Here is a 47840-nt window from a genome sequence, read left to right as displayed (position 1 = left end):
CAGCGTTCGTCCTGAGCCAGGATCAAACTCTCCATTATAGAGAACCGATTGCTCAAATTCTGCTGGCGTCTCGCCGTTCCGAAGAACGCGCGAGTCGCTTGATCTGGCATTGCCTGATCAGTAAGTTTGCGCGGGCCGTTTTGCGCGGCCGTTGCTATTGTTGACGTTTTGCTGTTCAGTTTTCAAGGTTCATGTTTTGTGCGCCGCTCATTGGCGACTTTATTAATATATCCTACTTGAGATTCGAAGTCAATACTATTTTAAAATATTTTTTCGCGTCGTCTTAAGGACATGTATAAATATATACCGCCCAGCGGATAAAATCAACCCTTTTTCTTAAAAAAGATTGATTTTATTTTTTGGTAGTCTGCGACAAACAGGATAATCCCCGCCAGCACTACACTTCCACCGACAATCTGGCTGACGCTTAATGTCTCTCCAAGTATGTAATAAGCCAGTATTGCCGCTCCTACCGGCTCAAAAAGAATGGCAATGGAGATCACATTTGTGCTGACCCATTTAAGCGACCAGTTAAATAATGTGTGGCCAAGCAAGTTTGGAATGATCGCCAATAACAAGAACCACATCCACTCGCTAGCCGGATAAGGACCAAAAGATTCTCCTTTGAATATGATATAGAAGAATAATGTTATCGTACTAACTCCATACACTACGAATGTGTAGGTAATTAACGACAGTCGCTTTCTAACGTCCTGGCCAAAAAGAAGATAACCGGTAATCAATGCACAGGCGATTAAAGCTAATACATCTCCATATAAGGCCGTTCCGCTAATTCGGAAGTCTCCATACCCAATCAATACACTTCCCAGCACTGCAATCATTCCTGAAATTAAGGTTTTGAGGGAAATATGCTCTTTAAAAAATAGATAAGTTCCGACAAAAGCGAATAACGGCTGCAGCGTAACCAAAACCGTGGAACTTGCTACAGACGTATAATTCAATGATTCAAACCATAAGATGAAATGAAATGCTAAAAAAACTCCCGCGATTGTAGTGAAAATCCAATCTCTTTTGCTTAGCTTCTTGATTTCGTGGGTATATTTCATAAAGAAGATTGGACTCATAATCAGAATTGAGAACAACATGCGGTAAAATGCTGTAACTCCCGAATCAGCAGATGTCATTTTCACGAAGATGGCAGAAAGTGCCACTGAAAACACGCCGATTATGATTGGAATAAAAGGATGGACTACTGGCTTTTCCATATAGATGCCTCTCTCTCTTTCGAACTTCCGTTTCACGTGTACATATTTTCACACTTCCATTAGTGTGACATGTCCAATCTTCTTTATCAATACTCGAAACGAAAGGAGGCCAAACTTATGGATCTTTTTTCTGCCCTAGAAATTTCCTCACTCGAAACTTTCTTGAAATTATTATTAGCAGCTATATTAAGTTTAGTAATCGGGTTGGAAAGGGAATTAAAGAGAAAGCCCGTGGGCTTGAAGACAAGCATTGTCATCGCTACTTTCAGTTGCCTATTGACGATTATCTCCATTGAATCGGCATATATCGCTAAGGGAAGCGAATACGACAATGTGAACATTACGATGGACCCGCTCCGTTTAGCAGCACAAATTGTTTCCGGCATCGGTTTTCTTGGAGCCGGCGTCATTTTAAAGCGAGGCAACGACTCAATCTCCGGCTTGACCACTGCTGCGATGATTTGGGGAGCGGGCGGAATCGGGATTGCGGTTGCAGCCGGTTTCTATATTGAGGCCGCTGTTTCTGTGCTGATCATTTTAATCGGAATTGAAATCATCCCTCCCCTCCTCTTTAAATTGGGGCCAAAGAGGCTGCGGATGGTTGAGGCCAATATCCGGGTGATCATTTCAGAACAAAACGCAATCCAGAGCGTAGTGGATGAGATAAAGTCAATCGGCGCGGTAGTTGAGGGTCTTTCTATTTATGATCGACAGGAAAAAGAAGGGCAAAAAAAGCACGCTCTTACAATTCGCGCCTCTTTTCTCCAAGAAAAAGAAACGATTGTTCTTTATCAAGAAATATGTAAGATCAAACATGTTGAACGAGTTGAAATTGAATTGATTAGTTGAGGAGGAAAATGAATGGGAGAATTTTTCACATTGCTTAAAGGCGGAAACAAACCTTCTTTATATGCAGCCATTACGAATACGTTTATCGCTATTATGAAAGGTGTTGCCTTCTTCTTTACCGGCAACGTGGCAATGTTTGCAGAAACCATGCACTCAATCGGCGACGCGGCGAACCAATATTTCGTCTTTATCGGTTCGGCATTGTCCAAAAAAGCGCCAACCAAACGATTTCCAAACGGATTTGGCCGCTTGCTGAATATTGTACTTCTTGGAGCTGTCCTGATAGTCGGCATCATGGCTTATGAAACCATTGTTGAAGGTTGGCACCAATTAACCCATCCAGTCGAAGCAGAAGGATTTATTATCAGCGTTATCGTTCTATCAATTGCTATCATTTTAGAAACTTTTGTTTTATATAAAGCTGGGAAAGAAATTCTGCATGAAGCTGGCATTAAAGGAGGAGCGTTGGCTCCGTTAACGACAAGTTTCGCTCATATGAACCGGGCAAAACCCGCAACGAAACTAGTGTTTCTGGAAGATTTAGTCGCAACTTCCGGTGGCGTGCTGGCATTGATCGCAGTATTGATTGCCCATTACACCGGCTTCCTAGCAATCGAAGGTGCTGCGTCTATTGCCATCGGATTAATGATGTTCTACGTAGTCATGAAAGTATTTCTTGAAAATGCACGCGGAGCTATCGGAGAAACCGATGAACAAATGGTCAATCACATCGCCCATTTACTAAGTGAACACCCCGATGTAAGAGATATCCGCACATTAGAAGTTGTGAAGGAAGGCGAATATCTCCACGTGGAAACAAAAGTGGAAGTTAACCCTTCCCTCAATGTAACGGATGCAGACTTGCTTCAAGACCGTCTGGCTGAACTGATTCTGAGCCAACCAAGTGTTGATGATGTTATTGTTTCTTTGGATGCAGATGACGGGGTTAAACATTGGACGCATGTAAGCAAAAATCCTGAAACCACACCAAATATTAAATAATAAAAAAAGCTTGAGCACATTTAAACTGCGCTCAAGCTTTTTCTAATTATAAAGAAGCTTGTAAAATTTCTTTTACATCTTCGTCTTTTAGTTTTGTGAAATTGCCAAATTCTCCGTAGACCATCGCTTTTTCAACCATTAAATCGATTTTCGAATCATCGATGTCGTAGTAATTCAAACGCGTCGGTGCACCAAGAGATGTCCAGAATTCCTGCAGACGTGCAATTCCTTCGAATGCAGTTTCTTCTTCCGTTTTGCCTTCCGGATCCACGTCAAAGACGCGTACAGCCATTTGAGCAAATCGGGAAGGATTTACTTTTACGTTATGGCGCATCCATTGCGGGAATAGAATTGCGAGTCCGCCAGCGTGAGGAATATCGTAGACTGCTGACACAGCATGTTCGATATTGTGCGTAGCCCAGTCGCCGTTATACCCCATCTGAAGGAAGTTGTTCAAGCCCATTGTGCCAGCGAATAGAATCGTTTCGCGGTGCTCGTAGCTTTGCAGATCTTCCAATAGCTTCGGTGCTGTCTCGATCACAGCTTTTAAAACCCCTTCACACATGCGGTCTTGTACCGGTGTATTTGTTGCATTATTAAAGTATTGTTCGAAAATATGAGACATCATATCCACAATTCCATAAACCGTATGGTTTTTAGGGACCGACATTGTATAGGTCGGATCTAAAATAGAGAATTTCGGGAATGACAGCGGGCTGCCCCAACCATACTTTTCTTGTGTTTCTTCATTGGTGATAACCGAACCGGAGTTCATTTCTGAACCGGTCGCCGCCAAAGTTAAAACCGTGCCGAACGGCAATGCGCTTTCCGGCTTGGCTTTACGGGAAACAAAGTCCCATGCATCGCCCTCATATGTAGCTCCGCAAGCAATCAGTTTCGCACAGTCAATAACAGAACCGCCGCCTACTGCCAAAAGCATATCAATGCCTTCTTTTTTGCAAATTTCAATGCCGCGTCTAGCTGTTGAAATGCGCGGGTTCGGCTCTACTCCTGCCAATTCGAAAACTTCCAAATTCGCTTCAGCCAGGGCCTGCATCACTTCATCGTATAAACCGTTTTTCTTGATGCTGCCTCCACCGTAGACAACCAAAACTTTCTTGCCGAATTTCGGCAGCTCTTTCTTGACTGCTGCCAACTGGCCTTTACCGAATATTAACTTAACCGGATTGTAAAATGAAAATGCATTCATCTGTTCAGCCTCCTTTTCTTCTCCTATTATGGATATTCTGTATAAAAAACGCAAAAAATTTAAACCAAAAAGCCGCCCGGAATAAATCCAGAGCGGCTTTTCTTTAAATGCTTATACCCATCCACGGAAGCGAGCGGCTTCTGCGGTTCTGCGGGCTCCTACCATATAGGCGGCAAGGCGCATATCGATATTGCGTGTAGTCGCAACATTATAGATATTTTCGAAAGCGTCCACTAATTTTTTAGTTAATTTTTCGTCTACTTCTTCTTGAGTCCAGTAATAACCTTGGTTGTTCTGTACCCATTCAAAGTAAGAAACGGTAACGCCGCCGGCACTTGCCAGTACGTCAGGAACTAAAAGAATGCCGCGTTCAGATAAAATCTTAGTCGCTTCTGCAGTTGTCGGGCCATTTGCCGCTTCAACTACGATAGAAGCTTTGATATTAGGTGCGTTTTCAGCTGTAATTTGGTTAGAAATCGCGGCTGGAACAATAATATCGCAATCCAATTCAAATAATTCTTTGTTTGTGATGGTGTTATCAAACAAGGTAGTCACTGTTCCGAAACTATCACGGCGGTCAAGCAAATACTCTACATCCAAACCATCCGGGTCGTGAAGTGCACCATAAGCGTCTGAAATCCCGACAATCTTAGCACCTTGATCATGCAAGAATTTAGCCAAGAAACTGCCGGCATTCCCGAAACCTTGAATTACAACACGGGCGCCCTTCATTTCTAAACCACGTTTTTTAGCAGCTTCATTAAGAACAATGGTTACACCTTGAGCAGTTGCTTTGTCCCGGCCTTGAGAGCCCCCAAGAACAATCGGTTTTCCGGTAATAAATCCAGGTGAATTGAATTCATCAATTTTGCTGTATTCATCGAACATCCAAGCCATGATTTGAGAGTTTGTAAAAACGTCCGGAGCCGGAATATCTTTGTTCGGCCCAACGATTTGGCTAATCGCGCGTACGTAGCCACGGCTCAGTTTCTCAATTTCATGCATAGACATTTCTCGTGGGTCACAAATAATGCCGCCTTTACCGCCGCCATATGGCAAATCTACGATTCCGCATTTCAGCGTCATCCACATAGACAAAGCCATAACTTCTTCACGGTTTACTTCAGGGTGGAAACGGACTCCCCCTTTGGTCGGTCCGACAGCGTCGTTATGCTGCGCACGGAATCCAGTAAACACCTTTGTTTTTCCATCGTCCATCCGCACGGGAATACGAACTTCCATAATTCTCATAGGTTCTTTCAGAAGTTCATACATAGCTTCTTCGTATCCGAGTTTATCCAATGCAGTTTTGATAACGTTCTGTGTTGACGTCAACAAATTCAGGTTTTCAGCCATTGTTTTAATTCGCCTCTTTATATCATAGTAATTACTCCGCAACTAGTGTAACATAATTCACTTTGCATGTGTCAGGAACATCTTATTTTGAGAAGACTTTTTGGATGCGCTCAATTGCCCAGTCCAGATCTTCTTTTGCAATAATAAGCGGCGGAGCAAAACGGATTACTGTATCATGCGTTTCTTTGCATAATAGCCCCAGTTCTTTTAATTGTTCGCAATATGGACGAGCCTCTTCTGTGAGCTCCATTCCAATGAACAATCCGCGCCCACGAACTTCTTTAATAGAAGGATGGTCAATTTCACGCAATTTGTCCATGAAATATTCACCCAGTTCCAAAGAGCGGTCAGCCAGCTTCTCATCCTGCAATACTTCCATCGATGCAATCGATACTGCACAAGCAAGCGGATTACCGCCAAATGTTGAACCGTGGGAACCCGGGTTAAAGACACCAAGAACTTCGTGGTCGGCTACAACACAAGAAATCGGGAATACGCCGCCGCCAAGTGCTTTTCCGAGTATGTACATGTCCGGATTTACATCTTCCCATTCACAAGCGAACATTTTACCAGTACGCGCAAGGCCGCATTGGATTTCATCCGCAATGAACAAGACATTGTTTTCACGGCAAAGCTCTCTAGCAGCTTTCAGGAATCCTTCTTCCGGCATTATGATTCCAGCTTCGCCTTGAATTGGCTCAATCAGGAATGCAGCGGTATTCGGCGTGATGGCATTTTTCAAGGCTTCCAAATCACCAAAAGGGATCAAGTTAATGCCTGGAAGCATCGGGCCAAATCCTCTGCGGTATTCAGGGTCAGACGACAGGGAAACAGCCGTCATTGTACGGCCGTGGAAGTTTCCATTGCACGCAATGATCTCCGCTCTGTTTTCTTCAACGCCTTTAACGTCATATGCCCAACGGCGAGCTGCTTTGAAAGCGGTTTCTACTGCTTCAGCTCCCGTGTTCATTGGCAATGCCATTTCTTTGCCGGAGATTTTGCAGATCATTTCGTACCACGGAGCCAGCATATCGTTGTGGAACGCACGTGAAGTCAACGTCACACGGTCAGCCTGATCTTTTAATGCCTGGATAATTTTCGGATGGCGATGCCCTTGGTTAACTGCAGAATAAGCAGACAGCATGTCCATGAATTTATTGCCTTCCGGATCCGTTACCCAAACGCCTTCTGCTTCCGTAATAACAATCGGAAGTGGATGGTAGTTGTTAGCACCGTACTTTTCAGTCGTTTCAATAATTTCTTGTGTTTTTGTCATGTTATTTCCTCCTTTTTTAAAAAAGGCAGACTTAACGTCTGCCTCTTTATGAATTATTATAACATTTAACGAATTATTATAACATCTCTGAAGTTGTTTTTGCTTGCATATGAAGTGTCAGGTAATCCGGTCCGCCCGCTTTCGAGTCAGTTCCAGACATATTGAACCCGCCGAATGGCTGGTATCCAACAATAGCGCCTGTGCATCCGCGGTTGAAGTACAGGTTTCCGACATGGAAATCTTCACGGGCCTGCTCCAAATGTTCACGATTGTTTGTAATAACTGCTCCAGTCAAACCGTATTCAGTGTTGTTGGCGATTTCGATTGCTTCAGTAAAGTCTTTTGCTTTTGAAATGCCGATGACCGGGCCAAAAATTTCTTCTTGCATAATGCGTGAGTTCGGATCAAGATCAGCGAAAATTGTCGGGTTCACGAAATAACCTGTAGAGTCATCTCCAGTACCGCCGGCAACTAGACGGCCTTCTTCTTTTCCGATTTCAATGTAGTCTGTGATTTTTTTGAAAGCAGCTGAGTCAATAACCGGTCCCATAAAGTTGTTTTGGTCCACAGGGTTTCCAATTGTCAGTTCACCCGTTAATTCGATGACACGATCTACTACTTGGTCGTATACATCTTCAACGATGACAGCGCGTGAAGCTGCAGAACATTTCTGTCCACTGAAGCTGAATGCAGATTTCACGATGGATTGTGCAGCAAGTTCAAGGTCCGCTTCTTTATCTACGACCATTGTATCTTTCCCGCCCATTTCAGCGATTAAACGTTTCATCCAGATTTGCCCTTCGTTCACTTTAGAAGAACGTTCTGCAATGCGAAGTCCGACTGCACGTGAACCCGTGAATGAGATAAAGCGAGTTTTCGGGTGATCTACCAAGTAATCCCCTACTTCTCCGCCAGGTCCTGGAATGTAGTTGACGACGCCTGCCGGCATGCCCGCTTCTTCAAGAACTTCGATGAATTTGTAAGCAACTACCGGAGTTGTTGAAGCCGGCTTCAATAGAACCGTGTTTCCAGTTACCATCGCTGCAACAGTTGTACCAGCCATGATAGCGAAAGCAAAGTTCCAAGGAGAAATGACAACACCCACACCCAAAGGAATGTAATCGTAGCGGTTGTACTCGCCCGGACGGCTTTCTACCGGCATGCCGTCTTTAAGGCGAAGCATTTGGCGTCCGTAGTATTCAAGGAAATCGATGGCTTCAGCTGTATCTGCATCTGCTTCGTTCCAAGGTTTTCCTGCTTCTTTCGTTAGAAGAGCAGAGAACTCGTGTTTACGGCGACGGACGATTGCAGCAGCTTTGAACAATACGTCTGCACGCACTTCCGGTTTTACTTTTTTCCATGTTTTAAACGCTTCAAGCGCGCTTTGCATCGCTTTTTCAGCTAAGTCTTTATTTGATTTAGAAACGCGGCCTACGACTTCTTCTTTGTCTGCCGGGTTGAATGAGACGATTTTATCTTCTGTCATGACGCGCTCGCCACCGATAATCAATGGGTAGTTTTGACCTAAGTAAGCTTCAACTGTTTTCAAACCTTCTAAATAAGCATTGCGGTTCGATTCAATTGAAAAATCAGTAAATGGTTCGTGTTTGTAGGGAATCATGTAAATCCTCCTCGAATTTGGATATGTGCAAAAAATATTTGCACTTCTAATCTCTTTCCATATATAATAATGCAAAAGATTATTGCATTTTTCAAGTATTATCTATTAAAAAGTTCAAATATTTTTGAGGTGATTGGATTGACTACTGGAGAAATAGATTTGTCGCCCTTTTTAAAGTTTGCAGCAGAACATGTAGCAGTAGGAATTCACGCTGTAGATCTAAAGGGGAAAACCATTTTATACAACCAAAAAATGAAAGAAATCGAAGGTTTTGATTTTGAGGAATTAGCTGACCGCTCTTTGCTTGAAATGTTCCGATTCGAGCAGCACGAAAGCACCCTACTCCAAGTTCTTCAAACCGGTGAAGCTGTCTTAAATGCGAAGCAAACTTATTGGAATCGAAAGGGCCAACAAATCACCACGTTGAATGATACGTATCCAGTTGTTCAAGAAGGCCAGTTAATCGGTGCTGTCGAATTGTCACGTGATGTTACGACGCTTGAAAAAGTGGTTTACCAGCCTTTGAAAAAATACGAAGAACCGATTACATTCAACAGCATTACGGCTGTTTCCGACAGTATGAAAAAAGTGATTGCCACAGCTGAAAAAGCAGCGACGACCAAATTGCCGGTACTTTTAATCGGCGAATCGGGCACAGGCAAGGAATTGATCGCCGAAGCCATCCACTGGGCTTCTTCTTCATCCGGCCAAATGAACACGCTTTATTGCCACGGGGCAAATGAAAAATTGATCGACCAGTTAAACCAGGATTTGTCCGGCGGCACCATCTACTGTGAACGGATTGACTTATTGCCTCCGCCTTTACAGGTACAGTTGTTGAAGATGGCACAAAAGCAGATGAATGGGGATACGTATTTCATTGCAAGTGTCGGTGAAGATCCCGTTGAATTGATTGCTTCCAATAAGTTGTTAAAAGAGCTTTACTATTTCTTTTCAGCCATGACGATTCAATTGGAACCGCTCCGGAACCGCAAAGAAGACATTATGCCGTTCATCGAGGATTATTTGTCGCGCCACCGCATGTACTTCGGCTCACGAGTCAGCCGCTTGGACAAAGAGGTGAAAAATCTATTCACGGCTTATGACTGGCCGGGCAATTTAAAAGAACTGGAATTGCTGCTCGATGAAACCACTTCCTTGATCACGACGCAAGAAAGCATCAGTGTGGACCTGCTCCCGCAGCACTTCAAATCGAAAACCATGAATAATACTGCCTTGACCCCTGAAGATTTTATCATCCGGGCCGGCAAAGATTTGCTGCCGCTTGATGACTATTTGCTGGAAGCTGAGATGTATTATTTGTTAAAAGCCATGGATCTCCACGGAGGAAATGTAACGAAAGCAGCGGCAGCGCTCGGCATGAGCCGGCAGAACCTGCAGTATCGCTTGCGAAAAATCAAAAAAAACGAAGCACAGACATGATGTCTGTGCTTCGTTTTTGCGTTTTGGCTGTAAGGCCGTTTCCGCTTTTCTTACTGCCCTGAACGTTTGATCCATTCTTGCATTTTGTCTTTCAATGAGTTGAATCCTTCAGAGTCGTTTTCGTTTACGTGAGACTGAAGAGATTGTTTTGGTTTTTCAGTGCGTTGAGCTGCTGGTGGCTGCTCTTGCAATGCACGGATTGACAAGCTGATTTTTTTAGATTTTTCGTCAACTTCCAAAACTTTCACGTTAACTTCCTGGCCTACTGCCAAGTATTCGCTAACTTCTTTAACGTAGCCGTGTGTGATTTCTGAAATGTGGACCAATCCTTGAGTCTGATCGTCCAATGCTACGAATGCGCCGTATGGCTGAATTCCTGTTACTTTACCTGTTACTGTGTCGCCTGTTTGATATTTTGTCATGTTCTACCCGCTCCTATACTTATCTAATTATCCTGTACACCTATTGGCATCTGTATATTATAGCACAATACATGCCCAGTAGTAAAATCAGTATGGATTAAAGTCTTCCATCCGCCATCCTTTTTCGGTTTTCACCATGTTTAGCGTATACCCTTCAGAAGAATCCGCCGTTATCAATTCTACGTTCAGCCCGCCTCTTATGCGGTCTTCGATATAGCCGTAGTAATTATAATCGACAGAAAAATTCACAGTACTTACTTCATGGAACATGGGGTAATAATTGCCGGATAAGGACACTTCAAAGCTTTCAGGCGTTTGTTTCTGCACAGATTCCTCTGATAAAGCCATCATCATTTTTGTATTTCCTTTTTCCAGCGCCAGCAAATACACGGCGCCTATTTCTGCCGGTGACATTCCGTTTAGCAGTTCTTCGTTAGCTTGATCAGAAAACTTTTCATACAGACTTTCAATTTTCTTTACAAAATGCGCTTCTTTGTCAGCTAAATCATAGCTCTCATAAAGCTGAGTCCGCACAAGCCACGTTTGGTTGTCCGAAGCTACGAGCGTTTGGGCTTGCCGCCACATCTTTTGTTCATCTTTAAAACTGATCATCGGCTCCATGTAAACATTGGCGCCGATTCGGTATGGGCTGTCTGCCGCTACTTCCAAATAGAGAGCTTCTTCATTGAGGGAGGGCATTTTTCTCCAAGTGGCCATGTATTCATCCAAAGACGGCTTCTCTTCTTCTTCAGCCAATAGATGCCACATCGTTTCTGCATCTTGCAGCCCATTGGCATAATCGAAGAGCAAAACAATTCGAAGAGGCGTCACCCCTTCCAGCAGTTTCAAGTCATGGTTCTTTGAGAAATTGCCGTAAAGCTCAGCAATTGGCGAAGAGTCGAATTTAGCCATTTCAACCCTCTCCGCCTCCACTTCGAAATTTCCAAACGGCAATTGCGCTGCCAGTGCGCCGTCCTTTTCCAACTCCAGTGCTTTTAAAATGTCTTGGTAAGCCAACTGATCGTAGCTTTTTGAAGCGGTCCAGCCGCTTGCTTCCATCTCTTCCAAAATCGGCAGCATGATGTAAATCATCGGATTTTTCGTTTGCATCGCCAATTCTTTCCACGTACGCTGGAATTCCGGCTTGACGACTCCGTTTTGATCGAAGACCGGCTGATTTTCACTGCCTTTTAAGGTCAGCCAAAAAGATTGCATGAAAATCGGCACGTAAGTCTCGGAGATTTCACTGGTACCCGCCTCAAGGAGCAATGCTTCCTCCATCATCATCAGTGAATGAGACATTCCTTCAACCGGCACCAGCAGCCCTTGCTCATCAAAATAGGGTTCATTCATCATCAAATTAAATTGATTTGTGGAAAACAAATACGAATTTAAAACATCATTTGCATAAAAAGTTTCCATATTGCGCCGCGTGATAAAACGGTCTTCCGACGGATGTTTCATGATGGTCAAGCTTTGTTCCCGCAATCCACCCAATAGTTTTTCGATGTCTTCCGGAAACTCATCGTTGTTTGCCAATAGCTTTTCTGCAGACATTTCTCCGTTAAAACGGACTTGTGAAAGCTCCGTCGCATACCGCTCGAACATCTTTGTGTCTGCTTCAATCAATTCAGTTGTTTTCAGTTTGTAATTGCGGAGGAATACTTCCACTTCCTCGCCCACTAGAAAAGCATCCGGAAACTTCAACTCCATCCCTTTGGGCGTCTCAATTTTCAAAAAGAGCTTATTGACTTCATGCTCCATTTTCTTTGGATCGTTTTTCAATTTTTTGATCGCTTCCTTACTGAATACTCTTTTCTTCGCTGCATCCGCTTCTTTGACGTAAGCAAATTCTTCAAACGTTTTTGGATCTATTCCCAAGCGCCCAGGTGAAGATTTGCGGATGCCGTCGTATTCCGCCTCCCAAGCTTCCACCATGTCTTGGGTGATGGTTTCAGCGGCAGCGGTCTCCGTTGAAGAAGTGATGTTCGGGTTGGGGTCATTTAAAAGAAAAGAAGCGCCAATTACGCCCGAAATGAATATTCCGGCAGCAACCAGCAAAACGAGTGTGCGTTTGTCGGCTTTTATGTTTACTGGAGATTTTCCATCTGCCGCCAAATCCTCGCCTTGTTCTTCTACGGAAAAGAGTTCATCCTCCGGAAACGGCAAAGAAAGCCGCGCATATGATTTTGCGGCAAACTCCAGTCTTTTCTCTGTCTGCGCTTCCCCCTCCATTCCCAATGAACGAGTGAGTTCGGCCTTTGCCGCTGTGAGCTGATCGTTTATCTGCTGTTCGGTTTGTTCTGTAATCCATGCTGCTTCTTCTGCGTTTTTCTTTATGAATGAAACTAAAGCAAGTACAATCCGCTGCTGTTCGGGCAAAGCTTGGATCGCCGCATGCGTTTCCCGGTCTTCTTCAAACCGGAGCACTTCTGTTTCCGCATCGCCCGTTTCCTTATTAAATGCATGAAGTTTGTTTATTGCAGCCTGCCATAATTTTGTGTCTGCCTCATTCGGTTTTATCCCGGGCAACACTTTATATAACGCCTGGAAAACGGCAAGCTGATAACTTCCTGACAGTGCAGCTGGAATGCCGTTTTGGAATCCGAACTGGGCAATCCTCGCTTGGCATTTCCAGCACCACTCGATAAAGTCCTCACGGCTCCCGTTTTGCGCACGCTTAAAAAGCTCTTCCACTCCACACCCTCCTTTGTCATGAATATTCAATCTTTTCCTTTTTCTGTTTATTATACACGAGAATTAACCCATAAATCATTTCCTGCTATTTTTTTCATACGTGCTCGTGTAGAATGAAAAAATATTTAGAAATAGGAGTGAAGAAATGGAAAAACGTGAACAATGGACTTCCAAAATCGGATTTATCCTTGCAGCAGCAGGGAGCGCCATCGGATTAGGCGCGATTTGGAAGTTCCCATATGAAACCGGTTCAAATGGCGGCAGTGTATTTATCTTGATGTTCATTGTCTCAACCATTGCGATCGGTTTGCCTATCCTGCTTGCCGAGTTTGTCATTGGACGGCGTGGCCAGGCAGATGCAGTATCCGGTTTAAAGAAACAGGCTCCCGGCAAGAAATGGTTTTTAATCGGCTGGTCCGGCTTCTTCTTCTCGTTCATGATTCTGTCTTTTTACAGCGTTGTGGGCGGTTGGATTTTGTCTTATCTCGGCCGTGCCTTATTGCTTCAACTATCGAACTTAGGGGATGCAGATTTTGCCAATTTGTTTAATGGCATTATCGGAAACCCGCTGGAAGTATTGATTGCCCAAGCGCTCTTCATGTTCTTGACCATTTGGATTGTCCAAGGCGGTGTACAAGCCGGAATTGAACGCGCCAGCAAAATTATGATGCCGGCATTGCTGTTGTTCTTCCTTGTACTGATGATTCGGTCGTTGACGTTAGACGGCGCTTTTGAAGGCGTTAAGTTTATGTTTGTACCCGATTGGTCATTCTTTACGTTTGATACAGCCTTAACAGCACTTGGCCAGGCATTTTTCTCGCTGAGCGTCGGAGTTGCAGGTATGATTACATACGCTTCTTATTTATCAAAAGCGGAAAACCTGACACGGTCTGCCCTTAGTGTGGTATCGCTGAATATCGTCATTTCCATCATGGCGGGCCTGATCATTTTCCCGGCCGTGTTTGCCCTTGGCTATTCGCCGGACCAAGGTCCTGGACTTGTGTTCATCATTCTCCCAGCTATATTCGATCAGCTGTTTATGGGTGAATTCCTGATCATCATCTTCTTTGTGCTTATGCTGTTCGCTACACTGACCTCATCCATCTCGATGCTGGAAATTGTTGTTTCGATCGGTGTCAAAAACAAATATGAACGCCGCCGCAAACTGGCTTGGCTTTACGGGTTGATGATTTTTGTCGTCGGCATTCCAAGCGCTTTATCGTTCGGTGTCATGTCTGAACCGTTTTTGTTCGGCTATACATTCTTTGACTTTATCGACATTCTCACCAGCAAAATCGGCTTGCCGCTCGGTGCGCTTTTCACTGCCCTTTTCGCCGGCTATGTACTGACAAAAAAAGATACCGCATTGGAACTTGGCGGAGATTCCACATGGGTATCGATTTGGCGAATCCTGGTTCGTTATGTTGCTCCAGTCGCTATTGTTATTGTCTTTATCCAGGGAATCCTGGACGTTTTCTAAAAATAAATACCTAAAAATGCCATAATTTCGTTTATCGAAATTCTACTTTTATGGTATCATTTGAGTAAGGAAGCGTCTTATTATGCAAAGGAGTGTATGAATTTGAGAGAAGATTTGCACGCCCAACTAAAATTCCTGCGGGAAGAACGCCGTTTATCACTGGATGAATTGGCTTTGAAAGCACGCGTCGGCGTCGCTCGCCTCCAGGCATACGAATCAGGGGAAGAAACACCATCTGTACAAACTATTTTAAAGCTTTCAAATGCGCTAGAAGTGCCAGCTTCCAATTTGCTGGACTCATTGGAAGCAGCTAAATAAAAAAAAGCTTTCGGCTCATGCCGAAAGCTTTTTCTTTTTAAATAATGGATTTTGCTTCGTATTTAAGTCCAAGCAGTTTATAGGAAATGTCCACACATTTCTCAAGAGGAATCCATTTGCCGAAAGAGAATTCATAAATCTTTTGAATCTGTTTTGCCAGATCGGAAGGATGGTCGAGCAGGTGAAGCTGGGCTACCACATCCACAATTTCCATATCGTAGCGGCCTTCCCCGACTGTAAACGGATCCCATTCTTCAAGAATTCTTGCGGCTTTACGATTCATTTCACTTGTTTCCATTTAATTTCACCTGACATTTCTATTATGCTAACAGCTATAATAGCATAGAAATGGAAAAAAGAAAGAAAAGAAATTCTGGCGGCGGTTTCTCCACCTCCTGATGGATTCCTCCTCTTTGGGCGCACCAAAACATCAGCTAATATAAATTCTAATTGCCGCAATAGTTTTTTCTATCAAAAAGAGGGAAATCCATATTAATTGGATTTCCCTCTTTTCATCATTTTTCCAGAATCTCAATCGAGTCGATTGTGATGTCTTCTACGGGTCTATCTTGCTGGGTTTCAGTGGCAGCAATCGCGTCCACTACGTCCATGCCTTCAACCACCTGGCCGAATACGGTGTGTTTGCCATCAAGCCAAGACGCCCCGCCCATTTCTTTATATGCTGACTTTATTTCTTCCGGATGGTCTGCGGGTATTTGTTCGTCAGGAACTTCCGTTGCCTGAACAATGAAAAACTGGCTGCCGTTCGTTCCCGGTCCTGCATTGGCCATTGAAAGAGCTCCGCGGATGTTGTATAAATTCTTGCTGAATTCATCTTCAAACGGTTTGCCGTAGATGCTTTCCCCACCGCCTCCGGTGCCGGTCGGATCGCCGCCTTGAATCATGAAGCCTTCCATTACACGGTGGAAAAGAAGGCCATCGTAATAGCCGTTCTCGGCATGCGTCATAAAGTTCTCGACGGCTTTAGGTGCCAGTTCCGGGAAAAGTTTGATTTTAATGTCGCCCATCGATGTCTTCATTGCCACTAACGCTTCGCCTTCTGCCACTTCTTTTGACAATTGCGGATATCCTTCTATCACTTTTGCTTCAGAAGCGGTTTCGGACGATGTTTCTGTGTTCGCTGGTTCAGTTGTTGATGTTTCGCTATTGGTATTGCAGGCAGCCAAAAAAGCTGTAAGCAATACGATTGGCATTAATCTTTTTTTCACTGTATTCACCCCGCTTCATTTTAGCATAAAGAAATTTTTCAGTCAGTTCAGGATTTTATTCCACTTCTACTCTCCGTAAAATTTTTAGCCGAATTTATTGAATACACTTGTAATTCACCTTACTTTTTTCGTGTGACGAAATATATTATACTAGAGCTAGATGCATGGTTCAGAAAGAAGGGGTTCCGAATGGATGCACAAAAAAAGAATTTCTTTATCATTATGTTCTCAAATTTCCTCGTAGCGGGAAGCACCACCATGATTATGCCTTTTTTATCGCTTTATATTGAAACGCTTGGCAATTATTCAGAAGCATATGTACAGCGGTGGGCGGGCCTGGTATTCGGCGTGACGTTTGTTGCGGCATTGTTCATGTCCCCTATTTGGGGCAGGATTGCGGATAAATACGGCTACAAACCCATCCTGATCATCAATGGCTTCGGGATTGCCATCAGCATATTTTTGATGGGGACAGCCGACTCTGTCCATGAATTGTTTTTAATCCGGCTGTTCATGGGCGTAGTTACCGGCTTCATCCCCACGTCCCTTGCGTTCGTCAGTTCGCAAACCCGCAGAGAAGAAGCGGGCAAGACGCTTGGCACATTGCAAATGGGAAGTGTATCAGGCACTTTGTTCGGTCCGGTGATTGGCGGATTGATGGCCGATGCTTTTGGCTTTATTTATACGTTTGTCATCACATCCGGCGTTATCGGGATTGCGGCTCTTCTCGTCGCTTTCGGACTGAAGGAAATCAAACGGGTGAAGAAGAAAGACGCACATGTTTATGCAAGAAAAACGATCATTCAAGGGATACTGAATCACCGGCTGCTGTTTAATGTCATGATTATCACTTCGCTGATCCAAATCGGAAACTTTTCCATACAGCCGCTCTTGTCGCTGTATGTCGCTCATTTGACCGATGGTTCGCAAGTGGCGCTTTTGGCCGGGATCACGTTCAGCGCGACCGGTGTCGGGAATTTGTTGTTTGCCCGCCGCTGGGGACGCCTGGGAGACCAGATCGGCTACGAAAAAGTGTTGACGTTTTTGCTGATTCTCGCCTTTGTCTTTATCGTGCCGCAGGCCTTTGTAACAGAGCTATGGCAATTGATGATCCTGCGCTTGCTGTTCGGGATTGCTGTCGGCGGTATGATTCCGACGACCACTGCTTTGATGCGCAGAGAGGCGCCGATTGAAATCCAAGGGGAAATCATGGGCTACAACACCAGCTTCCGCTTCCTTGGCAATATCATCGGGCCGATATTCGGCGGGGTTGTCAGCGGTTTTATCGGCATTCCGTCTGTATTTATTGTGACCGGAACGCTTTTCCTTGTCTCCTTTGTCTTTTTGAAATACACCACTTCCAAACCGGAGCAGGATTTCGAAGATGTACTGCTCGAACAGGAATTGAAATCGATGTAATAAGAAAAGCGCAAGCGCCCGTATAGCCTCGACAAGCGCTGGAAGCCTCACCGATAATGGCGTTCTTTGTCATTGGCGGTGAGGCTGGACGCTGGAGGCTGGACAAAGAAAAAGCCGATTTTCATCAGAAAATCGGCTTTTTTTATTATCTCTTCTAAATTCACAAAATTAACTTAATTGAGTTTCTTCCTATCTTAAAAGACTTGGAAAAATGGATGCAGGAAGATGAAGGCTTGTCTCCATCGGTGCAAATTATCTTCATGTACGTTATAATTTCTCTAGAAAGTCATCACGTATTCGCTTGGAAGGAGGATTCATTTGTCACTTGTGTTTTTGATTTTCTTACCTATAATTGCAGCTCTTTTTGTCCCGCTGCTATTTAAAAAAATCGGCCAAATTCATACCGGCTGGTTTGTTTTAGTTGTTCCAGTGATTTTATTCATTTACTACGCTTCGCTACTCCCGGTTACAATGGACGGCGGCACGCGCGTTTCAGAATTCCAATGGATTCCTTCACTCGACCTCTCATTCATAGCCTATCTGGATGGATTGAGCCTCTTATTTTCGTTGCTCATAACAGGCATCGGATCTCTCGTCGTCTTGTATTCAGTGTTTTATCTGGATAAAAAACGCGAACAATTACATAATTTCTACGTTTATCTATTGATGTTCATGACTGCCATGCTCGGCATTGTCCAGTCCGACCATCTGATTACGCTTTATCTGTTCTGGGAACTGACTTCGATTTCTTCATTCCTATTAATCGGTTATTGGTATACCCGTGACCGCTCGCGGTTTGGTGCTTTGAAATCGATGATGATCACCGTATTCGGCGGATTAATGATGCTTGGAGGCTTTGTGCTTCTTAGTATTATGGGAAATACCTATTCCATCCGCGAACTGATTTCCCAGGCTCCAGAATTCATCAGCCACGATTTCTTTACATGGGCTCTGGTATTGATCCTGCTCGGCGCATTTACGAAATCCGCGCAATTCCCATTCTATATCTGGCTTCCTGATGCCATGGAAGCGCCGACACCGGTCAGCGCTTACCTGCACTCAGCCACTATGGTTAAAGCCGGCCTTTACCTGGTCGCGAGATTTACACCGATTTTCGCCGCTTCCGGAACTTGGATCTGGCTTGTAACCGGAGTCGGATTGTTCACCATGTTCTGGGGATCGTTTTTCGCTCTCAAGCAAAAAGACCTCAAAGGAATCCTCGCCTTCTCTACAGTATCTCAGCTTGGATTGATCATGAGTTTGCTGGGCGCTTCTGCACTTGGCTTCCACGTGGAAGATGCGGCCGGTACGGTATTTAAGTATGCTGCTTTTGCTGCTATTTTCCACTTGGTCAACCATGCGGTCTTTAAAGGCAGCCTGTTCATGGTCGCAGGAATCGTCGACCATGAAACCGGCACACGCGATATCCGCAAACTGGGCGGTTTGATGAGCCTCATGCCAATCAGCTTCACGATTGCCATGATCGGTTCATTCTCGATGGCGGGAATTCCGCTTTTCGGCGGTTTCCTCAGCAAGGAAATGTTCTTGACTGCAATGCTTGCCATTGCTGAATTCGATTTGTTCTCCATGGATGTATGGGGTGTGTTGTTCCCTGTCCTGGCTTGGATCGGCAGTGTCTTTACCTTTGTTTACAGTTTCTATTTTGTGTTCCATACATTTGCCGGCAAACACAAGCCGGAAGAGTTGCCGAAACAAGCACATGAAGCACCGATCGGCATGCTGGTGTCTCCTGCCATTTTAGCCGTGCTTGTAATCGCCATTTTCTTTATTCCGAATGTGGTGGGTGATTGGATTGTTAAACCTGCCGTACTGGCTATCCAGCCATTCTTGTACAGCAGCCCCGCTGAAATTGATATCCATGTTTCGGCTTGGCACGGTGCGAACACCGAATTCTTTATGACGCTCGGCATCTTTGCAATCGGCGGTTTGCTGTTCTGGTCATTCCGCAAATGGAAGCAGGCTTACGAAGTATTTCCGGACAATGTTTCGCTCAACCGCTTATACGACAGCTTCATGTATTTAAGCGACGGCGGAGCCAACCGCTTTTCGGCAGTTTACATGACCGGGTTTATCCGCTCTTACCTTGTCTATATGTTCGGATTCCTTGTATTGATTGTACTAAGCACTTTGGTCATTACCGATGCCTTTGTTCTCGATTTGACCAATAACGCCCCGATTGGCGTCTATGAGATTATCATTCTAATCGCTTTAATTGGCAGCACAATCACCATTTTGGCTGCTAAATCCCGATTGACTGCCATTATTGCACTCGGGGCCGTTGGATATTCTGTTGCTTTGTTCTTTGTCATTTTCCGCGCACCGGATTTGGCATTGACTCAGTTGGTCATTGAGACGATTTCCGTCGCGCTGTTCCTGCTGGCATTCTACCATTTGCCGAAAGTCAGCAAAAAAGAAGAACGCATCCGCTTTAAACTCGGCAATGCCGTGATTGCGCTTGGCGTCGGGGTTACGATGACAATGGTCGCTTTAGCTTCCCATTCACAGAAAATCCTGCCTTCAATTTCCGAGTATTACAAAGAAACGGTTTATACGGAAGCCGGCGGCGGAAATATTGTCAACGTTATTCTGGTTGATTACCGCGGATTTGATACGCTGTTTGAAATTACTGTTCTTGGAATCGCCGGGATTGGCATTATCACCATGATTAAACTCCGTTTGAGCAAAAAGGAGGGGCAACATGAGAACAAATGATGTGATGCTTCAAACCGCAACAAAAGTGGTGACTTTTATCATTTTGATGTTCGCTGTCCACATCTTTTTCGCCGGCCATTATACGCCGGGCGGAGGGTTCGTCGGCGGGCTTTTGACCGCAAGTGCCATCGTTTTGCTGATGCTTGCCTTTGATATTGAAACCGTGAAGAAAATCATTCCGTTTAATTACGTTATGATGACGGCAATTGGATTATTAGTGGCACTAGCTACTGCCGGTGCATCGATCCTATTTGATGTTCCATTCTTCACACATGCTTATGATTATTTCGATTTGCCGCTTCTTGGCAAAACGTCTTTGCATTCAGCTGCATTGTTTGACTTAGGCGTCTATTTGGTTGTTGTCGGTGTTACGATGACCATTATTCAAACGATTGGAGAGGATGAATAATGGAAATTATTATGTCAGTCGTTATCGGTTTTTTGTTTATGGCGGCTGTTTACTTAATGCTTTCGAAAAGTTTGATCCGCATCATTATCGGTACAGGTTTGCTCAGCCACGGGGCTCATTTGCTGCTTTTGACTATGGGCGGCCTTAGCGGTTCCGCTCCTCCTGTAGTGGCAGACGGCGTCAGCACTGCTGACTATGCCGATCCCCTTCCGCAGGCGCTGATACTGACAGCGATTGTTATCTCTTTTGCAGTAACATCGTTTTTCCTGGTCCTTGCTTACCGTGCTTACCAGGAGATTGGCACAGACAACATGAATTTAATGAGAGGAACTGAAGACTATGAGTAACTTACTTCTATTTCCTGTCTTAATTCCGTTGCTGTTTGCTACTGTTCTGTTGTTTTTCCCTAAGAAGATCCGCATCCAGCGGATTCTTGCTGCGTTAGGCGCCGGACTGGCTTTAATCGCTGTTTTGTTTTTAATTGCCAAGGTGAAGGCAGATGGCATTCAGGCGGTTACTTTAGGCAGCTGGGATGCACCATTCGGCATCTCGATGGTGTCTGACCTGTTCTCGGCACTTTTGGTGCTCAGTGCAACGGTCATCACCTTATTCATCATTTTTTACAGCTTTCCGACTATCGGTGCTGCCCGTGAGCAGTCCTACTATTATCCAGCAGTTCTTTTCCTATTGACAGGCGTAAACGGCGCCTTTACGACTGGCGATATCTTCAACTTATTCGTATTCTTTGAAGTATTGCTAATGTCTTCGTATATGCTCATTGTCCATGGCGGAGAAAAACCGCAGCTGCGGGAAAGCATCAAATACTTGCTGGTTAATATCATTTCTTCCGCGCTCTTTGTCGCCACTGTCGCTTATTTGTATTCAGTTACCGGCACATTGAACATGGCCGATTTGGCCTTGAAGATTCCGCAGATCGAGGCGACTGGCATCTTAACAGTAATTGCAGTCATGTTCCTAGTGGTATTCGGGTTTAAAGCAGCCATCTCCCCTTTATACTTTTGGCTGCCAGGTGCATACTATGCACCGCCGATTCCGATTTTAGCCTTGTTCGGGGCTTTGCTGACGAAGGTCGGGGTATATGCGATTATGCGTACATACACCTTGTTTTTCACAATGAACACCGATTTCACTCATGAATTGCTGGCAATTATCGCTATCTTGACAATTCTGGCTGGCTGCATTGGGGCACTTGCCTACTTCGATGTTAAGAAAATCATCATCTACAACATCATTATTGCAGTTGGCGTGATTTTGTTCGGCGTTTCACAACTCAATGAAGCTGGAGTTAATGGCTCAATTTTCTATTTAGTCCACGATATGCTGATCAAAGCAGCCTTGTTCTTCCTAGTAGGAATTATTGCTGTCATCTTTGGAACGTCAAACTTGCGCCAAATGGGCGGATTAATCAAAACCTATCCGTTTCTTGGCTGGCTCTTCCTGGTTACGGCTTTCGGGCTTGCCGGAATCCCTCCCCTCAGCGGATTCCCCGGGAAATTGCTGATTGTCCAAGGCGGATTTGAAGGGCCGCAGTTCTGGGGCAGCATTGTCGTTCTTGCCACGAGCTTGCTGGTGCTGTTAAGCGTCATCCGGATTTTCATTTATGCGTTCTGGGGCGAACCGGTTGAAACGGTTCCTCTTAAAAAATCGACTTACCGCAAAATGCTGATTCCTTCAGTGCTGTTGGTCGCGCTCACCGTATTATTGGGCGTAGGCGCTGAATTGTTCATGCCTTATATCAGCGGTGCAGGCGAGGTTCTACTAAACCCATCCATCTATATAGATGCGGTATTAAAGGAGTAGATGAAGATGGCTTTGCAAATTTTACTTAATTTCTTTTTAGCCGGAGTTTGGATGTTCATGACCAACGCATTTACTCCTACAGGTTTTGCAGTCGGCTTTATTGTGGGATTGCTGCTTATTGTTCTGATGCGCAGATTCTTTTCCTACCGGCTGTATACATCGCGGATTTGGGCAGTCATTTCGCTGTTCTTCCTATTTCTAAAAGAATTGGTACTCTCCAGTTTCTCTGTGTTTAAATTGGTGGTTCAGCCGCGATTGAATATCCGGCCCGCTGTTTTTGAACTGGAGACTGAATTGACGCACGACTGGGAAGTGACTTTGCTTTCCGCATTGATTACCTTAACTCCTGGTACGCTGGTGATTGGAATATCGGAGGATCAAAAGCGGCTGTATATTCATGCTATCGATTTTGATGACATTGAAGATGCTGTATCTTCCATCAAGAACACTTTTGAGCGTGCGATTCTGGAGGTGAGCCGCCCATGATGACCTTTTACTGGGTTTCCCTTCTCATCATCAGCTTTGCATTTTCCGGTCTTCTATACCGGCTTATAAAAGGCCCTACGGTTGCAGACCGTGTAGTTGCGCTGGATGCACTTGGTGTAGCACTGGTATCGATTGTGGCGCTGCTGTCGCTTATTATCGGAACCGAGTTTTTCTTGGAAATCATTTTGCTGTTGAGCATCCTGTCATTTATCGGGACAACGGCATTTGCGAAATTCATTGAGAGAGGAGAGATTTTCGATCGAAACAACAATCGTTAACATCCTCATCATTATTCTAATCAGCGTAGGCGTCATTTTCAGTACGGTTACAGCGCTTGGGCTTGTAAGGCTGCCCGATGTCTATACTCGTACGCACGCAGCTTCTAAAAGCTCTACATTAGGTGTGATGTGTATCCTTGGCGGTACATTCATCCACTTCCTGTTCATAGAAGACCATTTTAACCCGCAGCTAGTGATTGCCATCGCGTTTTTGTTTATCACTTCTCCTGTAGCAGGACATTTAATCGGCCGGGCATCTTATATGTCGGGCATTCCGCTTGCAGAAGAAACGGTACGCGATGACATGAAGATAGCGGTAGAAAAGAAAAAAGGCGAACAAAAATAAAACGAGCCGGAAAGCAGTTGCTGCTTCCCGGCTCGTTTTTCTGTCTTATTGTTCTTCTGCCATTTTTTCAACCATCATTGCAAGTGTACGGACCATTGCGCCCGTTCCGCCTTGCGGCCCTAAATCATGCGGAGATGCTGCATGCGAGGTGCCAGCGATATCCAAATGAATCCACGGCGTATTTTCAGCAAATTCACCGACAAAGCCGCCGCCAAAGATCATGTGGCCGTCACGGCCTGGCGAGTTGTTCAAGTCCGCAACATCACTTTTACGAATCCGTTTTTTGTCGCGTTCAGTCAACGGCAGACGCCAGACAAATTCGCCTGTTTCCAATGCCGCTTCCATAAAGGTTTCAAAAAAGCCTTCATCGTTTGTCAAAGCGCCTGTTTTGTCATTGCCAAGCGCCACGATTACGCCGCCCGTCAATGTTGCCACATCAATGATATGTGCAGCGCCCATTTGTTTCGCATACGTCACCGAATCAGCCAGTACCAAACGGCCTTCCGCGTCTGTGTTCAGGATTTCAATCGTTTTGCCGCTCAGAGATGTGATGACATCATCCGGCTTGAATGCGTTGCCGGACACCATATTATCCGTAGAAGCAATAACAGCTACAACATTTTTCTCCGGCTTCAATTCACCGATGATTTTCATGGCGCCAAGTACCGCTGCAGCGCCGCCCATGTCGCCTTTCATGCCGACAATGCCGTCTTTCGGTTTCAAGGAATAGCCGCCTGTATCGAACGTAATCCCTTTTCCGACAAGCGCTAATGGGTTATCAAAGTTATCAGTGGCTTTGTATTTCAACACGATCAGGCGAGGTTCTTCAACAGATCCTTGGTTTACTGCAAGAATCGCACCCATTCCCAGTTCTTCAAGTTCCGCTTTGCCCAGAATGTCGGTTTCAAAGCCGTAAGTTTCTCCAAGTTCCTGTGCATAATCCGCAAGTGCTGTCGCAGTCAAAAGATTTCCCGGCATGTTGACGAGCGTCCGTGCTTCGTTGACCGATTGCCCAAATACTTGGCCAATGAAAGCCGATGCCTGGACCTCATCTGCGTCTTCTTGTGTCAATAATGCCAAGGACTCTAAATGGACATCCGCTTCATTTGATGAAGTTTTGTAATCATCAAAACGGTATGTGCCCATCCCAATGCCTTCCGCTGCCAAGTAGGCTGCGTCTTCTGCACTGATGCCGTCGTTTTGGAAAGAATCCAAATATACTGCCGCATGCTTGATTTTCTTCTTCAACAACTCTTTGCCGACTTGTCCAAAAGCAGCCCGGACATCGTCTTCCGTCAGTTTTTTCCGGTCATTCAAACCGACGAACAAAACACGCGGAATCGAACCGGATAAAGTCGGATATGTAACCAGGGCATTTAAATCAAACGACAGATCATGTTTTGTCCAGTCTTCCAGCTTGCCGTTAAAGCGCTCAGAAAAATCGCTCCAGCCTTTAGTATTCTCGGGATGGCGGCTAAGGCCGACAATCAAAATTTCCGCTTCAAGATTTAATGCATCTTGCTGTACTTTGAGTTCCATGAAAATCCCCCTCTATTTTGCTTTCCTTTTCAGTTTATCATGTCTGCTCTTTTCCGAGTAGTTCGTTACTCGAAATAATCAAAAGAATGTTTTTATTTGCCTCGGGCTAACAGTGAAGGAAAAATATAAAAAAACGCCAGACCGGTTTGCCGGTCTGGCGTTTTCGATATAGCCTTTAAAACATTTGGTACCCCATTTTGCGAAGAATTTTCATAACAAAGCCTGATGTTACCGCGCCGGCAAACCCTGCCAACAGCACTGCTATATCACTGCCTGTCAATGAAGTCAGCGTATTCCCCAGCATTGAAAAAGACTCGCCCGGGTTTGTGAAGTAATCGAAAAAGCTGACATCGTCAATGATCAACAGCACCACTATCGGATAAACGATCGCCATCAGCCACGTCATGCGCAAAAGCATATTCAACAAAAAGCCGATGCCGAAAAACATCACAAAAAATAAAAGAACCGAAATAATTAACTGAACAATACTAATTGATGTACTCATGAATTCTAACCTCCGATATTCCTTTCATCAGTTTACCCGAAATGCCGGAGGCTTTCAACGACGCGAACCAGAGTTCATCGCTTTGTCAAATATGGACAAGAAAAGCGGAAGTGCCTGTTCAGCTCCGACAGGCGTAAGACGATCTGGCGAAGCGGCGCTTTTTGCCGCACAGCCAGAGTGGCTTACGACCCGAGGAGCTAGGCACTGTAGCTAGACACTAAAAAAGCGCAGACGGCCTTCTAGCCCCGACAAGCGCTGGAGGGTTTGGCATGAATGGCGCACTTTGCCATTCGAGACAAAACCGAAGCGACCTCGAGGGGCTGGCCGCCGGAGCTGGACACTAAGAAAAGCGGAAAGAGCCGCTTAGCTCCGACAGAAATTCCTTGTGCACAATAAAAAGACGTCTGTGGAGTTGCCTCCACAGACGTCTTTCGGGGGATCATTTTTTGCCGGAACCTGAACAGCGGGAGCACGTTTCTGAACCGCCCAATCGCAGCTGGAAGTATCCTTGGCCTGCACAATAAGGGCATTTGTTTGTAGGCATTGCCTTTTTCAAAACTGTCATTCGAAACACCTCCCTCTGTTATTGTTTGTAATATTCTGATAATATATCACGTCTCTTTTTATTATGCAACAATAGAAAAAGGTGATGTAAACGGATACATCGCCTTTTTTCTTCCGTATTCCACTTTTATCTATCATATTCTCTATTTTTTAAAAAATAATTTATATGTAGAATATCCGAAAACGTCTCCTGGATTTACATCTTCTATGGCTTCGAATCCTTCTTCAAGCACATAATTCACCATTTCCTGAAGCATGACGGATACTGAATCATCTTCTGCCAATTTCTCTGGAGACAACCAGGCCGCTTCATAAAGTTCCGAAAGCTGGGCAGCGACCGGTTGATCCTCATCACTTGCTTTCAGTAGAAAGACAGCCATATTGTCGCTGATTTCCTCCCGGATCACACCGGTCCGAAAACCGATCATTCCAAGCAGCTCACAATCAATTCCGGTTTCTTCTTTCACTTCCCGTATCGCTGCTTCGTCAACGGTTTCAGTCGCCATGACAAAACCTGCAGGAAGCGACCATTTGCCGTTCAGCCCGCCATATCGCTTTTTCACGACCAGCCATTCCTTTCTGGAGTTTATTACTAAACCCGCTGCTCCGAGCCAGATATTTCCACGTTTGTGTGCTGCCATATCCATTTCCTCCTTTAACAAAAAAAGCCCCCGCAAGCGGGAGCTTTTGATCTAATTATAGAACGTTGAATTTACCTTTTTTCATAACAAGACCAGGTCCGCCAACCAATAGCAATGCACGGTTGTCGATCATTTTCTTCATGAACGAAGCACGTTTTCCTGTAATCTTCTTGCCGAATACCACACCAATTGCATCGTCTTCGCCTAAAGAACAAACTGTTCCTTTCAGGTCAGGAACGAATGGCATCGTATCTTCGCCTTTGATCAAGGAGTTGATGTTTTTCGCTACTGTTTCACCTTGCTGCATAGCAATCTGTGCAGTCGGTGGATACGGACGGTTTGTTTCTTCGTTAATCATCAATGCGCAGTCTCCAACGATAAAGACATCAGAGAAGCCTGGAGCACGAAGATCCGGTTCCACTTTCACACGGGCACGCATGTTTTCAATACCTGACTCTTCGATCAGTTTGCTGCCGCGTACGCCTGCTGCCCATACCACTGTGCCGGCTTTGATGAATTCGAAATTGTCATCGCCTTTTTTGATGTTAACTCCTTCAGGCGTCGCTTCGACAACCGGAGTTCCGATTGAGAATTCGATTCCTTTGGATTCCAATTTGCCCACTGCATAGCTGACAAGTTCAGGATCAAATCCAGGCAATACCATTGGCGCCGCTTCTACACATACGACACGCACTTTTTCGCGAGGTACATCGTATTCTTTGCATAGCTCAGGCACACGGTTCGCAAGTTCGCCTAAGAACTCGATTCCTGTGAAGCCGGCTCCGCCGACAACGATTGTCAAACGGCTATCGTCTTTCTCTTCTTCCGCTGACCAGTTCGCAAATTGGAACTCGATATGCTCACGGATATAACGTGCAGCTTTAACGTTTGCAATTGAAAGCGCATATTTGTCAAGGCCAGGAATTCCGAAAGTTTCCCCTTCAAATCCTAGACCAATCACAAGATAGTCGTATGTAAAGACACCGTTGTCAGTCGTTACTTTCTTGCCTTTTACATCGATTGCTTCAACTGTTGCTTGAACAAATTTCGTTTTCACGCTATCGATTACATCTTTGATATCGTAACGGACTTGTTCTGGAAGAAGTGTTCCGGCAGCAGCTTCGTGAAGCCATGTGCTTTCGTAATGGTATTCGTTTTTGTTGATCAATGTAATGTCAGCACCATCTGTGCCTAATACCTTCTGCAAGTTTACTACAGTAGTCAAACCACCGTATCCTGCTCCTAATACTAAAATTGAGGGTCTCTTAACCACAATCGCAACCACCTTCAAGTCATTTTTAAAGCTTATATACTCCTACACTCTATATTAGACCTTTTGTATACCGTTTTCAACTCACAATTGCCTTGCTGTAAGCTTTATCCATCAAGTGTGATGGAATTATTACGGATAGTTGAAAAGAAGCGAAAAAACTTGTGCACTGTACTTGCTTTCTATAAAAGCGCCTTCATCACTCGGTTTGTTTCCAACTTAAAAAACCTTCTCAAATGAGAAGGTTTTTTAAGTTTAACAGCTTTCCGGCGTACCTGCTTTTTTAGCAGTCCGGAAAGAAGTTCCACAGCCGCATGATGCGATGGCATTCGGATTTTCAATAGTAAACCCGCCGCCCATCAACGACTGTTTGTAATCAACTACTGTACCGTTCAAAATAGGTGCATCTTCTCTCGCTACTAAAATACGGATGCCGAATTGCTCCAATATATCATCATCAGAGCCCTGTTCTTTTTCAAAGCCCATTCCGTATGTTAATCCGCTGCAGCCTCCGCCTTTAACGGCTACGCGAAGAAATGAATCTTCTTCTTCGTTATGGCGCATCATTTCTTTGACTTGAAAAGAAGCCGCTTCAGTAATTTCAACTACTTGTGCCATACCTATCACTCCTCTTCCATCATCATAGCAATAAATGTTCACCCGCTTCAAGCGAACAAGCTTGTGCGAGGCGTTAATTATATGTAGCAAAAAAGGGACCTATGACGGGTCCCTTGGCATTAAAATACTTGCTCTACTTCTACAACGCCAGGAATTTCTTCCATCAATGCGCGTTCAATCCCTGCTTTTAATGTAATGGTCGAACTTGGGCAGCTGCCGCATGCACCCAGAAGACGAAGTTTTACGATTCCATCCTCCACATCAACAAGTTCACAGTCTCCACCGTCACGCAAAAGGAATGGACGCAATTTATCTAGGACTTCCATTACTTGGCTTTCCATCATAGCTTCAGTCATTTATATCGACTCCTTTCATTATAATCATTATAATGTGATTGAGAGGAAAAAGCCACTAATGAATTTACAGGAGGTAGACTTAAATGCCGAAAGAAATCTCGATTGAAGTTTACGGAACCGATGTTATTTGTGCCAGCTGCGTCAACGCCCCTTCTTCCATAGATACGTATGAATGGCTCGAAGCGGCCATTTCACGTAAATACAAAGATCAGCCATTTTCAATTACCTATATCGATATTGAGAAACCGCAAGACCTGGAACACCGCAAAGACTATGCCCAGCGGATCCTGGACGATGAATTTTTCTATCCGCTTGTATTAGTAGAAGGCGAAGTTGTCGGCGAAGGATACGTCCAGTTGAAGCCTGTATACAAAGAACTTGAAAAACACGGCTTTTCAGCAGAAGCCCAATAAAAAAAGCGCTCAATTGAGCGCTTTTTTACTTTCTCAGCCATTATGCCATTTGTACATCCAAAGTACGCCGGACTTCATCAAGCGGGCGATGCGGCCTGTTACGGTACGGTCTGCCAAATAGGCAAAACCTTGCTTTTTGCCGAGTGAACCGAGGAATCCTTTAAGCTGGATTTCCGGCATCTGCTCAGGCAGCGGCTGGTTTCTCCAAATTGCAGACAGCACTTTTACAATTTGCTCTGCTTGTTCTTCAGCCAGCTGGGCAGACGGTGCCATTGGCAGCGCTGCACAGTCGCCTACAACATAGACGTTTTCGTGATTCGGAATTTGGTGGTACTGGTTAATGACAATGCGTCCGCTGCTATCGCTTTCGAGACCAAGGTCACGCACGACTTTAACCGGCTGGATGCCTGCAGTCCAAACCACTGCATCCACTGGAATGGTATCTTCGTGGTTATAAAGAAGATTCGGCTCCACTTTCGTGATGTTGGAGCTTGGAATCACTTCCACATTGTTTTTGTCGAACCATTTTTTAACGAAATTGCTTAAGCGCTCTGGGAAATCCCGCAAGATCCGTGGGCTTCTGTCGAACAGCTTGATCTGAAGATCTTGTCTGCTTTCACGCAATTCGCTTGCCAATTCAATTCCGCTGAGGCCAGCGCCAACAACGCCAACTACCGCTCCTGAAGGCAGGCCTAAAAGTGTTTTAAAAGTCTCGCGTGTTTTGCCGATGGTCTGGATACTGTACGTGAATTCATCAGCTCCTGGAACGCTGTGGTATTTGTCTTCACAGCCCAGGCCAATGACCAAGTCATCGTATTCGATGCAATCGCCGTTTTCCATGACAACGCAATTTTCATCCATACTGATTTTCTCGATTTCCCCGTGGACCATCGTCAAACGGTCGCTTTCAGGGAATGCCACCCGCACTTCATGATCCGACGCTGTCCCTGCCGCAAGCGCGTAGAATTCCGTCTTCATGCTGTGGAAAGGCGTTCGATCGATCAAAATGATTTCCGTATCAAGCGGAAGGTTATTGGGCAATAGGCGAAGCAATATCCGCATATTTCCGTATCCACCGCCGAGTAAAACTAATTTTCGCATAAGTATCTCCCTTTTCATCCGTATATCTGCACAATTTCTCAACTAAGAGTATAGCTGATTGTGATAAGTTTCACAAGCTATTATACAGAAATCAATTAATTGACTATCGCTATAAAAAAAGGTAGGATTTCAGAGTAGTGAGGTGACCAAAATGAAACCAATTGTGGAATTTTGCATCAGCAATATAGCAAATGGATCACAAGAATCTTTTGAAAAACTGGAACGGGATCCGAATCTCGATGTGCTGGAATATGGCTGTTTAAGTTATTGCACAAAATGTTCGGAATCTCTTTATGCACTCGTAAATGGTGAAATCGTCGAAGCAGATTCACCCGAAGAGCTGACCAAGAATGTTTATGAGTTTATAGAAGAAAACCCTTTATTCTAAGCCGTTCCCAACGGCTTTTTTATATGGTCCAGACTCCAGCGCCCAGATTCCAGGGCCATAAGCCAACCCGGCTGTGTGGCCGTCGAATCTACACGGGCTCTTGCGCTTTTCTTATATGGTCCAAAACCCAAGGTGTTCCAGCAGATACGTCGGCTGAACATCTTTTTTCATTACATCTTCCATCGGCGTAACGCCGGTGTTAACATGGGCCGTGTCAATTTCAAAATGGACGCCTGCTAAAATATCGGTGTCGTAATTATCCCCGATCATGACCATGTCGTTTTTTTCAAATCCGTGTTCGTACAAAATGGCGTCGAGCATATGCCCTTCCGGTTTGCCGATATACACGGGGTCCACTCCTGTAGATGCAGCAACAAGCGTTGTGAATGCGCCGTTTCCTGGCAGCAAGCCTCTTTCCGACGGAAATGCCAAATCGCGGTTGGTAGACAGAAAGACGGCGCCTTTTCGAACTTCCAAACATGCCGTTGCCAGCTTTTCGTAGTTTACAGCAGGATCAATCCCCATCACCACAATATCAGCGTCTCTTTCAACTTGCGAAATGCCTTCTTGCTCCAACGCCTGGCGAAGACCGTCTGAGCCGATCATAAAGACCGTCTTATCCGGATACCAGCGTTTGATGTATTTTGCAGCTGCAAGAGCGGAAGACATAATTTGGGACTCCGCTGTCTCTATGCCAAACCGCGTAAGCTTTTGGTGGAGCTGCAGCTGCGTCATCGATGCATTATTCGTGACAAAAAACGGTTCAATGCCCTCTGTTTGGAGGCGGCGCACAAAAGCCACCGCTTCTGCGATGGGTTCTGTTCCCCGGTAGACCGTGCCGTCCAGATCAAGGCAATAGGCTTTATAGGTTTTCATTATTAGACTCCGGCAAAAATGCGGATACCGGCCCCAGCTCGTGTTCCAAATAATGTTCAACTTTCGGTGCAAACTCTTTTAGCGGTCCGTAGTTGGCGCTAATAACATCCAGCAATTCCTGATGGTCCACTTTCATGAATTCCCGCACCAGCATTTTGCGCAGTCCGATCACCTTTTTCAACGGTTCATCCATTTCCGCCGTAATGACTTTTTCATCCACCAAAATATCAATGATATCCTCGTAGCTCCCGGGATCCCGCATGATAAACCCGTCAATCATGGAATTCCCCATATCGATCATCGACTCGACCAAATTGTTCGCAAGCCGCTCCAACGCTAATTGGTCCACCAAAGATGACCACTCTTTCTTTTCTTCAAACAATTCCACCAATGCAGCCATATGAGCTGCTGTTTCTGTAATCTGATTTCTATCTATGAAATACATTTATAACCCTCCATTAAACTTAGCTGTTACATGCTGTTCTCTTCTTTATCATATCATATGGCACGAAAAAAACCCTCGCCAGATTATGAATCTGTCTCGAGGGTTTCCGGTTGTTGTTCTGGTTCAGGTGCAGGGGCTTTGCCCACTTTCTTGATGACAAAATAGGCACAGCCGAAATTGCAGTATTCGTACAAATAATCCTGCAAGGTGCTGATTTTTGTGTCGTATGTCGCTTTATGATTGGTATCTTCAAAAAAGCCTTTCAATCGGAGCTGGCCATATCCCCAGTCTCCCAGTATATAATCATATTTTGCCAGGATCTCGCTGTAGCGGTTTGCCAGTGCTTCTTGCTGGAACCCTTCCCGGTAATCGATTATCACTTCGTATTCCCATTGATCTAATATAACCATCTTTATCACCATCCATTAGCTGTCTGAAACAGCTGCTTGTATATCTCCAAGACGTTGGCGTTCTTTTGCGGCTGCGTTGACTTGCTCATCGGCATGGTAACTGCTCCGGACAAGCGGCCCTGACTGGCAGTGCGAAAATCCTTTTTCCATCGCAATTTCCCATAATTCCTTAAACTCTTTCGGCGAATAATATTTCTGTACCTTCAAGTGTTTTTTGGATGGCTGCAAATACTGCCCAATCGTCATGATATCAACATCGTTTGCCCGTAAATCGTCCATGACTTCAAGGATTTCTTCTTTCGTTTCACCTAGACCGAGCATCAGCGAAGACTTGGTCGGAATTTCCGGACGGATTTCTTTTGCCCGCTTCAACAGTTCGAGGGAACGGTCATAAGTTGCCCGCGCCCGGACTCTCGACGTCAGTCTTCGGACGGTTTCGATATTGTGGTTTAAAATATCGGGTTCCGCCGCCATCAGTCGTTCAAGGTTTTCATACACTCCACCCATATCAGAAGGCAGAACTTCAACAGTTGTAAATGGATTTAAACGTTTGATGGCGCGCACAGTTTCAGCAAATACTTCCGAGCCGCCGTCTTTTAAGTCATCACGGGCTACAGCTGTTATCACCGTATGCTTTAAATTCATTAATTGCACAGATTTGGCTACACGTTCCGGCTCCTGCAGATCCAGTTCATTCGGCAACCCGGTTTTGACCGCACAGAAACGGCAGGCACGGGTACAGACAGCTCCGAGAATCATAAATGTGGCTGTTCTGCGCGTCCCCCAACATTCATGGATGTTTGGGCAACGGGCTTCTTCACAAACCGTATTCAAGTTGTTTTCCCGCATCATTTTTTTCAGATCCGTATAGTTTTCATTTGTATTAAGTTTGATTTTTAACCAATCGGGCTTTCTTAGATGTTCCTGTTCAACTGACACGCTCATCGTCCCCATTCTGTTAAGTTATGTATGAAATCATTCCATTCCAAATGTACCATAAAGAACCATCCCCTACAATATAACAAAAGTTGGAAGGCTCTCCAATACCATAGAAAAACCCGGAAGCGATTGCTCCCGGGTTTTCATCTTAAGCTGTTCTTTTTGCAGCTCTGCTTTTGCTGACAGCATGCAAGATGCTAGCAGCCAAGCCGCCCCAAATGATTACCATACCGATTATCATTACGACAATTGCGCTAATTGACATGTTATGGTCCCCCTTACTATTTATCTTCTTCAAACTGGGCATGGTCTTTATGCCATTTGCCGAGGGAGAAGAGAATCCCAAACACAAGTGCGGCAAGTGCAACACTCGTACCGCCGAGCATGATGAACGTATCCGAATACCCTTCGTAGTTGCCGGTTTCGGTATCAAATTCCTTCAGAAGGTTGGTTTTCAATAAACCGAACATCATATAACCCAAAACAATTGGCGTTACGATGCCCAGGCAGATTTTCCACCAGCCGCCAAGGTGAATGTCTGAAATGGCATTGGCATGGTCCCGCAGCAGATCCACTTTACGGAAAGCCCATACGACCAAGATCACTTCAACTAATCCGATTGCTGCTACACCAAATTGGTTGATGAAATAATCAGCTACGTCCAGGAAGAACAAGCCGCCTTGTGTAGCAAAGAGAATGGAAATCAATGCAGCAAGCCCGCCGCCAAATGCAACTGCTTTATTGCGTGAAATCCCGAATTTTTCAGAGAATCCAGCAACGTAAGTTTCCGTGATGGAAATCAATGAAGTAAGTCCGGCCAACGTCAACGACAAGAAGAACAAGGCCCCAAAGAATCCGTTAAAGCCCGGGAATTCACTGATGATTTGCGGGAACACAACAAATGCTAACCCTACGCCTGCTGTAGCTACATCCGCAACCGCAACCCCTTGCTGGCTCGCCATAAACCCAAGTGCTGCAAAAACTCCGATTCCGGCAAGCAATTCAAAAGCCGAGTTGGCAAATCCGGTGATGAATGCATTGTTTGTAATATCCGATTTTTTCGGCAAATAACTTGCATAAGTGATCATGATAGCGAAAGCGATTGATAAACTGAAGAAAATATGTCCGTATGCCGCTACCCAAACCTGAGGGTCCATAATGGCATCAAAATTCGGTTTGAAGAATGCCTCAAGCCCGAGTGCAGCACCATCAAGAGTGACAGCGCGTATAACGACAATCAGGAAAATGACCACTAATGTCGGAATGAAAATTCGGTTCGCCATCTCAATTCCTTTTTTGACTCCGGCGAAAAGAATGCCAAGCGCAATAATCCATACAAGCGCCAACGGAATAAATACACCCCATACAATTCCGCCGGTTTGACCTGGCTGAACAGTTAGTTGAAGAAAATCTTCAAATAAAAATGCCTGTGTATCGTCTCCCCATGCCTGATTGAACGAAAAGATCGTGTAACGCATTGCCCAAGCAATAATAACTGCATAATAAGTGGATATGACGAATGAGACGAATATCGCCCACCAGCCCATCCATTCCAATTTTTTGCCGCTCATTCTAAAGAACGATAGCGGTGCTGATCCGCGGAATTTATGGCCGATGGTGAATTCCATAATTAGAATTGGTATCCCTGCGGTTAACAGAGCGAATAAGTACGGTATAAAGAATGCTCCTCCACCATTTTCATAGGCCACGTACGGAAAACGCCAAATGTTCCCCAGACCTACAGCTGACCCCACAGCTGCCATAATGAAACCGGCGCGTGTTCCCCATTGCGAACGTTCCATTTTTTCTCCCCCTTGTTTTCTTCCATTTCCTTTCCAGAAAAATAGGAAGTTTGTTTATTTTCAGATTATTTACTAATCTAAAAATAGTATAACGAGGAGGCTCTGCAAAGTAAAGATAATTCAGCAAGGTTTTTACAAATAACTATTGCTACAATAATAAAAAAGCAGAGAACCAGGTTCTCTGCTTTACATATCATAGAGTTTTAGCACGTTTTTCAAGAATAGTGGTGCGCCGCGACCAAGCTACGAATAATATCAAAAGAATAACCACAACTGCTCCTAAGGCCAACCACAGGGATTCTGTGAAACCTATGACAATATACCCGATTGAAGCAATGCCGGCAGCTGTCAGTGCATACGGAAGCTGAGTTAATACATGGTCCATATGATTGCTTCCTGCTCCCGTCGAAGACAGGATGGTCGTGTCGGAAATCGGTGAGCAGTGGTCACCGAATACAGCTCCAGCCAGTACTGCAGACAAAGCCGGCAATAATAGCTCAGGTGCAGCCTGGGCCATGATGTTCCCCGCAATCGGTAGTAGAATTCCGAATGAGCCCCATGAAGTTCCGGTTGAGAAAGCCATAATTCCTGCCAGTAAAAACAGCAGAACCGGCAGGACTTCAATTGGCACATTGTTTTCTGTGACAATTTCTGAAAGGTAAAGCCCTGTTTCAAGCGCGCCGATCAAATAACTTAATGACCAGGCAAAAATCAGGATAAACACAGCAGCGGCCATGGACTTGATGCCCGCGATAATGCCTTTGCCCACCCATGCAGCGTTTGCTGTTTTATTGTGTTTCATTTGAAGCAAGTACAGCACAATCGAAGTGGCGGCTCCAAGAAGTCCACCGGTCAACAACGAAGCCGGGACATCGGTGTTTTCAAAAATCAGCCAGATGTCAGCGACTTGGCCGGCATTCTGATAGCCCGTCCAAATCATGGCAAGGATCGTCCCGGCAACTAATAACAAGATTGGCAGCAACAGGTCCCGAACATGGCCGTGTGAATGGCTTGGAAACTCTTCTTTCATTTCTCCAGGAATTGTTTTCTTTGGATCAAACAATTGCCCTTCAACAATTGCGCGTGTCTCGTGTTTTTTCATCGCTCCGAAATCCACGTCCCGGATAGCGACGAAAAAGACGATCGCCAGTGTGGCAATTGCATAAAAGTTCATCGGCGCCATCAAGACGAACGACTCGAGTGCAGAAGACTGAACATACGTCTGTTCCGCCAAAATCGTCGCGATGATTCCGATAATCGCTGCTCCCCAGCTCGAAACCGGTGAGATAACGCAAACTGGAGCGGCTGTCGAATCAATAAAATAAGCCAGTTTGGCACGTGAAATCTTATAGCGGTCCGTAATCGGCTTGGCTACTTGCCCGACTGCCAATGCATTGAAATAGTCATCAATAAAGATGACGATTCCCAAGAATACCGTCAGGACTTTTGCGCCTCTTCTTGACTTGATGCGTGTAGCTGCCCATTCTGCGAAAGCATGGCTTCCGCCGGACAAGCTGACGAACGCAGTGATGATCCCTAGCAGCAGCAGGAAGAGAAGGATAAAGACGTTATAAGCGTTAAATCCTTCATCCCAAAACGTAATAGCAAATGAATTGTAAACTTCCCGCAATGCTTCCAGCGGCGCAAATGATGTCAAAATCAAAGCTCCGGCCACAATTCCCGCTCCGAGCGACAATAGAACGCGGCGAGTTAGAAGCACCATGACAATCGCAATGATTGGCGGCAAAATCGAAAAAATAGTGTTTTCCATGTTACAGATTCCTCCTGTTTTTTAGGATGGAAGAGAAAGAAAAAGGGCCCACTGTCTCCCAATGGATACAGTCAGCCCTCTACAATTCGTCTGTGCGTTCAAACACCAAACAACCCTGTAGCTCTTCGTTTAAATTAAAACTTAAACGACAGTGGCATTCCTATTCAGAATACCCCCAGCTCTTTTTTCAGTGACAGCAAAAAAAGAACTTCGGCAAAACTTCCTTTCGGATGTGTTCAACGTTGTCACACTCACACATCGTACTAATAAGTTTTGCGGCCTCTACCCATCAATATTTATTTCATAGTAAGCATAGCCCATACTTTTTACAAAATCAAATGTATGTTAAGTCCGAATTTTCTTTCAACGAATAGCTTTGCTCCGGAAATACTGGCTGAAAACATCCCGCAGGAATTCCGGCATGAAATACTTTTTCGGAGCGCGCTTTAGCGATGGGAAAAAGTAGCCGAACGTAAACATGTCCAACGTGATAAGTTCAAACGTTTCATCATGGGTTGCCGGTTTCCCGCCGACGAACAGTTGGTGGTTTTTCACCTCCAGGCCTACCCGGATCATTTTGCCGACGACCGCCCCCCGGAATCCCATTCCTTTCAATTCGATATGCGGCCACTCTGCGTTTAAGGACTGCATGTAAATTTCTTTCAGTTCTGCACCGGTCAGCTCGATCAAGCATGGATTGATCGGATGCGGCAGCATTTTATGGAAATCATAGCGGGTCGCTTTCCCTAGCGGCATGTCTTCCATAAACAACCCGGCATTGAATAGCGCACAAGGGGCACCTGAAAATTCCAGCAAAGCTTCCCCGAACAATTCAGCAAGCTCCGAGTCTTTGAACCATTCCGCTTTCAACTCTTTTTCATTATAGAAAATCGGTTCACTCAATTGGGCTTTGCCTTGTTCGATCAGCAGCTCATTGAATGTGCCATCGCTTTCTTGCAACGTCGCTGTTTCAATCAGCTGTGCTTTTTTCTCCTGCCGCAAAGGTTCAATGGTCACATGGCCGATATACATACCGAACTTCCCGGCAGCTCCAAGCAATGTATCTCCAATCATTTTCCCTTCATGGAAAATATGATGGGTATGGGCTCCGAGAATGACGTCGATATCGGGGCATAGTTCCGCCAAATATTCATCCTCTTTGACGCCAAGATGGGACAGGCAGACAATCAGGTCCGCTTCCCCTTTAATAGCCTCTACGGCCTCTATAATAGCGTTTTTCGCGTCTGAAATCGTCCAGCCAAGGCGTTTATAGAAAGGCGTGAATTCGGCTGTAGCTCCGACCAGTCCAATGGTGTACCCGCTATTTGTTTTGATGAGCCGGTACGGTTTCGCCCATTCAGGACGTTCGCCGTTCGGTTTATATAAATTGGCGACAACAACATCAAAATCAGCCTGTACATATAAGTCATCCAATTCTTCTTTGGACAGCGTGATGCCTTCGTTATTGCCGATGGTCACCGCGTCGTATTCGGCATCATTCAGCAATTCCACATTTCCTTTCCCGGCTGTTCCTTCAGTGTAGGGATGCGAGCGGTCGACATGGTCGCCGATATCGAGGATCAGGCAGATATCCCCTTCTTCCTCGTGCCAGCGTTTCCGCTCACTTAATAAGTTTTTGATGCGTGGCCAATTCGAAAAATGGCTGTGCAAATCGTTTGTATGATAAATATGAATGGTCTCACCCATCACTTACACCTCTTTAAGAACTGAATAATCCTTCGTAAATCGAACGCACCCCCAATACCAATAGGGCAATGCGCAATATGACGACAAGCGTCTCAGACTGAAGTTTTTTGTTTAACCCTGCCCCTATTTTTGCGCCAATATAAGCCCCGGGCACGACAGCCAATGTGTAAATCCATGGAATATTGCCAAGTGAAAAATGGGTGATGGAGTTTACGATCGCTGATAAAAATACCATGAACATGGAAGTGCCGACTGCCACATGCGGCGGAAATAGAAAGAGCAGGATCATGGCCGGCACCATAATGGAACCGCCGCCGATGCCAAACAGGCCGGAAGCAAATCCTACAGCGAATGTCAGCACAAGCGCTGCCCAAATCGGGTATCCATAAACGTATTCCTTGTTCATAGAATCTTTAAAATGATACTTTTTGCCATTGTCGACAAACCAGTGGACTTCTTTTAACCGGTCCCGAACCAATAGCAAAATCGCTAGAAAAACCAGCAGAATACCGAAATACAGATTAAAAGAAGGCAAATCCAGCCCCTTATTCACAAACGCTCCGATGATGGTTCCAGGGGCACTGCCTGCAAAAAAGATAAATCCGCTTTTATAATCGACGGTTTTCACTTTCATATAGGACAGCGTGGAAGAAAGCCCTGTAAAAATCATCATAATCACCGAAAGCCCAACAATTTTCTGCGGAGACAATTCAGGAAAAAAAGCAAACGCCGTGCCGAGAAACAGCATGGCTGGTACGAGAATGACCCCTCCGCCAAGGCCAATCAACGCACCTACGATTCCTGACAATAAGCCAACAATCGCAATTAGCACAAACACCATTAAAATTCACCTTCAAACAAATCGAGCTGTTTCTCATGGAGCCCTTTGAATTCCAGCTCGTTCATCTCTTGAAATTGTTTGGCATCTCCCGCCGCATGGCCGCCTGAGTTATTATTGAAAATCACATACACATTATCCGTTGATTGTTTTAAGGATGCAACGGCTTCGCTGATTTCTTCCAGCTCTTTTTTATTGTAATCGTACAAGTAACGGACTTCCCGCCATTTCTTGGCATTGCCGGGATTCAGCCAGCCATGGACATTGCGGCCATGCAGCCGAAAGAGCACTTTGTCTTCCCGGGTGGAAATCGGCACTAACGGAATGGAGCCGTCACCCGCCTGCGGTTCATCGCAAACGGAATGGATCAAGTTGTTTTCCCTTAAAAACTCGATCGTCTTCTCCTGCAGTTCCGGTGCATACCAAGACTGATGGCGAAACTCGACGGCCAAATCAAACTCCTGCAGGCGCCCGACAATCTCCCGGATCTGTTCGACATTGTCCCGCTGGCAATCAAACCAAGGCGGAAACTGAAGCAGCACCATCGCCAATTTTCCCGCTTCCTTTAAAGGCCGAATCGACAAGAGAAACGCTTCAAACATTTCGTCGCGGCTCTCGAATGGGTTTTCCCCGCGCTGATGCCCGGTCATGCCTTGATAGGCTTTCACCACAAACTGAAATCCTGCAGGTGTCTCGTTGATCCATTTGCGGATATTGCGCTCAGGTTGGACTGCATAGAACGATGAATCCAATTCAACGATTGGAAAATGCGAGCTGTAATCAATGAGTTTTTCTGTTTTTTTTGAGCCTGGGCTATAGACGTCCGGATGGTCTCCCCACCCCGTCAAACCAACGTATATCATCGTCCCGCCTCCACTATTCGTTATTATTTTATGATAGCACACAAAAAATGGGGCGTCTTTTTGGAAGATGCCCTTTGCCGCAACTACAAGATTTCCAATAAAAAAAAGCAGTTGCTGTACATTTCCCTGCTTTTGGATGTGCTACACTTTTTTTAAAAAGATTAGGAGATGAATTTCATGAAAAAAGAATGGGACCATAGAGGAATCATCGGAAAATTTGAAGCCCACCGCAGCGAAGAACTGGCTGTAGCGATGAGCGCGTATATGCGAAATCAATTCCCCTTTCTCGGAATCAAAACGCCTTTGCGGAAAGTATTGCTGAAGGAACAGTTTCAGGAATACCAGCTTCCGGAGCCGGAACGTTTACCAGAAGAAGTATGGAAACTGTATACACTGCCGGAACGCGAGTACCAGTATGCGGCCATCGCCCTACTTGAAAAAATGGTGAAGCACTTGTCGCTTGCTGATCTGCCCTTTTTACGCCAATTGATCGAAAGCAAGTCCTGGTGGGACAGTGTCGATTCCATCGCTCCGCGCGCACTCGGCTATGTCGTTCAAATCCAGCGGGATGCCGGGACCCTCACAATGCTTGAATGGTCTCAAGCCGATAACATGTGGACAAACCGTGCGGCTATTCTTCATCAATTAAAATATAAACAAACTACCGACACGGCGGTACTTAGCCGCATCATCCTGGAGCACGCCGCTTCGTCTGAATTCTTTCTCCAAAAATCCATTGGCTGGGCACTCCGCGAATACGCTAAAACCGATGCCGACTGGGTGCGGACTTTTGTTTTGGAACATGAATTGATGCCCCTTAGCAAACGGGAGGCACTAAAAAATATCAATAGGTAAAAGCCCGGCGCTTATGCGCCGGGCTTTGTTATATTCTTTACTATCATTGGTGAAACGTACTGCTTCCGTCCATGCTGTTAAAAGATTCCACCGAGGCCTTTTCCGCCAATGATCGATTTTGCAGATTCGAACAGTTCCTTCTTTTCATTCTCGTCAATTTTTCCATCTTCATGAGCTTGTTTGGCTTGCTCCATCACTTCTTTTGCCTGCCCCAAGTCTGCGTTGCTAAGCTTTGCTTTCAATGCATCGAATGTTTGACTCATGTCAGCATTCCTCCTTGAAATTTACTTACCTAGCTTGTTTACCCCTTAAATGAACAATAAAACGGCATCGTTTTTTACCATAAAAAATAACCCTTGGCATGAGCAATCTCATGCCAAGGGCTGTTAACAACTTTATTAACCAATAGAGCCTTCCATTTCGAACTTGATCAAACGGTTCATTTCTACCGCATATTCCATTGGAAGTTCTTTTGTGAATGGCTCGATGAAGCCCATGACGATCATTTCTGTTGCTTCCTGCTCAGAAACGCCGCGGCTCATCAAGTAGAACAATTGCTCTTCAGATACTTTTGAAACTTTCGCTTCGTGTTCCAAAGAGACGTTATCGTTCAAGATTTCATTGTAAGGGATAGTATCAGAAGTTGACTGATTATCCATGATCAATGTATCACATTCGATGTTTGAACGGGCGCCATCGGCTTTACGGCCGAAGTGCACGATTCCGCGGTAAGAAACCTTACCGCCTTGTTTCGAAATGGATTTCGAAACGATTGAAGAAGAAGTGTTTGGAGCCAAGTGAATCATTTTCGCTCCAGCATCCTGGTGCTGCCCTTTGCCGGCGATTGCAATCGACAAAGTCATGCCGCGTGCGCCTTCGCCTTTCAAGTAAACAGCCGGGTATTTCATCGTCAATTTAGAACCGATGTTGCCGTCGATCCATTCCATTGTACCGTTCGCATCCACGAATGCGCGTTTCGTTACAAGGTTATAGACGTTGTTTGCCCAGTTCTGGATGGTTGTGTAGCGGCAATAAGCATCTTTTTTCACGATGATTTCAACTACTGCAGAGTGCAGGGAGTTTGTCGTGTAAACCGGTGCTGTACAGCCTTCTACGTAATGAACGCTTGCGCCTTCATCAACGATAATCAATGTACGTTCAAATTGGCCCATGTTTTCCGAGTTGATGCGGAAATAAGCTTGAAGCGGAGATTCCACTTTTACGCCTTTTGGTACATAGATGAACGATCCACCAGACCATACAGCTGTGTTAAGAGCCGCGAACTTATTGTCTGCAGCCGGAATAACTGTCTGCCAGTATTCGCGGAACAAGTCTTCGTTTTCACGAAGTGCAGCATCCGTGTCTTTGAAGACGATGCCCATGTCTTCCAATTCCACTTTCATGTTGTGGTAAACCACTTCAGATTCATACTGAGCAGAAACACCCGCAAGGTATTTTTGTTCAGCTTCAGGAATCCCTAATTTATCAAATGTCGCTTTGATTTCATCCGGAACCTCATCCCATGAAGTCTGGCTCGCTTCAGACGGTTTTACGTAATACGTAATTTCATCGAAGTTCAATGAACCCAAATCGCCGCCCCATTGTGGCATTGGCATTGAGTAGAACAATTTAAGAGCTTTCAGGCGAGATTTCAACATCCATTCCGGTTCGCTCTTAATGTTCGAAATTTCTCTTACGATATCTTCTGTAAGTCCACGTTTTGATCGGAACACTGACACATCTTTATCGTGGAACCCATATTTATAATCACCGATCTCCGGCATTTTTTTTGCCATCGTCGTTCCTCCGTTCTGTGTTACGATTTTTCTTCGCTTTTTACGCCTTTTTCCATGGCTTTCCATGCAAGAGTAGCACATTTAATGCGTGCAGGGAATTGGGAAACACCTTGCAATGCTTCGATATCCCCTAAATCGATTGAATCATCGTATTCTTTTCCTAGCATCATATCTGAAAAGATATGCGAAAGCTGCAACGCTGTTTCGACGTCTTTGCCTTTTACCGCTTGGGTCATCATTGAAGCAGATGCCATTGAAATCGAGCAGCCTTCACCGTCGAATTTTGCATCTTTGACAATATTGTCTTCGACTTGCAGCGTCAGCTGAATCCGGTCGCCGCATGTCGGATTGTTCATTTCGATATTCACACTGTTGGATTCAAGTGCGCCTTTATTGCGCGGCGTTTTGTAATGATCCATGATCACTTGCCGATAAAGTTGGTCTAAGTTATTAAAAGACATTATTGAAATACTCCTTTGCTGTACGCAGGCCTTCCACTAAACGATCGATATCCGATTCGTCATTGTAGACGTAGAAGCTGGCGCGTGCTGTAGCAGTCACATTCAGCCACTTCATCAGCGGCTGCGCACAATGGTGTCCAGCACGGACAGCAATGCCGCTCATATCCAGAACAGTTGCCACATCATGCGGATGGACATCATTCAAGTTAAACGTTACAATTCCTGCACGTTTTGCGGGATCTTTCGGGCCATAAATTTGTAGCCCTTCGATGCCGCCCATTCTGTCCATCGCATAAGCAGCCATTGCATGTTCATGCTGCTCAATATTATTCAAGCCGATTTCATTCAGAAAATCGATTGCAGCACCGAGGCCAACCGCTCCTGCAATAATCGGTGTGCCGCCTTCAAATTTCCAAGGAAGCTCTTTCCATGTTGAATCATATAAGCCGACAAAATCAATCATTTCCCCGCCGAATTCAACAGGTTCCATTTCTTCCAGCAACGCTTGTTTGCCGTACAATACGCCGATTCCAGTCGGACCGACCATCTTATGGCCGGAAAAAGCGAAGAAATCGCAATCAAGCTGCTGAACATCGATTTTCAAGTGAGGCGCAGCCTGAGCACCGTCTACAACAAGAACGGCTCCATTTTCATGGGCAATCTGCGCAACCTCTTTCACCGGGTTCATCGTGCCAAGCACATTCGAAACGTAGACCATTGAGACAATTTTTGTCCGTTCAGTAATCGCTGCCCGCACTTGTTCCAATGAAATCGTGCCGTCTTCTTCAAGCTCAATGTACTTCAGAATCGCTCCGCGTTCTTTTGCGAGTTGCTGCCATGGAATGATATTGGAATGGTGCTCCATATAGGTGATGACGATTTCGTCGCCTTCTTCCACATTCGCTCTGCCATAGCTTTGGGCTACTGTATTGATGGCAGTCGTAGTCCCGCGGACGAAAATCACTTCTTTGGCATCATTGGCATTGATGAATTTCCGGACTTTTTCGCGTGCGCCTTCATACTTTTCAGTCGCCCGGTTGCCGAGCGTATGCACGCCGCGGTGGACATTGGAATTGTCAAACTCATAATAGTTTTTCAATGCTTCAATGACCTGCACCGGTTTTTGGGAAGTGGCCGCACTGTCCAGATAGACAAGTGGATGGCCATTAATTTCTTGATTCAGTATCGGAAAATAGCTTTTTATCTCTTGGTTGATCATTAGCGGACTTTCCTTTCGATAACCTCCGTCAATTGCTTTTTAACGCCTTCGATTGGCAGCACATTTACTACTGGTGCCAAGAAGCCGTGAATAACAAGACGTTCAGCTTCCTGTTTTGTGATGCCGCGGCTCATCAAATAATACAATTGAAGCGGATCTACTCGGCCAACTGAAGCAGCGTGGCCTGCGGTTACATCGTCTTCGTCGATTAAAAGAATCGGGTTTGCATCGCCGCGTGCTTTCGGGCTCAGCATAAGAACACGGGATTCCTGTTCAGCATTCGCTTTTGAAGCACCGTGTTCGATTTTGCCGATGCCGTTGAAAATAGCGGATGCCGCTTCTTTCATAACGCCATGCGTCAAAATCTGGCCTTCTGAGTTTTTGCCCCAATGCGTTACAGTTGTTGTAAAGTTCTGTTTCTGAGTGCCTCTGCCAACTACAACCGTTTTTGTATCGCCAGTTGAGTTGTCGCCAATCAGGTAAGTTGTGTTTTCAGAAATCGTATCGCTGTCGTTCATCATGCCAAGCGCCCATTCAATCGTTGCATCGCGCTTCGCAACTCCACGGCGGTTGATATAAGCTGTAAATCCTTCAGCCAATACGTCTACTGCACCGTAAGTGATTTTTGCGTTATCTTCTGCAATAACTTCAGAAACGATGTTTGCGAGCCCGTTTGCTTGGGGTACTGTTGAAATATAAGTTTCAACATACGTTACTTGGCTGCTTGTATCTGCTACAACCAACACGTGGTTGAACAGTGAAGCATCTGCGTTGTCGTGGATGAATACCACTTGGACAGGCTCTTCAATAACAACGTTTTTCGGTACATATAAGAATACGCCGCCGTTTAACAAAGCTGCATGAAGCGATGTCAATTTATGCTCTTCCGCTTTTACAGCTTCGTTCATAAAATATTTTCCGACTAGGTCTGCATGGTCACGGATCGCTGTGAAAATATCAGTTAAGATAACTCCTTGTGCTTTCAGTTCTTCAGGCAACGCCAAGTATGCCGGTGTATTGTTGTGCTGGATATAAAGATTTTTCTGTTTCAAGTCAACAAGAGACTGCACTTCTTCCGGAAGCTCCGTAAGTGAAGAATACGTTGAGCTCTCTGTTGAATGCACAGGAAACTCAGTAAAGTTCCAGGCAGCAATTTTCGTTTTATCAGGTTTTGGCAACGGCAATACTTCTGCAGCTGCAAGCGCCTGAACGCGCAAGTTTGTAAACTCTTCAGGTTCTGATTTAGAAGCCGAGAAGGAGCGTACGTCCTGCTCGGTTATTTTTAAATTCGTTTCAACCGTCACGTTAGTTTCCCCTTCCAATTAAGCTTCTTGTCCTACAGTCTCATCTTCGATTCCAAGTTCCGCTTTGATCCAGTCATAGCCTTCTGCTTCCAGTTTGTGAGAAAGTTCTTCTCCACCGGATTTAACTACGCGGCCCTGCATCATTACGTGAACGTGGTCAGGCGTGATGTAGTTTAACAAGCGCTGATAGTGAGTGATGATCAAGCAGCCGAAGTTTTCGCTTCTCATTTGGTTAACGCCTTCCGATACAACTTTCAATGCATCGATATCCAAACCGGAGTCAATTTCATCAAGAACTGCGATTTTCGGTTTGATCATCATCATTTGAAGAATTTCATTGCGTTTCTTTTCCCCGCCTGAGAATCCTTCATTCAAATAGCGTTGCGCCATTTCCTGGTCCATATCAAGAACTTCCATTTTCTTGTCAAGTTCACGGATGAATTTCATCAATGAAATTTCGTCGCCTTCTTCGCGGCGGGCATTCATAGCCGAACGCATAAAGTCAGCATTTGTTACTCCAGAAATTTCACTCGGGTATTGCATGCCAAGGAAAAGGCCAGCGCGGGCGCGTTCGTCCACTTCCATTTCCAATACGTCTTCACCGTCTAAAGTAATTGAACCGGATGTTACTTCATATTTTGGATGCCCCATGATAGCAGAAGCCAAAGTTGACTTACCTGTTCCGTTAGGTCCCATGATGGCATGAATTTCACCTGTATTAATAGTTAAATTTACACCCTTTAAAATCTCTTTACCTTCGATTTCAACGTGCAAATCTTTAATGACCAAAGTTGACATGTAAATACCTCCATAAAGTTGATGTTGAATGGCAAACCATTCTTAATTAGTATCATTCTAATCTTAACCGAAATCACCATGAGTAGCAAATCATTAAACCGGAGAAGATTTTTAGATATGAGCTTTTCAAAATGCTGTATTTATTGCAAAATACGGGTTTTCGGCACAGTATTTCTGAATCATCTTTATTTTCAATAGAAACTCACTAAATGAGAATACATATCAATCAAAAAACCAGCACCTAAAGGCACTGGCTTAAACATACTATATTAATCACGGTGTACCAGACGTTCGATCTTCGCAGCCGCTAGCTGCCCTTTTTGATAGTCTCGTTCTCTCCGCTGCTCTACTTCTACAATTTTGTTTGTGTCATTTTGGTATTCATCAATACCAAATCCGTGGACGTCTCGAAATGCCTGCTCCATTTTCTCCGTGTGCTCAATTCCGTGTGAATCGATAGTGAACCATTCCTTTCGAATTTGTATTTCAGTATCTATTATACCCTTGTTTTCCCACCTAAAACCCAGGAACAGCAAATTTGTCAGAAAATAGCACTATCGTCATACAAAGTGGAAAAACCTATAAAAAGACCCGGAATAGGAATATTCCGGGTTAGACTAACATAATTAAATGGGACAATATAAAACACCTTCGAGATGGTACACTTTTAACAAGTACACAAATCGGAGGTGTTTTTGCATGGGCAAAAACGTATATTCAAGCGAAATTAAATGGGCTGT

50 protein-coding genes and 1 riboswitch are annotated in these 47840 nt (G+C 45.0%); of the genes, 16 read left to right on the top strand and 34 right to left on the bottom strand.

Annotated features, from left to right (window positions below):
- Positions 1-323: 323 nt before the first annotated feature.
- A complete protein-coding gene (locus tag HU147_RS18550) occupies positions 324-1226 on the bottom strand; it encodes a DMT family transporter (protein ID WP_224077571.1) in 903 nt (300 codons plus the stop codon).
- Between the two features lie 117 nt (positions 1227-1343).
- Here HU147_RS18550 and HU147_RS18545 point away from each other — a divergent pair, with 117 nt between their 5' ends.
- Both HU147_RS18545 and HU147_RS18540 read left to right on the top strand, forming a co-directional pair.
- Positions 1344-2075 (top strand): MgtC/SapB family protein, encoded by a 732-nt coding sequence (locus HU147_RS18545; RefSeq protein WP_224077570.1) that lies wholly within the window; start codon positions 1344-1346, stop codon positions 2073-2075.
- Between the two features lie 12 nt (positions 2076-2087).
- Entirely contained in the window at positions 2088-3077 is a 990-nt protein-coding gene (locus HU147_RS18540) for a cation diffusion facilitator family transporter (protein WP_224077569.1), read from the top strand.
- A gap of 46 nt (positions 3078-3123) precedes the next feature.
- Here the strand turns inward: HU147_RS18540 and HU147_RS18535 are convergent, their stop codons facing one another.
- The 4 genes from HU147_RS18535 to pruA form a co-directional block, all read right to left on the bottom strand.
- Positions 3124-4287: an iron-containing alcohol dehydrogenase gene (locus tag HU147_RS18535; RefSeq protein WP_224077568.1), complete on the bottom strand. Its 1164-nt coding sequence runs from the start codon at positions 4285-4287 to the stop codon at positions 3124-3126.
- 111 nt (positions 4288-4398) lie between these two features.
- Entirely contained in the window at positions 4399-5643 is a 1245-nt protein-coding gene (locus HU147_RS18530) for a Glu/Leu/Phe/Val family dehydrogenase (protein WP_224077567.1), read from the bottom strand.
- A gap of 82 nt (positions 5644-5725) precedes the next feature.
- Positions 5726-6919 carry an ornithine--oxo-acid transaminase gene (locus tag HU147_RS18525; protein ID WP_224077566.1) on the bottom strand — a complete coding sequence of 398 codons (1194 nt, stop codon included), beginning with the start codon at positions 6917-6919 and terminating at the stop codon, positions 5726-5728.
- Positions 6920-6995: 76 nt separating this feature from the next.
- Positions 6996-8540, bottom strand: coding sequence for an L-glutamate gamma-semialdehyde dehydrogenase (gene pruA, locus HU147_RS18520; protein WP_224077565.1), 1545 nt, complete (start codon positions 8538-8540; stop codon positions 6996-6998).
- Between the two features lie 138 nt (positions 8541-8678).
- Here pruA and HU147_RS18515 point away from each other — a divergent pair, with 138 nt between their 5' ends.
- On the top strand, positions 8679-9983 hold the full coding sequence (locus HU147_RS18515) for a sigma 54-interacting transcriptional regulator (protein ID WP_224077564.1): 1305 nt from the start codon (positions 8679-8681) through the stop codon (positions 9981-9983).
- A 50-nt stretch (positions 9984-10033) separates the two neighbouring features.
- On the opposite strand, the gene yugI is transcribed toward HU147_RS18515, so the two are convergent.
- Positions 10034-10405 (bottom strand): S1 domain-containing post-transcriptional regulator GSP13, encoded by a 372-nt coding sequence (gene yugI / locus HU147_RS18510; protein ID WP_224077563.1) that lies wholly within the window; start codon positions 10403-10405, stop codon positions 10034-10036.
- Between the two features lie 87 nt (positions 10406-10492).
- Complete coding sequence (locus HU147_RS18505; protein ID WP_224077562.1) at positions 10493-13102, bottom strand: hypothetical protein; 2610 nt, start codon at positions 13100-13102, stop codon at positions 10493-10495.
- A 145-nt stretch (positions 13103-13247) separates the two neighbouring features.
- Here HU147_RS18505 and HU147_RS18500 point away from each other — a divergent pair, with 145 nt between their 5' ends.
- Complete coding sequence (locus tag HU147_RS18500; protein ID WP_224077561.1) at positions 13248-14582, top strand: sodium-dependent transporter; 1335 nt, start codon at positions 13248-13250, stop codon at positions 14580-14582.
- A gap of 96 nt (positions 14583-14678) precedes the next feature.
- Complete coding sequence (locus HU147_RS18495) at positions 14679-14900, top strand: helix-turn-helix domain-containing protein (protein WP_440137311.1); 222 nt, start codon at positions 14679-14681, stop codon at positions 14898-14900.
- A gap of 37 nt (positions 14901-14937) precedes the next feature.
- On the opposite strand, the gene HU147_RS18490 is transcribed toward HU147_RS18495, so the two are convergent.
- The 3 genes from HU147_RS18490 to HU147_RS18480 are packed head-to-tail and all read right to left on the bottom strand — an operon-like array spanning position 14938 to position 16129.
- A complete protein-coding gene (locus HU147_RS18490; RefSeq protein WP_317985531.1) occupies positions 14938-15183 on the bottom strand; it encodes a DUF1871 family protein in 246 nt (81 codons plus the stop codon).
- A complete protein-coding gene (locus HU147_RS18485) occupies positions 15180-15359 on the bottom strand; it encodes a hypothetical protein (RefSeq protein ID WP_224077558.1) in 180 nt (59 codons plus the stop codon). The genes HU147_RS18490 and HU147_RS18485 overlap by 4 nt, the downstream gene beginning before the upstream one ends.
- Before the next feature lie 56 nt (positions 15360-15415).
- The gene (locus HU147_RS18480; protein ID WP_317985530.1) at positions 15416-16129 is read right to left on the bottom strand and encodes a peptidylprolyl isomerase; all 714 of its coding nucleotides are present in this window, start codon (positions 16127-16129) and stop codon (positions 15416-15418) included.
- A 189-nt stretch (positions 16130-16318) separates the two neighbouring features.
- On the opposite strand from HU147_RS18480, the gene HU147_RS18475 reads away from it, so the two are divergent.
- From HU147_RS18475 to mnhG, 8 genes are all read left to right on the top strand, one after another.
- Positions 16319-17548 (top strand): MFS transporter, encoded by a 1230-nt coding sequence (locus tag HU147_RS18475; protein WP_224077557.1) that lies wholly within the window; start codon positions 16319-16321, stop codon positions 17546-17548.
- 318 nt (positions 17549-17866) lie between these two features.
- Positions 17867-20281 (top strand): Na+/H+ antiporter subunit A, encoded by a 2415-nt coding sequence (locus tag HU147_RS18470; protein ID WP_224077556.1) that lies wholly within the window; start codon positions 17867-17869, stop codon positions 20279-20281.
- Entirely contained in the window at positions 20268-20690 is a 423-nt protein-coding gene (locus tag HU147_RS18465) for a Na(+)/H(+) antiporter subunit B (protein ID WP_053167122.1), read from the top strand. Before HU147_RS18470 ends, HU147_RS18465 begins: the two co-directional genes overlap by 14 nt.
- The gene (locus tag HU147_RS18460) at positions 20690-21037 is read left to right on the top strand and encodes a Na(+)/H(+) antiporter subunit C (protein WP_224077555.1); all 348 of its coding nucleotides are present in this window, start codon (positions 20690-20692) and stop codon (positions 21035-21037) included. The genes HU147_RS18465 and HU147_RS18460 overlap by 1 nt, the downstream gene beginning before the upstream one ends.
- Positions 21030-22511: a Na+/H+ antiporter subunit D gene (locus HU147_RS18455; protein ID WP_224077554.1), complete on the top strand. Its 1482-nt coding sequence runs from the start codon at positions 21030-21032 to the stop codon at positions 22509-22511. The genes HU147_RS18460 and HU147_RS18455 overlap by 8 nt, the downstream gene beginning before the upstream one ends.
- Positions 22512-22517: 6 nt before the next feature.
- Positions 22518-22997 (top strand): Na+/H+ antiporter subunit E, encoded by a 480-nt coding sequence (locus HU147_RS18450; RefSeq protein ID WP_224077553.1) that lies wholly within the window; start codon positions 22518-22520, stop codon positions 22995-22997.
- Entirely contained in the window at positions 22994-23275 is a 282-nt protein-coding gene (locus HU147_RS18445; protein ID WP_224077552.1) for a Na(+)/H(+) antiporter subunit F1, read from the top strand. The genes HU147_RS18450 and HU147_RS18445 overlap by 4 nt, the downstream gene beginning before the upstream one ends.
- Positions 23235-23621 carry a monovalent cation/H(+) antiporter subunit G gene (mnhG, locus tag HU147_RS18440; protein ID WP_224077551.1) on the top strand — a complete coding sequence of 129 codons (387 nt, stop codon included), beginning with the start codon at positions 23235-23237 and terminating at the stop codon, positions 23619-23621. Before HU147_RS18445 ends, mnhG begins: the two co-directional genes overlap by 41 nt.
- A gap of 45 nt (positions 23622-23666) precedes the next feature.
- Here the strand turns inward: mnhG and HU147_RS18435 are convergent, their stop codons facing one another.
- The 7 genes from HU147_RS18435 to HU147_RS18405 form a co-directional block, all read right to left on the bottom strand.
- Positions 23667-25160: a leucyl aminopeptidase gene (locus HU147_RS18435; RefSeq protein WP_224077550.1), complete on the bottom strand. Its 1494-nt coding sequence runs from the start codon at positions 25158-25160 to the stop codon at positions 23667-23669.
- 175 nt (positions 25161-25335) lie between these two features.
- Entirely contained in the window at positions 25336-25665 is a 330-nt protein-coding gene (locus HU147_RS18430) for a YuiB family protein (RefSeq protein ID WP_224077549.1), read from the bottom strand.
- A gap of 439 nt (positions 25666-26104) precedes the next feature.
- Positions 26105-26209, bottom strand: a complete 105-nt coding sequence (locus HU147_RS18425; protein ID WP_224077573.1) for a YuiA family protein — start codon at positions 26207-26209, stop codon at positions 26105-26107.
- Between the two features lie 163 nt (positions 26210-26372).
- Positions 26373-26870, bottom strand: coding sequence for an NUDIX domain-containing protein (locus HU147_RS18420; RefSeq protein WP_224077548.1), 498 nt, complete (start codon positions 26868-26870; stop codon positions 26373-26375).
- 55 nt (positions 26871-26925) lie between these two features.
- Positions 26926-28143, bottom strand: coding sequence for an NAD(P)/FAD-dependent oxidoreductase (locus tag HU147_RS18415; protein WP_224077547.1), 1218 nt, complete (start codon positions 28141-28143; stop codon positions 26926-26928).
- 252 nt (positions 28144-28395) lie between these two features.
- Positions 28396-28758, bottom strand: coding sequence for a HesB/IscA family protein (locus HU147_RS18410; protein WP_053167131.1), 363 nt, complete (start codon positions 28756-28758; stop codon positions 28396-28398).
- A 119-nt stretch (positions 28759-28877) separates the two neighbouring features.
- Positions 28878-29114, bottom strand: coding sequence for a NifU family protein (locus HU147_RS18405; protein ID WP_036808320.1), 237 nt, complete (start codon positions 29112-29114; stop codon positions 28878-28880).
- Positions 29115-29197: 83 nt separating this feature from the next.
- Here HU147_RS18405 and HU147_RS18400 point away from each other — a divergent pair, with 83 nt between their 5' ends.
- Entirely contained in the window at positions 29198-29527 is a 330-nt protein-coding gene (locus tag HU147_RS18400; protein ID WP_224077546.1) for a YuzD family protein, read from the top strand.
- Between the two features lie 33 nt (positions 29528-29560).
- Here the strand turns inward: HU147_RS18400 and HU147_RS18395 are convergent, their stop codons facing one another.
- The gene (locus tag HU147_RS18395) at positions 29561-30628 is read right to left on the bottom strand and encodes an NAD(P)/FAD-dependent oxidoreductase (protein WP_224077545.1); all 1068 of its coding nucleotides are present in this window, start codon (positions 30626-30628) and stop codon (positions 29561-29563) included.
- 151 nt (positions 30629-30779) lie between these two features.
- On the opposite strand from HU147_RS18395, the gene HU147_RS18390 reads away from it, so the two are divergent.
- Positions 30780-31016: a YuzB family protein gene (locus tag HU147_RS18390; protein ID WP_036808312.1), complete on the top strand. Its 237-nt coding sequence runs from the start codon at positions 30780-30782 to the stop codon at positions 31014-31016.
- Positions 31017-31127: 111 nt separating this feature from the next.
- Here HU147_RS18390 and HU147_RS18385 read toward each other — a convergent pair whose 3' ends face one another.
- The 10 genes from HU147_RS18385 to HU147_RS18340 all read right to left on the bottom strand — a co-directional run bounded on the left by HU147_RS18385 (position 31128) and on the right by HU147_RS18340 (position 40667).
- Positions 31128-31892 (bottom strand): TIGR01457 family HAD-type hydrolase, encoded by a 765-nt coding sequence (locus HU147_RS18385; RefSeq protein WP_224077544.1) that lies wholly within the window; start codon positions 31890-31892, stop codon positions 31128-31130.
- Positions 31879-32337: a DUF86 domain-containing protein gene (locus tag HU147_RS18380; protein WP_224077543.1), complete on the bottom strand. Its 459-nt coding sequence runs from the start codon at positions 32335-32337 to the stop codon at positions 31879-31881. Before HU147_RS18380 ends, HU147_RS18385 begins: the two co-directional genes overlap by 14 nt.
- 83 nt (positions 32338-32420) lie before the next feature.
- Positions 32421-32747: a YutD family protein gene (locus tag HU147_RS18375; RefSeq protein WP_036808306.1), complete on the bottom strand. Its 327-nt coding sequence runs from the start codon at positions 32745-32747 to the stop codon at positions 32421-32423.
- A 15-nt stretch (positions 32748-32762) separates the two neighbouring features.
- The gene (gene lipA / locus HU147_RS18370; protein WP_224077572.1) at positions 32763-33686 is read right to left on the bottom strand and encodes a lipoyl synthase; all 924 of its coding nucleotides are present in this window, start codon (positions 33684-33686) and stop codon (positions 32763-32765) included.
- A gap of 148 nt (positions 33687-33834) precedes the next feature.
- The gene (locus HU147_RS18365) at positions 33835-33951 is read right to left on the bottom strand and encodes a methionine/alanine import family NSS transporter small subunit (protein WP_224077542.1); all 117 of its coding nucleotides are present in this window, start codon (positions 33949-33951) and stop codon (positions 33835-33837) included.
- A gap of 16 nt (positions 33952-33967) precedes the next feature.
- Positions 33968-35488 carry a sodium-dependent transporter gene (locus HU147_RS18360; protein ID WP_224077541.1) on the bottom strand — a complete coding sequence of 507 codons (1521 nt, stop codon included), beginning with the start codon at positions 35486-35488 and terminating at the stop codon, positions 33968-33970.
- A gap of 193 nt (positions 35489-35681) precedes the next feature.
- The gene (locus tag HU147_RS18355) at positions 35682-37259 is read right to left on the bottom strand and encodes a Na+/H+ antiporter NhaC family protein (RefSeq protein ID WP_224077540.1); all 1578 of its coding nucleotides are present in this window, start codon (positions 37257-37259) and stop codon (positions 35682-35684) included.
- A gap of 110 nt (positions 37260-37369) precedes the next feature.
- Positions 37370-37552, bottom strand: a riboswitch (Lysine riboswitch).
- A gap of 70 nt (positions 37553-37622) precedes the next feature.
- Positions 37623-38966, bottom strand: coding sequence for a bifunctional metallophosphatase/5'-nucleotidase (locus HU147_RS18350; protein ID WP_224077539.1), 1344 nt, complete (start codon positions 38964-38966; stop codon positions 37623-37625).
- A 13-nt stretch (positions 38967-38979) separates the two neighbouring features.
- The gene (locus HU147_RS18345; protein ID WP_224077538.1) at positions 38980-39807 is read right to left on the bottom strand and encodes a sulfite exporter TauE/SafE family protein; all 828 of its coding nucleotides are present in this window, start codon (positions 39805-39807) and stop codon (positions 38980-38982) included.
- Positions 39807-40667: a DUF72 domain-containing protein gene (locus HU147_RS18340; RefSeq protein WP_224077537.1), complete on the bottom strand. Its 861-nt coding sequence runs from the start codon at positions 40665-40667 to the stop codon at positions 39807-39809. Before HU147_RS18340 ends, HU147_RS18345 begins: the two co-directional genes overlap by 1 nt.
- Positions 40668-40844: 177 nt before the next feature.
- Between HU147_RS18340 and HU147_RS18335 the strand changes: the two genes are divergently transcribed.
- On the top strand, positions 40845-41522 hold the full coding sequence (locus HU147_RS18335) for a DNA alkylation repair protein (protein ID WP_224077536.1): 678 nt from the start codon (positions 40845-40847) through the stop codon (positions 41520-41522).
- A 77-nt stretch (positions 41523-41599) separates the two neighbouring features.
- Here HU147_RS18335 and HU147_RS18330 read toward each other — a convergent pair whose 3' ends face one another.
- From HU147_RS18330 to sufC, 6 genes are all read right to left on the bottom strand, one after another.
- Entirely contained in the window at positions 41600-41785 is a 186-nt protein-coding gene (locus HU147_RS18330; protein ID WP_224077535.1) for a hypothetical protein, read from the bottom strand.
- Between the two features lie 135 nt (positions 41786-41920).
- A complete protein-coding gene (gene sufB, locus HU147_RS18325; protein WP_224077534.1) occupies positions 41921-43318 on the bottom strand; it encodes a Fe-S cluster assembly protein SufB in 1398 nt (465 codons plus the stop codon).
- A 20-nt stretch (positions 43319-43338) separates the two neighbouring features.
- Entirely contained in the window at positions 43339-43779 is a 441-nt protein-coding gene (gene sufU / locus HU147_RS18320) for a Fe-S cluster assembly sulfur transfer protein SufU (RefSeq protein ID WP_036808278.1), read from the bottom strand.
- Positions 43769-44998 carry a cysteine desulfurase gene (locus HU147_RS18315; RefSeq protein ID WP_224077533.1) on the bottom strand — a complete coding sequence of 410 codons (1230 nt, stop codon included), beginning with the start codon at positions 44996-44998 and terminating at the stop codon, positions 43769-43771. The genes sufU and HU147_RS18315 overlap by 11 nt, the downstream gene beginning before the upstream one ends.
- On the bottom strand, positions 44998-46302 hold the full coding sequence (sufD, locus tag HU147_RS18310) for a Fe-S cluster assembly protein SufD (RefSeq protein ID WP_224077532.1): 1305 nt from the start codon (positions 46300-46302) through the stop codon (positions 44998-45000). The genes HU147_RS18315 and sufD overlap by 1 nt, the downstream gene beginning before the upstream one ends.
- Positions 46303-46320: 18 nt before the next feature.
- Positions 46321-47106, bottom strand: coding sequence for a Fe-S cluster assembly ATPase SufC (gene sufC / locus HU147_RS18305; RefSeq protein WP_175557100.1), 786 nt, complete (start codon positions 47104-47106; stop codon positions 46321-46323).
- Positions 47107-47840: the final 734 nt, after the last annotated feature.

Source organism: Planococcus chinensis, assembly GCF_020071995.1.
Taxonomy (GTDB): Bacteria; Bacillota; Bacilli; order Bacillales_A; family Planococcaceae; genus Planococcus; species Planococcus chinensis_A.
Note: the sequence above shows the minus strand (reverse complement) of the source record. Positions and strands in the feature narration are given on the sequence as shown.

What these genes read in the sequence shown, in the direction of transcription:
- HU147_RS18335 (WP_224077536.1), top strand. Translation starts at nt 40,845, where the DNA reads ATGAAAAAAGAATGGGACCATAGAGGAATCATCGGAAAATTTGAAGCC.
- HU147_RS18315 (WP_224077533.1), bottom strand. Translation starts at nt 44,998, where the DNA reads ATGATCAACCAAGAGATAAAAAGCTATTTTCCGATACTGAATCAAGAA.
- HU147_RS18460 (WP_224077555.1), top strand. Translation starts at nt 20,690, where the DNA reads ATGGAAATTATTATGTCAGTCGTTATCGGTTTTTTGTTTATGGCGGCT.
- pruA (WP_224077565.1), bottom strand. Translation starts at nt 8,540, where the DNA reads ATGATTCCCTACAAACACGAACCATTTACTGATTTTTCAATTGAATCG.
- HU147_RS18380 (WP_224077543.1), bottom strand. Translation starts at nt 32,337, where the DNA reads ATGTATTTCATAGATAGAAATCAGATTACAGAAACAGCAGCTCATATG.
- HU147_RS18365 (WP_224077542.1), bottom strand. Translation starts at nt 33,951, where the DNA reads ATGTCAATTAGCGCAATTGTCGTAATGATAATCGGTATGGTAATCATT.
- HU147_RS18495 (WP_440137311.1), top strand. Translation starts at nt 14,679, where the DNA reads ATGAATTTGAGAGAAGATTTGCACGCCCAACTAAAATTCCTGCGGGAA.
- HU147_RS18375 (WP_036808306.1), bottom strand. Translation starts at nt 32,747, where the DNA reads ATGGTTATATTAGATCAATGGGAATACGAAGTGATAATCGATTACCGG.
- HU147_RS18390 (WP_036808312.1), top strand. Translation starts at nt 30,780, where the DNA reads ATGAAACCAATTGTGGAATTTTGCATCAGCAATATAGCAAATGGATCA.
- HU147_RS18540 (WP_224077569.1), top strand. Translation starts at nt 2,088, where the DNA reads ATGGGAGAATTTTTCACATTGCTTAAAGGCGGAAACAAACCTTCTTTA.
- HU147_RS18500 (WP_224077561.1), top strand. Translation starts at nt 13,248, where the DNA reads ATGGAAAAACGTGAACAATGGACTTCCAAAATCGGATTTATCCTTGCA.
- HU147_RS18350 (WP_224077539.1), bottom strand. Translation starts at nt 38,966, where the DNA reads ATGGGTGAGACCATTCATATTTATCATACAAACGATTTGCACAGCCAT.
- HU147_RS18360 (WP_224077541.1), bottom strand. Translation starts at nt 35,488, where the DNA reads ATGGAACGTTCGCAATGGGGAACACGCGCCGGTTTCATTATGGCAGCT.
- HU147_RS18355 (WP_224077540.1), bottom strand. Translation starts at nt 37,259, where the DNA reads ATGGAAAACACTATTTTTTCGATTTTGCCGCCAATCATTGCGATTGTC.
- HU147_RS18465 (WP_053167122.1), top strand. Translation starts at nt 20,268, where the DNA reads ATGAGAACAAATGATGTGATGCTTCAAACCGCAACAAAAGTGGTGACT.
- HU147_RS18430 (WP_224077549.1), bottom strand. Translation starts at nt 25,665, where the DNA reads ATGAGTACATCAATTAGTATTGTTCAGTTAATTATTTCGGTTCTTTTA.
- HU147_RS18550 (WP_224077571.1), bottom strand. Translation starts at nt 1,226, where the DNA reads ATGGAAAAGCCAGTAGTCCATCCTTTTATTCCAATCATAATCGGCGTG.
- HU147_RS18425 (WP_224077573.1), bottom strand. Translation starts at nt 26,209, where the DNA reads ATGCCTACAAACAAATGCCCTTATTGTGCAGGCCAAGGATACTTCCAG.
- HU147_RS18450 (WP_224077553.1), top strand. Translation starts at nt 22,518, where the DNA reads ATGGCTTTGCAAATTTTACTTAATTTCTTTTTAGCCGGAGTTTGGATG.
- HU147_RS18435 (WP_224077550.1), bottom strand. Translation starts at nt 25,160, where the DNA reads ATGGAACTCAAAGTACAGCAAGATGCATTAAATCTTGAAGCGGAAATT.
- HU147_RS18545 (WP_224077570.1), top strand. Translation starts at nt 1,344, where the DNA reads ATGGATCTTTTTTCTGCCCTAGAAATTTCCTCACTCGAAACTTTCTTG.
- sufU (WP_036808278.1), bottom strand. Translation starts at nt 43,779, where the DNA reads ATGTCTTTTAATAACTTAGACCAACTTTATCGGCAAGTGATCATGGAT.
- HU147_RS18340 (WP_224077537.1), bottom strand. Translation starts at nt 40,667, where the DNA reads ATGATATACGTTGGTTTGACGGGGTGGGGAGACCATCCGGACGTCTAT.
- HU147_RS18445 (WP_224077552.1), top strand. Translation starts at nt 22,994, where the DNA reads ATGATGACCTTTTACTGGGTTTCCCTTCTCATCATCAGCTTTGCATTT.
- HU147_RS18535 (WP_224077568.1), bottom strand. Translation starts at nt 4,287, where the DNA reads ATGAATGCATTTTCATTTTACAATCCGGTTAAGTTAATATTCGGTAAA.
- HU147_RS18400 (WP_224077546.1), top strand. Translation starts at nt 29,198, where the DNA reads ATGCCGAAAGAAATCTCGATTGAAGTTTACGGAACCGATGTTATTTGT.
- HU147_RS18525 (WP_224077566.1), bottom strand. Translation starts at nt 6,919, where the DNA reads ATGACAAAAACACAAGAAATTATTGAAACGACTGAAAAGTACGGTGCT.
- yugI (WP_224077563.1), bottom strand. Translation starts at nt 10,405, where the DNA reads ATGACAAAATATCAAACAGGCGACACAGTAACAGGTAAAGTAACAGGA.
- HU147_RS18405 (WP_036808320.1), bottom strand. Translation starts at nt 29,114, where the DNA reads ATGACTGAAGCTATGATGGAAAGCCAAGTAATGGAAGTCCTAGATAAA.
- HU147_RS18345 (WP_224077538.1), bottom strand. Translation starts at nt 39,807, where the DNA reads ATGGTGTTTGTGCTAATTGCGATTGTTGGCTTATTGTCAGGAATCGTA.
- HU147_RS18395 (WP_224077545.1), bottom strand. Translation starts at nt 30,628, where the DNA reads ATGCGAAAATTAGTTTTACTCGGCGGTGGATACGGAAATATGCGGATA.
- HU147_RS18490 (WP_317985531.1), bottom strand. Translation starts at nt 15,183, where the DNA reads ATGAATCGTAAAGCCGCAAGAATTCTTGAAGAATGGGATCCGTTTACA.
- HU147_RS18530 (WP_224077567.1), bottom strand. Translation starts at nt 5,643, where the DNA reads ATGGCTGAAAACCTGAATTTGTTGACGTCAACACAGAACGTTATCAAA.
- sufB (WP_224077534.1), bottom strand. Translation starts at nt 43,318, where the DNA reads ATGGCAAAAAAAATGCCGGAGATCGGTGATTATAAATATGGGTTCCAC.
- HU147_RS18330 (WP_224077535.1), bottom strand. Translation starts at nt 41,785, where the DNA reads ATGAGTCAAACATTCGATGCATTGAAAGCAAAGCTTAGCAACGCAGAC.
- HU147_RS18385 (WP_224077544.1), bottom strand. Translation starts at nt 31,892, where the DNA reads ATGAAAACCTATAAAGCCTATTGCCTTGATCTGGACGGCACGGTCTAC.
- HU147_RS18410 (WP_053167131.1), bottom strand. Translation starts at nt 28,758, where the DNA reads ATGGCACAAGTAGTTGAAATTACTGAAGCGGCTTCTTTTCAAGTCAAA.
- HU147_RS18420 (WP_224077548.1), bottom strand. Translation starts at nt 26,870, where the DNA reads ATGGCAGCACACAAACGTGGAAATATCTGGCTCGGAGCAGCGGGTTTA.
- HU147_RS18455 (WP_224077554.1), top strand. Translation starts at nt 21,030, where the DNA reads ATGAGTAACTTACTTCTATTTCCTGTCTTAATTCCGTTGCTGTTTGCT.
- HU147_RS18475 (WP_224077557.1), top strand. Translation starts at nt 16,319, where the DNA reads ATGGATGCACAAAAAAAGAATTTCTTTATCATTATGTTCTCAAATTTC.